Raw genomic sequence first — 57,671 nt, 5'->3', positions numbered from 1 at the left:
TATATGTAAGGGAGGTGAGAAACATGGATTGGGACTTAACAGAAAAGGTTCTTGAAAATCTAGCTTACATAGTAGGCATGGTGGTAGGAGTCACAATCACAAAGAAAAACATAAACGATATGAAAGACAGAAAGGAGAAGAAAAAGCAAGAAGAAATAGAAAAAAGCCTAGCCCGCAAGACTAGACGCAAATAACACAACGGGGGAAAAAATTCCCCCAACCTTAAAAAAATTATAACACAAATCCAATCCATGTAAAAATGAAATTAGATAGAAACACTATCGTATTAGTATTATTTTTAATATTAGTGGTTACAGTGACAGATTATAGAGCAACAGAGATGACCACCTACTTAGGCATTATGGCTACGGTGATTTTAAGTGTAGCATTGATTATTAATTTAATTGCTATATATATGAAAGGAAAGGGTGAATAATATGGATAATGTAAGTGAGGAAGATAAGCGTAAGATAGCACAAGAAGTTGTGTTAACAGCTCCTGAAACTGCAAATGTTTTAGGTGTTACAACTCAGCGATTACACACGCTTGTAAAACAAGGTCGTATAACACCTTTGAAAGTATCAAATCGAATTGCAGTTTATTTTCGTCCTGATGTAGAAAAGTTAGCGGAAGAGTTAGCGCCATTAAGAGAAAAATTTCGTCCTTTTGAATAAATAGAGCCGATTCCTATTAAAGGAGTCGGCTTTTTTTATTAGGATGTTTAGAATTTACTTTTAGATAATGCCTTAAGTATTGGATTTATGATTTTACTCAGTAAACGAAATGCGTTAAATATAGAGCGTACAAACTTCATGAAGATGAACCTCCTAAAATAAAGGACATATCTTATTCCTTTATTTCTTTTATTGCGTTTAGTGAATCGTTAAAGTATGTCAAACCATCCATTACAGATTGTTCATACCCTTTAACCTTTTCTTTATCCCTTTCGTCTAAACCTGAAAACATGCCGTCTACTGCCTTTTGATATACTATTAAGGAATCTATCAGTCCGATTTGTAAATCTGTGTACTCCTGAGGTGGGTGAAGGGATTTTATCTTGTCAGCCTGTATTTGTACTTTATCATACTGCGCTTTTAATTCGTCTTTATTTGTCAATAGTGTTTTATCTTTTTCAATTATTGGTTTCGTTGCGCGTAATTCAGATTCAAACTTATTAGCAAGTTTATACACTGTCTCTTGATACTCTTTTATAGTACTGAATCTCGTATTGTCTTCTATCTTGTCTTCCTTTTTAATTACATCTTTCTCTTTGCTTGCTTCTTTTTTACTAGCTTCTTCATCTTGTATTTTCTTCTCTAACTCGTCCTTCTCTTTACTTATTTTTTCTTTACTAGCTTTTTCATCTTGTATCTTCTTTTCTAACTCTTCCTTCTCTTTATGTAGTTTATCTACTTCTTCATTTAACGATTTTATAACATCCTTATCAGATCTTGTTTCAGTTTTCTTTTCTGACTCTGCTACTTGTAAGCTATCAGTTTTCTTTTCTTTTTCTATGTCATTATTTGAACAACCTATCCCTGATAACATGATTGGGAGTGCTATACATATTAGTTTCTTGTTCTTCATTTCTCCTACTCCTTTAATTCTTATTTAATAGATTCACTCTATACTCTATTGTTTACGTCTTTATCCTGCTTACTTGTTTTCTTAGCGTTTCCTTGCTTTCATAACTACTTCACTTTCTAATTCCATCATTTCAAATGTATCACCGTTAAAGGATTTTATCTTGAATTCCGCATATGGTGGTAAGTCTATACCTTCTTTCTCTGAACCATGCTCTATAAACTTCTTATACGTGAAAGTCATTATTTTCTTAATCCCATCGTACTTCCATTCACCCAACATATGAGTTTGTTTACGCTCTTCTTTGTCTTCACTCTCATACATTAAGAATGTACCATCTTTCTTTAAGTCAAAACCTAAATTAAATTCACCATTTCTATATGTACCCCAATCAGCGACTAACTCTTTACCGTTTGCGGAGATATTAACAGTTCCTTCATTAGCGTCTTTTATTTCTTTCTGTTTCTTATCCATTACTTTCTGTTGTACTCCAGGGAATTCTTTTTCAAAATCTTCGAATGATGTTTCCCACATTTCAGGTCCAGAGTCTATATCACGCATACCTTTTTCTACAACTTCTTTTAGTCTTGCAGTACTAATACCACCAACCATAAACTTTCTAACATCTTCTTCTACTCGGTTTAAGCCTTCTCTACTATCTTTTATACCCGATTTTATAACATACTCATGGAATTCTTCATGCTTCTTAGGTGGGTTTACAGCTTCTAACTCATTTAGTACCAGTCTTGTATCTGTGATCGCATCTATAGTAGGTTTTGTAAGTTCTCCACCATCATCAAACATTGTTTTAATTTCTTTATCTAGTCGATCTAATTCTTGTTGTAAGTCCAGACGTAACTCAAATAAACGAGTGACATATTCTTTTTCTGATAGTTTCTTTGTACTTACGTCTTTCTTACCTACCGTATCTGTAGGATACCCCTCAACATTATCTATATCCTTCTTAGATTTGCCTGTATCGGATTTCTCTTCTTTACTATAGGAGTCTAATTGGATTTCTTCTTTTGGCTTAGACTTCTTTTTCGCTTCTTCTTGTTCAGACTTGATTGTTGCTAATGCACCCCTTAGTTGTTGCTCAATTTGTTCATCGCTATAGTGCATTCTATTCATATCTTCTATTAATTTATCAGCTTTAAAATGTTTATCTACCAGTTTATACTCTGATTGCGTTAGTCCGTATGTTTCAGTAGTACAGCCTGCCATTAACATAACAGGTAAAGCTAACGTTATTAGTTTCTTTGCTTTCATTATGTATACTCCTTTTTGAAAGAATTGTAATTAATTAACATATGAAACCATAACATAAATTACGTAAATAAGATATATAAATATTTCATCTTTTATTGATAAGGTAGCGGTGAATGATTCACCGCAATATAAAGTGAAAAACTCAAAAATTAGTGTCTTCTATATTACAGCTAATTGAACATATGTAGAGGTACCATAAAATAAAAAAGCCCTTCTCGAATGAGAGGGCTTTGCTATTTTATAAATCAAATTGAACTTGTTGACCATCAGTAATCGTATCATACGACTTTTGCTGGTATGTTGAACTTGTAATGAATTTGACATTAGTAATATCTTTTGGATCTCCATTAAAGAACAAACCTAGGACACGTTCTTGTTTAACTTTCCCAAAGTAATCAAAGGAAGTGCTTTTTTCTGTAATGAAATTACGATTTGCTTCTAATTGTTCGCCATTACTTAGTACTACCTTATCAAAATTAGAGAAGCTAATATTCTCATCTGAGGTATTTTCCACAGTATAAATAACTTGAATATAATGTAGTTTTCCATCGTTAGTAGGTGTAGCTTGATAGACTTCTTTAGCCCCATTTAACGTTTGTTCTGAAAGGTCAGATAGTTCAAAAAGCTTGATGTTTTGAACAGTCATTTTAATTGGAGCTACATCAATAGTTTGATTAATTTCTTTAATTTTCATAAGCTCAATAACTCCGCCCTGAGCATTGTATTTTTGCTTTTCTCCAACTTTAGTTAGCAATGTTTTTTCGTTAGTTTTCGAATTGCTTTCTTTAATACCTTTTTGGTCTGAGGCAGTAGGCGCACTCTTTTCTTCTGTTTTTTCTTCTGAGCCACAAGCCACAAGTGCTAGGGAGAAAAATACAGAGACAAGTAATAATAGATACTTTTTCAAATTAGTTCCTCCTAAAATATATTGCGATATTAAGTATAACAGATATATGTCGATTTCGTAGGATAAAATTAGATTTACAGGAAAAATATTCTTGAATGTTGTCGACTTAAGTCAACTTATAGTGTGTTATAAGAGTATAAAGAATAGGAGGTGAGCAAAGGGGATTGGATAATAATCTTAGGTGTATAGCTACAACAGCAACGGTTTTCTCTCAAGTAACCGCAGGTGTTAAAAACATCGTAGATACATACTACAAGATAAAAGAGGAAAAACAAAAGAGTCGCCCCGACCAAGGAAACGACTCAGAATAAGCACACAGGGGAGGGAAGCCTCTCCTGCATTTAAGATTATATCACATTCCATATTATTATGAAAAAATTTATCTGGACGAATCTACCTGTAGTCATTGTTTTAGTGTTTATTGTATCTCAATTTTTGATTATAATAATTTAAACACTTGGGATTATATCTGTATCGTTGGTACCATACTAGCGATAATTCTAATGATAATCAACATGATTATTTTGTATATAAAGGAGAAGAAAAATGTATAACTTTGAATCTAAGGAAGAACTAATAAAATTCGTAAATGATGAAATAGTGAATACTTCAGAGGCATTGAAGATTTTAGAATGCTCAAGGCAGAATTTAAATAAGTTGGTGAAGTCGGGGACGTTAGTACCCATTAAAGAGATGGTTCGAGATAGGTTGTTTTTTAAAAAGGATATTTTAAATAGGAAAGAACAGATGAAAAAATAAAATAGGCCTAAGTTATTTAGGTTTGTTTTATTTTGTGGGGCACCCACGAACCCACCCACAATTCACCCACAAAATAAAAAGATTGTTACTTTTGAAAGAGCAGATAAAACAAATAAGAGGAGAAATCCAAGCAGAAACAAAACGTGAAAAAAGGAATGTCATTTAAAGGAAGTGACTGTTAGGTATATAGTGAGAGAGCAAACAAGTGATAAAGTGATTTATTTGTTATTACAACAAATTAGTTAAGGAAGACTTAAATACAAGTGGTTACTAAAGTAGTGTCTTTTTTAAATTGTTCTCCTTTAATGTACCTCATGTATCAGTCTTCTTATCTTATTTTTTCTACGAGTCATCCCAGCTTCAGAAACTGTGTAACGGAAACCAAAGAAACATGAAGCCAATTAATACAGTAAAAGAACAATTTAAAAATATGTTGAGATTTTGAACTACCCCCACTTTCACTTCGTTTAGAAGTGAGGGATTCCTAAGTAAAGAGTTCTATCGAACTCTAATTGATTAGGCTAACCCCGCAGTCCTTGCGGTTAGAAGCCTTATCGCTTCATTCTTTATATTGATACTTGCGTTAATATCCCTATCATGGTGTGTACGACAAGAAGGACAGTCCCATTCACGTAGGTTTAGATTTTTAACGTCTTTATTTTGATATCCACAACAAGAACATAATTGGCTGGAAGCAAATGTTTTCGATACGACAATGACTTGTTTGCCATACCATTTTGCTTTATATTCCAACATGGTTCGAAACTGTGACCAAGATACTTCACTAATTGCTTTTGCTAACTTATAATTCTTTAACATATTTGATACTTGCAAATCCTCTATACCGATAACATCGTGGTTTTTGATGATTTCAGTTGAGATTTTGTCCAAGTAATCTTTTCTAGCATTTGATATGTATTCATGAATTCTAGCTACTTTTACCCGTTGTTTATTCCAGCCAGAAGATCCTTTCATTCTTCTAGAAAGAATACGCTGTGCTTTCGCCAACTTATCTTCTAATAATCGGAAAAACTTCGGATTTTCATAGGGTGTTCCATCTGACAAAATGGCGAAATCTTTTAGTCCTACATCTATCCCAATGTAAGAATGTGTTTTCGGAAGTTCTTGTACTTCTGTTTCAACTAATAGTGACACAAAATATCTACCAGAAGGGTTCCGTCTAACCGTAGCATTTACAATACGTCCCTTTACTTCGCGACTTTTGGCAAATCGAACAAGACCTAGTTTTGGCAATTTTAATTTATTTCCTACGATGGCAATGTTTTCATTTGTTTGTTTTGTAGTGTAAGATTGTACGTTATTCTTCTTGGATTTGAAACGCGGGGCACTATTTTGTTTTTTGAAAAATCGTGTATACGCATCCGCAAGGTTGCGAACAGAAGACTGAATCGCAATACTATCCACTTCTTTGAGCCAAACAAACTCTTTCTTCATGGCAGGAAGTTTGGCAGAGCATGTACCATATGTTAAACCTTTTCCAGTCTCTTTGTATGCGTGATCCCATAGGAAAAGGAAATGATTGAATACAAAGCGAGAACAACCTATCGTTTTGTTAATTAGAATTGCTTGTGTCTGATTTGGATAGATACGAAACTTATATGCTTTATTAATTATCATTTGATTCACCTCCATTTCGATATATGACTATTATATACCAAACATATATTCGGTGGATAGTGAAGTAACACTTTATGTATATCGAACAATTAAGATGGCTTCCTGCCATCCCTTGTTCGAAGCCAATTTATCTCCCACCTACTCACTGGGCTGTGACCCTTCACGCTCCTTGAGGAAGAAGTCTTCTTGGCTAAAATGATAAAATGGTGCCAAGAAAGGATTGATCATTTTATGCTTCTACAGTTCATACAATAAATTGATGAATTTCTAAAAGTGGAACCATATTCGGAAATTTAGGCTGATGGTGAGTGAAGCAAAGATGCTTGGTGTTGTGAAAAATTAGGTAGTTTAAAAGGGGATTTTTTATGAAGAATGAACGAGTAGTAACTTGTAATAAAAAAGGAAGTATTGCAGTCGTTACAATTCAAAATCCACCAGTCAACAGTTTAAGTTTAGAAGTAGTTCAACAGTTAGTAGATGTATTAGAGGAAATAGAAATTGATAATGATATTTCAGTCGTAATTATAACTGGGAGTGGAGAAAAGGCCTTTGTAGCAGGAGGGAATATAAAAGAATTTCCAGATTGGATGGGCAAAGGTGAAAAATATGCCGAGATGAAATCATTAGAATTGCACCAACCTCTTAAGCAACTAGAGAATCTGTCTAAACCGACTATTGCTGCTGTTAATGGGTTAGCACTAGGTGGTGGATGTGAATTAGCACTTGCTTGTGACTTAAGGATAATAGAGGAACAGTCTTTAATTGGATTACCGGAAATTACGTTAGGTTTATTTCCTGGGGCTGGAGGAACCCAACGCTTACCTAGATTAATTGGAGAAGGGAAAGCAAAAGAGATGATGTTCACAGGGAAATCGATTACAGCTAAAGAAGCAAAAGAAATAGGCTTGGTTAACTACATTACCCCTCGAGGAGAGGCGTTAAATAAAGCAAAAGAGATTGCAAGGGATATAAGTAAATTTTCTCTTCCGGCTCTCGCCTATATGAAGTTGGCAATTCGCGAAGGGGCAGCAGTACCTTTACAAGAAGGGCTTGAAATTGAAGCGCGTTACTTTGGAAAAGTATTTCAAACAGAAGATGTGAAGGAGGGGGTAAAGGCATTTATTGAAAAAAGAATGCCGCATTTTACAAATAAATAGAATGGGACGAAAAAAGTAATCCAGGTTTATTCTATACTATGTCAACATAGATGCTGTTTTTAAAGCTATTTATTTGTTTTTCGCAACACCTTTCAGATCTAGTTCGTCTAATAAATAGATTTGTAGTAGCATGTCTATTTCAAAAGTGAAAATAAATAAAAAGGCGGAGGAATAGAATGGAAAATGGTACAAATGAAAAGGAAATAAATCAAACGCCTTTAGTAAGTGTATTAATTCCTACGTATAATCGTCCACACTACTTTGAAAAAGCTTTATGTAGTGTATTAGAACAAACGTATCCTAATATAGAAATTATAATAGGGGATGATAGTACAAACGACGAAACAGAGAAAGTGTTACAAAAGTACTTGTATGATCATTCAAATATTATTTATATAAAAAATAGGTCAACTCTTGGACAATTTGAGAACTCACGTATGTTATTTCATGAAGCGAAAGGTGAGTATATAAACTTCTTAATGGATGATGATTTATTTCATGTAAATAAAATTGAAAAAATGATGAAATACTTTTTAAATGACCTAGATAATGAAATTAAACTTGTAACATCCCATCGCCAAGTAATGGATGCAGAAGGAAACCTATTGCCAGATGTTTATTCAACGATGCGTTTATTTTATACAGATACAATTATAGATGGGTCACAATTAGGAAAAATGGTGATTATGAATCAAAAGAATTATATAGGAGAACCGACAACGGTTTTATTTCGTAAAAGTGATTTAACAGAACCGTATGGTGTATTTGATAAAAGGCGGTATCTTTGCAACGTAGATGTAGCTTCATGGTTATCCTTACTAAGTAAAGGGAAAGCAGTATATATAGCGGAGACACTCAGTTACTTTCGATTACATTCAAATCAGCAGTTAAATGAATCTAATAAAATGATGGATGGGTTAGAGGATTTTTCTCATAGTATTATTATAGCTGGAGAAAAATATGGTTTCTTATCCTCCGAGGAGGAGTTAGACAGAGCTATTACAAATTTTCTAGACTATGCAAGAAGAATTGTTCCATCATCCATATTATATTCATTGGACTACTATCAAAAAATCAAGCTAAAGAAAATAAATATTGAAAAGAAAAAACAGCGTATGAATATCAACTCGCACCTCCCAAAAGTCAGTATACTAATTCCTGCCTACAATAGACCTCATTACTTAGAATTAGCCCTCAAAAGTGCTTTGAATCAAACCTATGAAAATATTGAAATTATAATTTCTGACGATAGTACAAATGATGAAGTAAAAACAATGATCCAGCCATACTTAAAAGAACATGAATGTATAACATATGTTAAAAATGAAAATCCATTGGTGGCTGAAAATTTTAATCAATGTATAGAGCTTGCTACTGGTGAATATATAAATTTTTTATTAGATGATGATTTATTTCATCTTGAAAAGATTGAGAGAATGATGAAATACTTTTTTGAATTAGAAAACATTGCATTTGTGACGTCGTACCGTGAACTAATTGATGAGAATGGAGAGGTATTACCCCCCTCAACATTGAATATGAAAATTGCCATAGAAACTACAATTTTTGAAGGGGAAACACTAGGGAATTATATGTTGAAAAACTTGAAAAACGTAGTTGGAGAACCGACAACGGTTTTGTTTAATCGCAATTTTTTTGGAGGGAAATTTGGTTATTTTAAGGGGAAAGCGTATTCTTCTATTAATGACATTGCAACTTGGTTAGATATGATGAGGAAAGGAAAAGTAGTTTATATAGAGGAACCTCTTAGCTACTTTAGACAACATAGTGGACAAAATCAAAAACAAATGTACTTTATATTAATGACAATTGAAGAATGGATTGAATTAATTACAGATGCACATAATAGTGGGTTTTTAAATACTGAACAAGATTATAAAGAGAGTTTATCTTATTGTTTGGAGAATGCGGGATTTATACTTAAGGATGCAGTAAGAAGTGGAGAACTAGATCAAATTTATAATGAAAAGATAAAAAACGGGTTAATTAAACTAGTTACTCATATATTTGAGAAAAATATGTGTTATTGCCAATATTGCAATCAAGAATTTAAAAGTTTTTCTCCTTGGCCAGCACATTATGATTTTCTAAAATATGAATTTGAGATGTGGAATAAAGATACAGGTATCTGTCCAGTTTGCTATTCGATGGATCGTGACAGGTTGTATCGTGCGTACATTGAAACAGAGACGGATTTGTTAAGTAGGAATTATACTATGCTTCATATTGCACCTGAAGAGAAGGTAAGAGGGTGGCTTAACCAGTTTAAAAACATTACTTATACATGTGGGGATTTAGAACCAAAAGATTCTTTAATGGAGGAAATTGATATTACGAGAATTGCATACGAAAATAATACCTTTGATGTTATTTTATGTAGTCATGTATTAGAACACGTGCCTGACGATGAAAAAGCAATGCGAGAATTATATAGGGTACTAAAGCCAAATGGATGGGGAATTATTCAAGTGCCAATCGTAATGAATGTAGATTTTATTATAGAGGATAAATCTATTGTAACGCCATTATTGAGAAAAATAGCCTTTGGTCAAGAAGATCATGTTAGGATTTATAATCGATCGGGATTTATTCAACGATTAACAGATGCGGGCTTTAAGGTGGAATTGTATAACATAGCTCAGAAACAAGGAATAGAAATTGCTAGGAAATTCGGATTATCTGAAACGGATATGCTCTATATTGTCCGAAAATGATAGAAAGGAATAGGTGCATATGGAGAATATTCCTTTTTTACGTGCGTCAATTGTACCTGCAAACGAGTACTTAGATGAATTAGAGCGAATTGATATTTCCCACATATATACAAATTATGGACCTATAAATCAACGTTTTGAAGAAACAATTATGTCGGAATTTTTTCAGAACAGGGGAGCAGTTACAACAGTAGCAAACGCAACGCTAGGGTTAATGGCGGCAATTCAATGTAAGAAAAGAAAAAAAGGAAAGTATGCTCTTATGCCTAGTTTTACATTCCCTGCTACTCCATTGGCAGCTATTTGGTGTGGCTTGGAGCCTTATTTTATTGATATTTCATTAGATGATTGGTGTATGGATAAAACGGTACTTTTGGATAAGATTGATGAATTAAAAGAAGAGGTTGCAGTTGTTGTTCCATATGCAACATTCGGATCATGGATGGACTTGAAAGACTATGAAGAATTAGAGAAAAAGGGCGTTCCGGTTGTTGTAGATGCGGCACCAGGGTTTGGATTAATGCATGAGGGTGTACATTACGGTCAGAATTTTAGTGGTATGATTGTATATAGCTTTCATGCAACAAAGCCTTTCGGAATTGGTGAAGGTGGTATGATATATAGCCATAATGAGGAAGAGATAAATCAAATTAAAAGAATGGGGAATTTTGGATTTGATCATAATCGTGAATGTACGATGATGGGGTTTAACTGTAAAATGACTGAATATGCAGCAGCTATTGGGATTACAACGATAAATAAATGGAATCAAAAAATGCAAGAACGAACTCGTATCTCTGAATGGTATAAACAGTTATTACAAAGTACGGGATTAATCAAAAAAGGCTGGCAAGTTCAAAAGACAAAAGCAGTTATTCATCAATTTATGCCTATTCTCTGTTCAGAAAAAATTAACAATATGCAGATAATAGAAGAGTTGAAAAAGCAAAAGATAGAAGCTAGATCATATTTTTCACCATCTTGTCATCAACAAGATTTTTTTAAAAAATATAAGTCTACAGATTTAACAAATACAAATAAAATAGAAAAACGAATAATTAGTCTACCTTTATGGGAAGGAATGACAAAAGAAATCGTAGAGAAAATTATAATGTGTTTAATACAGAAGGTGGTGTCCACAGATGAATAGTTTTTATAGTCAAGAAGAGTTGAGCGAAATTGGCTTTCTATCTGTCGGGGAAAATGTATTAATAAGTAAAAAAACCAGCATATATAATCCAGGTGCTATATCTGTTGGAAATAATGTAAGAATCGATGACTTTTGCATTTTAAGTGGCAAAATTACAATTGGAAGTTACTCGCATATAGCGGCATATACAGCGTTATTTGGAGGAGAAATGGGGATTGAAATGCATGATTTTGCAAATATTTCATCAAAAACAATTGTATATGCAGCAATTGATGATTTTAGCGGAAATACATTAATGGGACCGACTGTTCCACATCAATATAAAAATGTGAAAGCTGGAAAAGTTATTTTAAAAAAGCATGCCATTGTTGGTGCGCATTCTATTATCTTTCCCAATGTAGTAATAGGAGAAGGAGCGGCAGTTGGCGCGATGAGTATGGTAAAAGAAAGTTTAGATGATTGGTATGTGTATGTTGGGGTGCCCGTAAGAAAAATAAAAGCTCGTAAAAGAAAGATAGTGGAATTAGAAAATGAATTTTTAAAAAACATTAATTCCTGAGTCGTTAAAAGATTTCGCTGCAAATTATCTCAAAAAAATAAACAAAGACATGTGTGTGTAAGGGTATATTATAAGATTACTAGTAGGTTGCAAAAAGTTAAAGAATTGTGCGGATAAAATTGTGATTTAAACCATAAATTTGCCGTTTCGGTAAGGTTATGGTTCTTTTTGTTTGTGGAAGAAAACTTATTATTGAGAGCACTACATGTCCATCGTCACTAAGATAGCCTTAAAGTGGACATAATTTCTTAAAAATGATACTACATAATAGTTAAAAAATACCTTTGTATCGCTCCTGCTTTATATAAAAATAGCAACATGCAATTGTTTATAATCTCCATTGCAAAGGAATAAGATAAGCTATAGAATTTAAAAGTATTTAAATGCCGGATATTGTTTAAATCATTTTAACTAATACTTAAGAGGAGAATACAATGAATAAAATAAAAAAGTTACTTAAACGTAAAACGACTTGGATAATTTTTATTCTTTTCGTACTTGTTTATGTAAATAACAGTTCTTTTTTTGCGAAGAGGGACGAGGGAAATCCTCTTCTTCTTGCTCATCGAGGACTTTCGCAAACATTTAGCATGGAGGGAATTGAGGGGGATACGTGTACAGCAGAACGTATAAATAAACCTGAACATTCTTATTTAGAAAATACAATTCCATCTATGGAAGCGGCATTTAAAGCTGGAGCTGACCTAGTAGAGTTTGATGTTCAACCAACTAAAGATAATAATTTTGTCATTTTTCATGATTGGACTCTTGATTGCCGTACTAATGGTAAAGGTGTTACAAGAGATTTTACAACTAAAGAATTACAAGCACTTGATATTGGTTACGGGTATACAGCTGACGGGGGAAAAACATTCCCGTTTCGTGGAAAAGGGATTAATCTTATGCCAACACTTGATGAAGTACTTAACCATTTTCCAGATCGTTCTTTTCTTATTCATATTAAAAGTGATGATGAAAATGAAGGAATCCAATTGGCTACTTACCTCAAGAAACTACCAGCGAAACGTCTTGCTCAACTAACAGTATATGGTGGTGATAAGCCGATTGCTTCGATAAGAGAGCACATCCCTAGTTTACGAACGATGTCAAAAGCAACCATGAAAAAGGATATTCTTACTTATATGGCGTTAGGGTGGACTGGTTACATACCTTCAAGCATGAAGCATGGAGAGTTACATATACCAGATAAAGTAGCTCCTTTGCTTTGGGGATGGCCTAATCGTTTTCTTAATCGAATGGATAAAGCAGATACTCGAATTATCGTTGTAGGAGGAAATGGGCTTGGATTTTCAAGTGGATTTGACTCATCTGAAGATATAAAACGCCTTCCAGATGATTATACAGGTGGAATTTGGACAAATCGCATTGATAAAATAGCACCTCTATATAGAAAATAAGGGATGACATTAAAAGCGGAGTTTTTTCATGTATTTGGCCATTTATATTTTAAAACAAGACCTATTGAAAATATTGAAGTTTGATCTACTGAAAAACCCCTCTGATTTCATATATATTATGGAAATCAGAGGGGTTTTTTTATGAATTTGACTTATTTAATGTACATTCATGCAAAAGTCCGACATGGATTAAAAAATAAACTGCTAGATGTACAAAATGAGCTTTATCTACATAAGTAACTAAATGTCGATAAAGTTTGGAGGTACTTTCAAAACATTCAGTTGATAGGCAGTGGAGGTTACATACCTTTGTTTAAAAAGTCAACGGCTCTATAATTAAAGCGCCTCTTGTTCAACAAACAGGTGCTTTAGTTGAATAAGATTAAACAACTATGTTATTGATTTTTGAGTTTAGATGTATTTAAATGAATAGAAATTAAAAAACTTTAAAGAGCCTTGCTACAATAAAATGTAGCAAGGCTCTTATATTTTTTATATTAAAATTAAATAACTTTATTATCAATTTGCATTTTAATCTATTATTACTTTTTTCCTCTTTTGTTTATTTATAGGGAATAGAGAAATAAATGAGATGGGAAAGCAAACTTTACAATGCTCCTTCGTATTTATAACTAAAAAGAGTCGAATACCTGCAAATAAAAGTAGTTTTTACCGATTATACTTTGAAAAAATCAAATATTATGGAGAAGATAGTTATGCGAAGTGGTGTAAGGCGTTCTTTTCCAGTAGATATTACGCATTAAATGCTCATGTGTATTGATAATCACTAGTTAACACTTCCATGTCTAAAGGCAGACTAAACTCCAGTATCATGAAATCTATGGTGTACGTTGAATGTATGAAATAGGAGGCTTCCATTTCATAAAGTTTGGCGGCGTAACGCAAATATTTCGGCTAATTTAATGAATAAATTATCGGACAAAAATAAGCGCTCTAACTTTGGGTAGAACGCCATTTTACCGTAATATATGGCCCGGAAAGGGCTCGAACTCAAGACCTCCACACTGTAAAGGTGGGGGGGGATTTTATTACTTTTCTTCCTGCATTATAAATTTCCAAAAACGTTTTAATTCTTCACGTTTTTGGGATGGAGCAAGTTTTATATCATTTAACCATTGATCTAGTTCTGAATCATTTCTTTTCCCTTCAGCATCAAAATCTCTCCCTAGAAGAAAATCAGTAGATACTTTAAAGTAATCTGCTATACGTATCAAGGTATTGTAATCAGGTTGACGTTCATTACGTTCATACATACCAATTGTACTTTCACTTAGTTGAAGGGATTGAGCTAGTTCTTTTTGCGTAATTCCTTTTTGTTTTCTTAAATCACGAATTATATTTCCAAACGTTTTCATTCTATCACCTGATAATATATTAACACAATATGTGTTAATATATTAAAACTTTTAAAAATTGATAATTGAAATCTATTGACAACACACTTTGTGCGGTTTATATTTTAATTAACAACACGAAATGTGGTTTTAGGGGTGAGAATGTATGAATTATGAAAGAGTAGCTGAAAATCTAATTAATTTAAGAAATGGGAGATCTAGAGAAGAGGTGGCAAAAGCAGTCGGAATCAGTATTAGTACATTGCAGATGTATGAAAATGGACAGAGAATCCCACGAGATAATATAAAAATAAAATTAGCGAATTTTTATGGTGTTACAGTTCAAACAATTTTTTTTGATTCAGAACAACACGAAGTGTGTTGAATAATGTTGGATTTTTAAGATGATGTAGTGATTTTTTAGAAATGTAAGTTTAGAAAGTGTTTTAGTCGATTTTACATAAAAAGGTAATGTTTTTATCGTTATATATAAATTAAAGGGGTGTATTTGCATGAACATGAAAACATTTGAAGTGCGTGAAAAACGATTAGCAGAACTATTAGGTGCAAAGGTACTATGGGAATTTATAAGTGCTGTCACAGAGGAAATTGAAAAGCAAGAACTAGAATCTACACCAGGATTATTAGAAGATCTATTCATACATGTAAAAGAAACTATTCAAATTCAAAATATGAATCAACGCATAACAAAAGCCCCTGTAAAAACAGAGGCTGATGGTATAAATAAAGATACAATATTTATGGAAGCATATGTAGAATTAATTAATCATAAGTTTGTTATTTCTGAGCTAGCTGTAGAGCTTTCATCTGTTCTAAAAGAATTAAATTGTTTTGTTCAATCATCTTTGCCACAGCTTCAAAGTGAGCTTGATTCTCAAGAACCTCAATCTGCTTCTCTTTAGGGAGTGATTGAAGTATTTCTTTTATTTCTTTACACTCGTATATGTTATTCTCCGAGTCTTCAATTAATTTATTGCGACGATTGGTGTATTCAAGTGCACCTAGAGTCGCTAATGCGCGAGAATCTAATCCTAGAATTTCCATGTATTCCTCTCCTTTCCTCTACAATAATTCGATAGGGGGAAGGAGATTCCTTTAATGATTTGCTAGAGTTTTTATATAGTTATATAACATGTTATTTATTAGTGGGAATGTTATTTAGCTGGAATACAATAGAATTAGACTTAAAAGAGCTTCAAAAAAGGATGAGAAGAAAGGGGAATCCAGTAAGGCTGACTCCTTTCCCTTAAATAATCTACTTATGGAACGGTTGTTTACTTGTAAAATGAATTTTAAATTGGATTCCTTGAGGGAGATTTGATCGACGGAGGGAATGGATAGATAAACAAAATTAAAGAGAATTGTAATGGAAAGAACTATAGGAAATATTTAAGGAGTTATTAGATAATATGTTTTTTAGTATTTAAGAAGAGTCCCATGTATAAATTATTACATATAAAAATAAACGATTAGTCATTAAATAGAGAGAAGGACACTAGTTATTTGTATAAATGGAATACCGGAGAGTAGGAAATTAATATAAGTAGAGAGTGCAATCCTCAGTATTTCTTGAATGTTAATAAGCATTAAACTTTATATTGCAACACTTACAGGTGATGCTCCAACTGTTACTATTGTATTTACGGTATAGTCAACGGAGTTAAGAATAGTAACTGTGTTTTGTTCTGGCTGTGCAATATAGATGAATTTTCCATCAGGGGTAAACGCAGCGCTTTTTGGGCCATTTATGGAAATAGTGCCTGTGGATTGATGTTGTGCTGTATCAATAATATTGATTTCATCTGTAGTTTCTTCTCCTAGCAATGCTACAGGTTGATTAGGTGAAAGAGCAAGGAACGAGTAGTAATATGCTCCAGTAAGAATATCCCCAATCTCTTGGAAAGTGGACAAGTCAATAACTGTAAGGGTAGTCCCAGACGCCACCAACTCTTCTGTAACATAAGCGAATCCGTCAAGCAAGCTGATTTCTATGAGATTTGGATAATCGTTTGAAGTAGGACGTTCTGCTACAATTTCTCCTGTGTTTAGATCAACCTTTACAATACTCCAAGTCGTATAATTTACGATGTAGGCGTATTGTCCATTCGGATCAATTGCTATACTTGAAAATCCATATCCTCCAAGCGAGATAGTATTAGAGATGGTTTGAGTTAAGAGGTTAATAACAGTAATGCCCATTGAACCAGTTAAAAAATTTAGTATATACGCAAACTGGTTATCCGGAGAAAATCCAATATCAATTGGGTCGTTTATCGAGAAAGTAGAGATAATGGTAAGTGTTTCATTATTAATTGTAGAAACACTATTATCATTTGAGTGCAAAACTAAAGTGTATGTTTTGTTTGGACTAACAGCAACTTTAATTGGCTGATATGGAAGATTGATTACATGCTGGACAGTCTTTGTTGCTGTATTAATTACTGAAAGAGTATTATCATCTCTATTTGCTGTAAAAGCATAAATAGGAGGATTTGGTGGTACTGGTAAAACAGAGAGGGTGCCATTTAAGATAAATGTATTTTTATCTTGTGGCGTAACTGTTAAACTCTTAAGTTTAAAGCTACTAAAATCAAAGCAGCAATTCGAATCAATTGTATAATAAACAATCTGATTGATAGAGAATTTATGCCATTTAGAAAAAGCTGCATCTCCTTGTCCATATTGATTTTGAACAGGGGAAATACTAACAAGCATTGTAAGTACTCCATATATGCGAACACTGTGTACTGGATAGGAACCATCTGGTAGATCAGTTTGAAGAAGGCAAGGGTTCGGTGCTTGCAGCGTACATGGTTCAAATGCACATTTTAATCGGTTTGTATTCCAAGTGACAGCACCGGTATAATTCGTATCATTAATTATATATCCTTCAGGAGCTGTAATTAAAACCTCAAAATCTACATATTGATTGCACGTACCTTGGCAAGGTAACATGTACTTCACTTCCTTTATCAAAAATTATGTGTTATTTCATGTGGTATATAAAGTTGATTACATACCGTATTAAGAAAAATAATTTTAGAACTTATGCCTTTTTATGAAATAATCATGTTTGAAAGGCATTTACTTGTTGATATGACATGCCAATAGGTGGCAATGCTCTATATTATGCTTCCTATTTTCTAATGCTTGTACATATCGTGGTTATTTTAATCGGGATAATATTTGATCCAATAATAGTAAAACACGTTGAGGTAAATATAAAATTGATCTCGATAGGTTAATGCTGATAAAGCGCTATTGAATTCAAAGAAGTCAAAGCATGAAAGGTGACACAGCGCTATGGCAGAAACGGAAATTGCATATGTACCACTAATAAGGATTGTGACGCTTAAGAGTGAGGGGGAGTAAGTCTAGAAAGCGATTAGAGTTTCCTGGTTTATTTTTCACATTAGAAGATTTTCTAGTTAGCAAGTCATATTGTGATTGAAGTTACTTATGGAATAGATTTTTACGGAAAATAATAAAAATTCATGGACAAACAAGATATCGCCTTTATCTTTTAGTGTATACAAAAAGAAAATCATAATTACCGGAACAGTTCGTTCTTTTTGTTTATATAATAATATAACTGAACTTTATTTATTGATAAGGAGTGGGATAATAGCTGCCTAAAATTATAGTTATTATGACTAGTTATTACAAGCCATTGTTTGTAGAGAAATCGATACGGAGCGTATTAAATTAGAATTGTCAATGTTCCGCAGTTTTAATTAACGAAGCATCTCAGCCAATTAAAGCTGTAAAAAGACCTGCACAAAAGATTACAAACAATGATCCATATATAATGGATCATTGTTCGACATGTATTGGGCTTCTATTTTGCCAATCGTTCAAAAAATAGGTTTCTTACTGGGATAAGAAACCGAATTTTATTGCATGAGGTATGCTATTTTTTTGAGATTGAATCATTTTTGGGTTTTTATCCGATAGATAAGATTTTAGATAAAAAATATATTAATTTAAATTCAATATATTTTTAGTTATTCGCGGAAGAAAAAAATGAATTTATACAATTATTAAACCATAAAGAACATGTAAGGAATTAAGAGAAGACTTAAGAAGAAAAAGAGGGTGAGACCTTGAGTGAAGTCTATTTGAAAAATTATTGGTTATTAAATTTAGAGTATATAAAGGTGTTTTCTGAATTAGTACATCATAACATTTCTTTACCTTTATTAAGTAATTTTTATCAATATTTAGAAGAAGATGTTAAAAGTAAGATGAAAAGTAAGGATTTTTATAAATATTTGTCTGTTGCACCAATAGAAGAAAAACAATTGCAGTCAGAATTTGAAAAATGGTTGCCTCTGCTTGAGCAAACAACAAAGAAAAGAGGATCAGATGGAGTCGTATTGCTTAATACTGATTATCTTCGTTTTTCAGCAGGTAATTTTTCGCATTTTAACCCTAAGTATACAAAAATATTAACAAGAGCAAAAAAAAGCGAGCTTTATGGTCTCCCTACGATTTGCACACTGGATTATACAAATAAAGTTCCTGATAGTTCTCATATTTTCATTGAAAAAGCTCAAAAAATTTTTTCAACATGTAAAGAACATCCGTTATTTTCTAATAAATTTTTTCAAACAAAACTACTCAATGATCTTCCTATCATGATTGAAAAAATTAATATGGCATATTTTATTTTTGAAGAACATGATATCTCGAGTGTGATTGTTGGTACAACAGAAGATATAACGAACCGAGTACTTACTCTTATCTCTAAAAGTAAGGGGATTCCAAGTTATTGTCTTCAGCATGGGGCCATAATGGGAGAAGAAGCGTTTTTTCCAATTTTCGCTACGAAACAGATTGTATATGGAGAGTATGAACGAGAGTGGTATTTTCGAAGAGGTGGAGCGGATTCTCAAATCGAGATATTGGGACACCCAAGATATGATGATATCTTTGAAAAGAAGCATTTAGAAAAAAAAGTACTTTGTAAGAAACTAAATATAGATCCCTCTAAGAAAATAATCTTTATAGCAACGCAACCATTTAAAACCCAAGTTTATGTTGAACTAACAAAACAATTGATGAAAGACAAAAATATTACAGTTATTATAAAGCCTCACCCTTGGGAAAAAGGTCGTAATTTAGTGAGCGAATATATTCATTTAAGTAAGGTATACCCTAATGTCAAGTATATTACAACTGAAGTAAGTATTTATGATGTCATTTCTAATTCAGATCTTGTAGTTATTTCTAATTCAACAGTAGGATTAGAGGCTATGTTATTGGATACACCGGTAGTTGTTTATAAATCTAAGTCAGAGGAGAGAGATTATAAATATTACGATGAATTAAGCTGGCTTGTGACTCATTCTATTGAAAACATGATACAGACAATCGAAAAAGTTTTATATGATTCTTCATATTCTGTAACTGCTAAGCAATTAAGGGATTACTTCATACAGAAAAATTACCCTCAAACAACAGTTACTCAAAAATTACAGGATTTATCTCGAAGCATGTAAGAGTGAAAAATCTTTATAAAACACCATGGATTATACAGCTAGACATCTAAAAATCGTATCGAACAAGGCCATAGACACGTAAAACGTCGTTGTGCTAGATCCTCAAGATTTTAAAACTCTCTTCAAGCCTCAAGTACAATAAAAGGAATTGAAGCCATTCATTCCTTATATAAAAAAACGGAGTCTTCAACCAAACTCCGTTTTTTCGATATACAATGAATTATAGAAATTATTGCTGCCTGTATAAAATTTATTTTCTTCAACCACAGATCTTTTACATTTTAGTTAATTTTGCAACAGAACTAATATTTCCAATCTAGTACTTCGTCTGGATTGAAATTTCACTACAATATGAAATTTCTTGTGGGCCAAGATGTGTGGGAGAAGTTTATTATTATGAAATCAGTGCGTTTCCTAATTTTTTCTGATGGGAATGGCAATACAGTTCGCTCTTCTTTTGGTCTTGAAGTTAAAAGTGCATTAATATTTGTTAAGTAAGTAGTTTTTTGGCTTTGATACAATTAGATAATTATATCAAAATGGTTAAATGATTAAGTATTCTTATGAAAAAACAGCAATTTTTTATCGTTATTTTTCTTTTTAGATGGGTTTAACACCTGATCGAATGGTTCCAGTTGAATTTTATAAAAAACTTGCTTTACCAATAGAAGAGATCACAATATAAAAAAACTCGATCTCAGCATTTAGTACTTTGGGATAATAGTAAAATATCTACTTATCTAGAATATCCCATGAGAAATTCCACCATCAATTGGAATAAAAGTACCTGTAATAGCACTTGCAGCATCACTAGCTAAAAAAGCTACAACATTACCAAATTCTATTGGGTCATTATATCTCTTCATTGGTAAATTTTTTGTGATTTCTAATTCGATATCTTCAACATTTCGCTTTTGTGTTTTAGACATTTCATTTAATAATTCTAATGCGCGAGCAGTTTTGAAAGAACCAGGTCCAACAGTATTAACTGTAACTCCATAACTAGCGTATTGATGAGAAAGAGTTTTAGAAAGAGAAGCTAGTCCAGCCCTATATATGTTTGATAAGGTAAGCATTTTTGAAGGCTCTTTTGCAGTAAGAGAAGAATTTATAATAATTCTTCCCCACTTACGAGAAGACATATCAGGAATTAATTGTTTAGTTAAATAAATGACGGGCAATAACAGATCATTGTGTGCTTTACAGAAATCTTCAATAGTTAAATCCTCTATCGTTCCAGCTTTAGGACCAGCCACATTTGTAAATAAAATATCAATATTTCCCAGTTGCTTTTTTCCTTGCATAATAAGTTTATTTAAATCCTCGATGCTAGTTACGTCGGATGGGATTGCTAGAACTTCTCCTTTACTACCAATATTACAAATTTCTTTTTTAGCTTTTTCTAATTTTTCACTTCTACTTGTAATAATTACATTATGTCCATCAAAGTATAATCTTTTAGCAACTGCTAAGCCAAGTCCATCAGAACTAGCTAACACTAATGCGGTACGTCTTTCAATTTTATTCATTAAATCTCCTCCAACATATCTTCATATAATTGATCATCTTTACTTACATCATATTTTAAAGTTCTACCTATAAAATTCTTAGCTTCTGAAGGTTGGGTACCTGTTCCAGGGCGCTTATATGTTAAATCACTCCATTGGATTTTTGTACCTTTAGTCATATCACTACAAGCTACCAAGGACCTACGAGTTAATATAAAATTTGCATCATCCGTATGCCGGCGCTTTATCGGCACACCCATTGCTTTTTTAATATTACGTATATCAGTTACAAATTGATTTAGTTCATGAGGATTAATAGAAACTTCATAGTCAGGTCTTTTTATTGTAGCGTCTAAACTGAAGTGCTTTTCTATAACGTGAGCACCTAACGTTACTGCTGCTAAGGAGATAGCTGTTCCTGCAGTGTGATCACAGAAACCTACTGGATAATTAAATTTTTTTAGTGTCTCCATTACTCTAAGATCAACTTCATTAGGTGGAGTCGGATATTTAGTATTCGTTTGATATACAACGACATTTTTTCCACCAGATTTTTCAATAACTTCTAAAGCAGCTTCTATTTCAGGTAACAATGCACTTCCAGTAGAAAGAAATATAGGTAAACCAGTTTTTGCACATTCAGCCAAAAAGGGATGGCATGTAATATCCCCGCTAACTATTTTAAGAAAATCAGCACCTGACTTGACAATAAACTCAAGAGATTTAAAATCTACAACACAAGCCGTCGTAGATAATCCCAATCTATGTGCAGTATCAAACAATTCGATAATCTGTTTGTCTGATAATCTCCATTTATCCCAATCTAATTTGGTCTTAGAAGATTTTCTACAATCAATGTCATTATAGGCTATATGCTGAAAAGTAACGGCATCAGCCATACTTGAGTTGGCAACCTCGACCATTTTTTTCGCTTCAATAAATGAACCTGCATGATTAATCCCAGCCTCGGCAATTACAAAAACTGATGAATCATCACCAATTAGCTTGCTATTAATATTAAATTTCTGCATCAGCAATCTGTCCCTTCTTAAGGTAACTACAACATTGCAGCAGTTGTATAGAATGTAATTTTTAAGTGAATTTGTAAGGGATTGTTAGCATGATTTTTATTGAGAAATGTTTAAACAGAAGTGAAGTACAAATAATTACATTCTATAACAGCTGCAGTGTTTATTTAGGAGAAGACATACCTACCTTTTTTAAACATCATCTGGAATCTTTTTATGATATTTTAAATCTTTCGCTTTTATATTTTTCAGCAACTTTAATAACGTATGAACTAATAAACGAATTTAGAACGTGAAATAAGTATTTTTCAAAATAATTATTGAATAAATGGGGGGAATATTTGTTTTAATTTCCAGCAGAGAAATATCAATTAGTAGTTTTCCATTAGTGTATTATGTGCGTTCAATGTAAATATGTATCGTCATTCTGTTTAAAATATCTAACTAGTCTAAGTGGTTATTATGGAGGTGCTTTATGAAATTAGCATTAGGTACTGTTCAGCTGGGTCTTCATTATGGAATAGGAAATATAATGGGTAAGCCTGATAGGGAAGAGGCTTTAAATATTATTCAATATGCTATAAATAATGGTATTGATGTGTTAGACACAGCGGCTTCTTATGGAAATAGTGAGGCTATTATAGGTGAATATATCTCAAGTAAAACAACAGAAAAAAATTTTCAGGTTGTAACTAAAATTCCTACGATTGATTCTGAAAATATTGGTATTGAGCATTTAGATAGCTTAATTGATAAATATATTAAACAATCTATGACGAATTTGAAAACAATTAGTATAGACTGTTGCTTGTTACATGATTCTAAAAATATGGTTTCACATAATGGATATATCATTCGAAAATTAAATACATTGAAATTAAAGGGAGCAATCAAAAAGATAGGTGTGTCCGTTTATACACCTGATGAAGTTAAGAATTTTTTGGAATTTGATTGTTTTGATATGATTCAAGTCCCTTTAAATATATTTGATCAACGTCTAATTTATTCAGGCCTACTACAAAAACTGAAAACAAAAGGAATAGAAATACATGCTAGAAGTCCATATCTTCAAGGGTTGCTATTAATGGATGCGGAAAAAATCCCTGATTATTTACAAATCGCTAAAAAACCAATAAAAGAATTTGAGTTTTTAGCTCGGGAGTGCAATTTAAGTAGAGCGCAATTGGCTTTATTATTTGTTCGAGAATTGAAAGAAATTGATAAGATTATTATTGGGTGTGAAACAGTAGACCAATTAAAAGAAAATATTCAAATCTGTAATTCACCCTTATTAGAAGAGAAAGTTCTTAATACTGCAAAGAAATTATTTAAGGATATACCTGAGATAATTATTAATCCGAACTTATGGAGGGTGAGTAATGAATCAACATGAATTATTTAGTTTAAAAGGCCAGAATGCAATTGTTACTGGTGGATCTGGTTATCTTGGTTCTGCAATTTCTGAAGGGCTGGCTAAGTATGGTGCAAACGTTATGATAGTTAGTAGAAGCAAAGAAAAATGTATGAATTTAGCTGATCAGTTAAATCAAAAATATAATGTGAAATGTCAGGGATATGCTCTAGATGTTTCAGATAGTAATTCAATAAACCATACATTTGAGGAGATTTATAATTCAGTTAATAAGATAGATATTCTTATTAATAATGCTTACTTTGGAGCAGGAAAGACTATTGAAGAAATGACAGATTGGGAGTGGGAAACAGGGATTGATGGTTCCATAAATAATGTGTTTCGGGTTACTAAAAAGGCATTACAATATATGCTACCGAAGAATAAAGGAAATATTATTAATATCTCTTCAATGTATGGTGTTGTTTCCCCAGACCCTTCTATTTACGGCGATTCAGGCTTCAATAATCCTTCGAATTATGGAGCAGGAAAAGCTGCTATCATACAGTTTACTCGGTATCTTGCGTGTCACTATGGTTTAAAAGGAATTAGAGCTAATTCTATCTCTCCAGGTCCATTTCCTAATACAGAAGTTCAGAAAAATAAAGAATTTATTCGAAATTTAAATAAAAAAACAGCGCTAGGTCGTATTGGAAATCCCCAGGAATTACAAGGGTTGATTGTTTTTCTTGCATCTAATGCTTCAAGTTATGTAACGGGGCAAAATATTTGCATTGATGGTGGTTGGACATCGTGGTAAAACATCACTAGAAAGTCAAGGATGTAACAAGAAACCTTTCCACTGAAAAAATCTTCTCATTTTATATAAGATGAAGAGATTTTTTAGTTATAGTGAGAATTTGACAATCTAGGAGTGAAAAGAGCCTTCATTAATAATATCATATTAGATTATATTGATAAATTTATCGTTACAAATACTTTGTTATTCTGTGAGATTTCCTAATTTTAAGGAAGTATTTGATATAGATAGAAGTCATTTCTCTTTATTGAGACTGACTTTTATTTTTGAGTTAGTGCAACTCATTGAAAACCTTTGTTAATATGATTTAGGTATTTTAAGAAGGTTATTTCCAAAATAGTACCAAAATTTTAATGGAAAATGAAAAAATACAATTTGTATCATGTTTATTTTTTGAAGCAATATCTCTTATTGGTACTATCCTCTTATATCATTCTTCTTGGTATTCTTTAGCTAAGTGAGAGGGGTATGATGAAATAGGAGGACCAATCTTAAAGAAGGATAAACTAGTTTTTGAAATCGGTATACAGTTCTTTAATAAATATAGTTTTTGCAATATGTCTTTATCTATTGGATGAAGCATGTAATCTGTCATTATGAAATAATTGTGATGATAGATAAATACTTTTCCTTCGGGTAGAATCGTGTAATGAGATAAATTCGGATAAATAGGTGGTCCATCTGAAAATTTATCTAAACTACTTTGTGAAACTTTAATAATTTCTTGATTTGAAAATTTTAATTTGCGAAATGCTAAGGTGTTAATGAATGGACGTTTTTGATTATTTTCTATATAAAATAATTCTTCTTTTTCGTTTTGCACAACCCGTAGATTTGGGATTGATTCAGTAAGGGTTATGGGAGGACCTTCAGTATATTTGTAGATAAAGGGATCAGGGATTGAGACAATTTCATTTTGATTATATTTGAAGTAGGAAAGCATTTCTTTCGATATAAGCCTACGTTTATAATTATCAATTAAAAATACTTCACCTTGTGAATTGCTAAACAAAATACCATTTAAATCTTTGGAAGGGAGGTTAGCATATAAATTTTGGAAGGAAAATGGTGTTTTAAAAGTAATATCGAGCACTTTGTTAATGGGATAAAAAGGATGGAATGTATTTAGGCGTTTCCAAAACATCGCATCTCCAACAAACCAATATAAAGGATTTGTATCCCAATATTCACAGTATTTTTCATAAACCTTTAATAATATTCTTCTAGTATGCATAACTGAACAGTGATCCACAACATTTGCAGCTGTATATAAAATTTTTGAAGCTTCTCTTACATATTCATGAATAGGTTGTAGATTATAATCAACATATTTTACGTGTTGAGAAGAGTACACTATATCTATTTCAGGTTGTTTTTCTAAGAAAGATAACATTTCAGCTAATCTGTTTGGAACGTACATAGTATCGTCCGTTAAATAGCAAATATACTCCCCACGTGTTAATGGAAGTGCCTTATTGATGAGAGTTGCATATCTTGTGGTTTTATATCTCTCATTATCTTGTATAAAACTATTTTCATAATAAATTCGAGGGTCATCTAAATAATTTTTTATAATATTTATAGTTTCTGGACAAGAGTTATCATCCATAATAAAAAGTTCCCATTCTTTATAAGTTTGCATTAGGACACTTTCAATAACTTGATTAATTAATGATGGCTTATTATAGCTAGTAAGGATAATTGAAATTAGGGGTTGCAAAATCGTCACCTCTTCTGAGAATATTGAATGTTTTTTCTAGCGAAGTCTAATAGATAATAATAAACCTTTATTGATACATTCTTTTTTGTACTTGGATAGTTTATTACCTTTTCATAGATATGGTATGGACTATAGTGGAGTAAAAAGAGATATATAGATAAATATAAACGCTGCTATAGACTTTAATATATATATAAATTTTTTTAAAAATTATCGGAACGGATTGTCCTTTCTGTTTATATAATAACGTAACTGTTTTTATATTTGGTTATAAGGAGGAGAGGAATATTTGCCTAAAATTTCAGTTATAATGACAAGTTACAATAAGCCTACGTTTGTTGAAAAATCGATATTAAGTGTATTAAACCAAACTTTTCAAGATTTTGAGCTTTTTATCATGGATGATAATTCTAATGAAATGACCCAGAAGGTAATTCAACCATTTATAAATAAGGAAAATATACATTTTTATAAAAGTAATGTGGCCCATATTTCTGAACGGACAAAAAAAGTCAGATATGCGGCTCTAATTAATGAGGCTCTTAAGCATGCGAAGGGGGAGTATATTACTTATATTACTGATGATAATCAATATGAAAAAGAACGACTCAAAAAGATGTCTAGTTATCTTGATGAGAATAAAGATGTTCAAATTATTTATTCTGCATCAAAAACGATTCATCTAGATGAATCAGATTTGCCTATTAAAACTGTTGAAAGAGCTGCCAAAAAAATTACTAATAATGCTCCATGTACAATTGATCATTGTTCTATTATGCATAGAGCCTCTGTTTTACCGATTCTTGAAAAAAGGTGGAATTCATACTGGGATGAAGATCCTCAATTTTATCGTATAGGAGATGCACGCTTTTTTTGGAGATTAAATCATTATTGGGATTTTCATCCTTTAGATGAAATTTTAGATATCAATTATATTACTTCACATTCAATACATTCGCAGTTATTTGCAGAAGAAAAAAATGAATTTGTACAATTATTACCGCCACAAAGAACATGTAAAGAATTAAGAGAAGACTTAAGAAGAAAAAGAGGGTGAAATGTTGAGTGATATCTATTTGGGAATTACTGGGCGCAAAATCTAGAATATATAAATGTTTTTTCTGAGCTAAACCATTATAATATCCGTTTGCCATTACTGAGTAATTTTTATCAATATTTAGACGATGATGTAAAAAATAATATGAAAGTAAATAATTTTTATAAACAACTGTCCATTGAGCCAATAGAAGAAACGAAGTTGTAGTTAGAGTTTGAAAAAAATGTCTTCATTTCAACCAAAGATAACTCCTTTAACAACCTCATATTTTCAGTTTTCAATGAGCAACCTGTACAAAAAATATAAAACAGCATCGTATGTTTTGCTATTCAAAAAGCTAATTTATCTCCCACCTATTTGTTGGTGCAATAGCACTACATACAAATTGAGAAAAGAGTTTTCTTGACTAAAAATTATTTCAATAAGAGGAGGTATGCATTTATATGTTTTTTAAAGATAAAAACATTTTAATTATTGGTGGAACAGGAACAATTGGAAAGAGCATTCTTTCTAATATTCTAGAAGAAAAGCCCAAAGTTGTAAGGATTTTTAGTAGAAGTGAATATAATCAATTTATATTACAAGAAGAACTCAGGGGGAGAAATCAAAATATTCGCTATTTAATTGGGGATATTCGAAATTACGATCGATTATATAGTGCAATGGAAAATATTGATTATGTGTTCCATGTGGCAGCGATGAAGCATGTTTCGTTTTGTGAATATAATCCGTTTGAAGCAGTTTTGACCAATATTTTTGGAACACAAAATGTAATAAAAGCGGCAATTGCTCAGAAAGTAAAAAAGGTAGTTTTTACAAGTTCTGATAAAGCGATTTCACCAACAAATAATTACGGTGCAACAAAATTGACTGCTGAAAGATTGATTACGTCAGCGGAATATTCAAAAGGTTCAAGTGAAACGATATTTGCAAGTGTTCGCTTCGGAAATGTTATGGGGTCAAGAGGCTCTGTCATCCCTTTATTTGAAAACCAAATTAAAGAAAATCAAAAAATAACGGTAACAGATCTTAGTATGAGTAGATTTATGATGACATTAAAGCAAGCAACTATGTTAACAATCGAAGCAATAAAAATAGCAAAGGGTGGTGAAACTTTTATATTAAAAATGCCAGTTATTTCATTAAACGATTTAAGTGAAGTGATGATAGAAGAAGTTACAAAGTTATATGGATTGCCCAAGGAGAATATTAAAATTGAAGAAATTGGGTTAAAACCTGGTGAAAAAATGTATGAAGAACTTATGACACATGATGAATCTTTACAGGCTTTTGAATTACCAGATATGTTTATCATTCCTAGCCCATTAAAAAAGGGTGCTCAATATGAAAATGCAAAAAGGGCGAAGGCAGGGTTTTACCGTTCTGATAATCAAAATGCTATTTCAAAAGAAGAGCTTAGAAATTTAATATTAAACCAGCAGCTATTAACAGGAGGGGAGAAACTATGAAAATATTAGTAACTGGTGGTGCAGGTTTTATTGGTAGGTGGGTTGTAAAGAGATTATTGCAGGATAAGCATGAAGTATGGATATTAGACAACTTAGCAAATTCAACTACTGCAAATATTACCGAGTTTGCACACGATCTAAATTTAAAACAATGCATTCAGGGAGATATTAAAGATAAAAAATTAGTTGCTCAATTATTTGAAAATAATTCATTTGACCTTTGTTATCATTTAGCAGCGAGTATTAATGTTCAAGATAGTATAGACGATGCTAGAACAACTTTTGAAAATGATACAGTAGGTACTTTTAATTTGTTAGAACAATGTCATAAGCATAATGTCAAAATGGTCTTTATGAGTACGTGTATGGTATACGATAAAGCTACTAATATACAAGGAATATCAGAATTAGACCCGATTAAACCAGCTTCTCCATATGCTGGGTCAAAAATTGCTGCTGAAAACATGGTTTTATCTTACTATTATGCTTACAAGCTGCCAGTTGTGGTTATTCGTCCATTTAATACGTATGGCCCATTCCAGAAAACTGGTGGTGAAGGTGGGGTTGTTGCTATTTTTATAAATAATAAATTAGATAATGTACCACTAAATATTTATGGAGATGGGAAACAAACGAGAGATCTTTTATATGTTGAAGATTGTGCGGATTTTGTTGTGGCAGCAGGATACTCTTCAAAAGCAAATGGTCATATTATTAACGCAGGAACAGGACAAGATATATCCATTAATAAATTAGCAGAATTGATTTCAGGAAATAAAGTAAGTATTCAACATGTAACTCATATCCATCCCCAAAGTGAAATTCAAAAATTATTATGTAACTATGAAAAAGCAAAAACAATATTGAGTTGGGAACCAAAAGTTTCTTTAGAAGATGGAGTTATTAAAACAGAAGAGTGGATTAAATCTTTAAAAAGTAACCCTAAGGAGAAAGAATAATGGTAAGGGAAATCCTCGGTATACATGGAGGAAAGCCTGTTAGAGAAACTTATTTACCATATGGTCAACAACAAATTGATGAACATGACATTCAGGCGGTTGTAGATGTATTAAAAGGGGATTTTTTAACAACAGGGCCAACGATTCAACAGTTTGAAGAGGCTATAGCGAAATATGTGGGAGCAAAATACACTGTTTCTTTTTCAAATGGTACAGCTGCTCTGCATGCTGCTTGCTATGCAGCTGGCATAACTGAGGGAGATGAGGTAATTACAACTCCAATGACATTTGTAGCAAGTGCAAATTGTATTTTATATCAGGGAGGAAAGCCAGTATTCGCAGATATTGACAATGAAACATATAACATTAGTCCTAAATCTATTGAGGAAAAGATTACAAACAAAACAAAAGCTATCATTCCCGTACATTTTACTGGGCAGCCTGTAGAGTTAGAGGCAATAAAGAAAATCGCAAAAGAAAATAATTTGATTATCATCGAAGATGCAGCCCACGCATTAGGAGCCACATATAAAAATAAAAAGATTGGTTCTATTGGTGATATGACAATGTTTAGTTTCCATCCGGTGAAACATATTACTACCGGAGAGGGCGGAGTAATTACTACAAATAATCCACTGTTTTATGAAAAACTTGTTCAATTCCGTACGCATGGAATTGAAAGGAATCCTCAAAAACTTCTTGAAAATCATGGGCCTTGGTATTATGAAATGCAATTCTTAGGTTACAACTACAGATTAACGGATATACAAGCTGCTCTTGGCTTATCACAGTTAAATAAATTAGACTCTTTTATTAAGATTAGAAAGAAATATGTAGATATTTATAATAAAGAATTTAGTTGTCTATCTGAAATCATCATACCAAAGCAATTGCCCCAAACCGAATCAAGTTGGCATCTTTACATTATTCGTTTAAATACTAAATTATTAAAGGGCAATCGAAAAGAAATTTACGAGGCATTACAAAGAGAAAATATCGGTGTAAATGTGCACTATATACCCGTACATTTACAACCGTTTTATCAAAAATTAGGTTATGAAAAAGGTATTTGTCCACAAGCAGAAAATGTATATGAGGAAATTATTACACTGCCTCTATTTCCGAAAATGACAGAAGCTGATGTATGGGATGTAATAAAAGCGGTGAGAAAAGTTCTTTCGTTTTATAGAGTTGCTAAACATTAAATGAAAGGGGTGTTATTAAGATTGCAAAATCAAAAATTGTTAAGAGCTGTTACAAAAATCGATATTAAAAAAGGAGAGATTATTACAGCTAATAAAATAGCTATGGAACTAGATGTTGTTGAAAATGCACTGAACCAGCTTGAAGCAGAGGAATTGTTACCTCAGATAGCTTTATATAATTTGTCTGCAGGTACCCCATTATCAAAAGAGGTTATGGAACCTCCAAAAGTAGTAATAATTGTACTTTGCCGGTTAAAATCTACTAGGTTACCTTTAAAGGCGTTATTACCGATAAATGGAATTCCTTCCATTGAAAGATGTCTTATAAATACATTAGCTATTCCAGGAAAACATCAGGTTATACTTGCTACTTCAGATATAGCACAAGATGATCCTTTGGAAAAATTTGATTTAGACGGGAAGATTAAAATTTTCAGAGGTGATCCAGAAAATACTGCTGATCGCATATTCCAAGCTGCCAAACAAGAAAATGCAAATATTGTAATGCGGATTACAGGAGATTGCCCAGTTGTGTCACCAGAAATCAATACTTTTTTACTAGATGAACATTTGAAAAGCGGTGCAGATTATACACAGGCAGAGTTAAGTACGTTACCTGTTGGAACAGCAGGCGATATTTTTACATTAGAGGCAATCGAACGATTGCTACAAACCCAAAAAGCTTTAACCTATGCAGAATACCTTCCGTTGTATTTTATAAATAATCCCCATTTATTCCAAGTCAATATAGTAAAACTCCCTCCTCCATTTCGTTACCCTACTTGGAGGCTAACATTAGATGAACAACCAGATTTAGATATGTTCAATGAACTTTATAAAAGTCTGAATGTAAAATCTAAACCTTTATTTTTTCATCAAATAAAAGATTACATCCTAGGAAATCCTGAACTTATTCAAATCAATAGTCATGTGAAACTGAAATATATAAATCAACAATCATTAGTAGATGAGCTAAATAGAGAAACGAAATTATAAATTAATAAATTGTAGCGCTTTTAGTGAGGAGGGAGTAACTTGCTTGAGAAAAAAATTGCCTTTCGCGCCGACGCATCTATTGAAATAGGTACCGGTCATATTATGCGTTGTTTAACACTGGCCCAGGTGTTACGGGATAAAGGCGCTCAAATTTATTTCATTTGTCGTAAACTGCAAGGTGATTTGCATCAATATATTTTAAATAAAGGATTTCATGTGTTTTTATTAGATGCAGATGGTGAAAATACGAATTTCTTAAGTACAGTACACGGGAGTTATTTAAATTGGCTAAAATATCATTGGTTTGTTGATGCACAACAGACCAATGATATTTTGTCGCAACTTCCCAACTTTGATTGGTTAATCGTGGATCATTATGGATTAGATAAAAAGTGGGAGTCTGCTTTAAGAAAAACTGTAAGAAAGATTATGGTGATCGATGACCTTGCAAATCGAATGCATGACTGTGATTTATTACTAGATCAAAATTTATATGATAACCTTAATACTCGCTATAAAGATTTATTACCAGAGCAATCATTATTGAAATTAGGACCTAAATATGCCATATTACGACCAGAGTTTCATGCTGCTAAAAAATTTTTAAGAAAAAGAACAGGCGAGATTGAACGCATCTTTGTATTTTTTGGGGGGCATGATGCAACGAATGAAACATTAAAAACATTAAGAGCTATACAAAATATAAGTAGCGATACTTTAAAAGTAGATGTAGTAGTAGGAATTCAAAATCCCCATAAAGAAGAGATTGAATCTTATTGCAGGAATATTTCTAATGCCTCATTCTATTGTCAAATAGAGAATATGGAAGAGTTTATCGTACGAGCAGATTTAGGGATAGGAGCTGGTGGCACAACCACATGGGAACGCTGCTTTCTTGGATTACCTTCTATAACAATTACAACTGCTCCAAATCAAATTGAAGTAACCAAGGCTGTGTCGAAAGCTGGAGCTACATGGAATATTGGTACAGCTGAAAGTGTTTCGGATGAAACGATTACGAAATGTCTAAGCAAGCTTTTATCAAATTCTAATATAGTGAAAGAAATGTCTAATAAAGCTCTTTCTATACAGTGTGCCAGTAATTCAGATGAAATAGCAAAAATTATTTTAGGAGGATAGCATGTTAGATATAGGGGATTTTCAATTGAAAAGTCTAGAAAAGAAAGATTTAGAACTTATTTTACAGTGGAGGAATACAAAAGAAATACGTACGGTTATGTATGAAGATCATGAAATTACAATAGACGAACATTTAAAATGGTATAAAAAACTAGAAATGGATGATACAAAGATTGCAAGATTATTAATATATAAAGAAAAACCAATTGGATTTGTTAATTTTACAAAAATAGACGAAATGAATCGGACTTGTTATTGGGGATTTTATATAGGTGACAAACAAAGCGTAAGACGTGCTGGAACTGTATTAGGTTTATTAGCATTAGATTTTATTTTTGAAACAAAAGGCATACAAAAAGTGTGTGCAGAAATATTAGAATTAAATCGGATTAGTTTAAACTTTCATCAGAAACTTGGGTTTGTAGAAAATGGAAGATATGTGAACCATATTTGCAAGGGTAATGAATATATCGATGTCATTAAAATGACACTGTTTTATGAGCAATGGATGGAAAGGAAAAAAGCTATAAAAAAAGAACTTGAAGGTGAAAAACATGAGTAATGTATATATCGGCGGTAGAGAGATTGGCAATAACTCGCCACCATTTATTATTGCAGAAATGTCAGGGAATCATAATCAATCATTAGGTAGAGCATTGCAAATTGTAGAAGCAGCTGCAGAGGCTGGAGCACAGGGATTTAAAATTCAAACATATACACCTGATACAATGACTTTAAATATAGAAAATGGTGATTTTTTAATTCAGGATACGAACAGCTTATGGAAAGGTAAATCACTTTATCATTTATATAAAGAAGCATATACACCATGGGAGTGGCATAAACCAATTTTTGATCGCTGTACAGAATTAGGAATGATACCATTTAGTACGCCATTTGATGAAACTGCTGTAGATTTTCTAGAGTCATTAAATGTTTCTTGTTATAAAATCGCATCTTTTGAAAATACTGATATTCCCCTCATACGTAAAGTAGCTGCAACAGGAAAACCAATAATTATTTCGACAGGTATGGCTTCGATTGCTGAATTAGATGAAACAGTAAGGGCTGCGAGAGAAGAGGGATGTAAAGAATTAATTCTATTAAAATGTACAAGTACGTATCCTGCATCACCAAAATCTACAAACATAACTACCATACCTCATATGAAGGAGTTATTTAAATGTGAAATAGGTTTATCTGATCATACACTTGGAGTAGGGGTATCTGTAGCAAGTGTTGCTTTGGGGGCCACAGTAATTGAGAAACATTTAACACTCTCGAGGTCTGACGGAGGTGTAGACGCTGAATTTTCAATGGAACCTGCTGAATTTAAATTATTAGTAAGTGAAACTGAAAAAGCATGGGAATCTTTAGGGAGTGTATATTATGGACCAACTAATTTAGAAAAAGACTCTTTAAAGTTTAGAAGGTCATTATATGTTGTAGAAGACATAAAAGCGGGAGAAGTATTCACGAATGAAAATATTAAAGCTATTAGACCAGGTAATGGCTTATTGCCAAAACACTTATCCAAAATTCTCGGAAAGAAAGCGAGTAAGGATATCAAAAAAGGAACACCTATTTCATGGGATTTAATTTGATAGAGTATACTGAAATACTAATAGGAATTCATTTCAAGTATATAGTAGCAAACATGTTTAGCTTGTGCTAACCGACATGTATCTCCAATCTATTTGTTGGTGTTAGTACACCTTCAGGAAAATTAAGGAGGGAGTCTTCTGGCAGAAAAAAGATAAATTAAAATGCCTTTTCATAAAATTGAAAAGGCATTTTAATTTATTTAGAATGATTATAAAAGAAATTTTTAATTTAATAAATCAATAAAGTTGTGATTGTAATATAGTCGTTATAAAATTGATTCTCTCATGAAAAGTATGTTGTGTAATAACTTTTGTGTGAATTTTTTCGATCATTAATCCTTTTGAAATCGTGTCATTCAAATGAAGGGATATCTTATTTAAACAGTCATCAAAGCTGTTATAGGATATAATTTCATCTTTATTGAAGAAAGATGAAAGATCGGTTTTTTCCTCAATAATTTGAAAGCCTTGGCAAGCTGCGATATCAAATGTACGATTATTAATGGTATTACTTTTTACTCTATTTTTATTTTTATTCTGTGGAAACAGATAACTACGATGAGGATTTAATATAAGACTAGCGTTATTATAATAGAACGCAACTTCTTGAGGTGGAATCCATTCTTCTATAATCTTAATTCTTCGGTGATTTTTCCATTTTTTAATTAACTTATTTCTCCAGTTTTTACCAATAATAGTATAGTGATAAGGAGTTTTTTCCAAAAGAAACTGTATCAATTTTACTCGGGTTGGATAAGGGTATCCAATGAATAATACTTCACTTTTATATTTTGAATTTTTTAGACCAGGTTTAAATACATCTATATTAGTTGCTAAGGGTAAATGATATACATTGGTATATCCTAAAGCTGTGTAATATTTAAGTGCTTCGCTATCAATAGTAAATATAAAATCAAAGTTATTTAATAGAGGAAGAGAAGTATCTATATAAAATGGGTCCTCAGTTAACCAGACAGCTAATTTAATATTCCTTTTTTTAAAATATTGAATTGCTTTTTGCGGTAGATAATTACCTAATAAGGTGAAAACAATATTAGGATGAAACGTTGCTGTAATGAAATCCAATTGCTCTATTAATTCACTCGGCTGTACTGCTAACCATTCGAAATTTTGATTGATAAGTGTTTCCTGTATGCTTTGATCTAGATATTGATAGATTTTTGAGTAACCAGAAGTAATGTATAAGAGTTTCATATTTCAATCCCTGCTTTTAGGTATAAAATATATTATGAGCTAAACGTAACACTTTCTATTTCTTTACAACTGATCTTAGTAATACTTATAGTAGGAGGAGTAATTGAATTTTCCTCTTCTAATGTGACGATACAAGTATTAGGGTTAAAATTTGTAAAAACAACAGGTCCAATAATATTTCCAGATTTTCCAGTCACTGTAACGACTTCGCCTGGTTGTAAATTTTTAAAAATACTACATACTCCACCTGAACAACGAAATAAATTGCATAAGAACAAATTTGTCCCTCCTTTAAACAATATACTGTATCATATGAAAGTATGTAGAAGGATGTGTAGATAAGTAACCTTTAGAAGGGGGAAAATTTAAATTAAAGAATAGTATTGAAATGAAAAAAGACATTCTAATGAATGTCTTAATTATAGATCGAACTAAAACCATATGAATCATCTTAAGGGGTGGTTAATGTAACGCTTTCTATATCTTCACAACTTATGAATATAGTATTAGTTGAAGAGGGGGTTAGCACATCTTCTTCTACCAATACCACCGCACAAAGATTTGGAAAGAACAGCGAAAAAGTAGCAGGTCCAATAATTTGACCTGATCTAGTAGTAACTGTAACAACTGTACCTGTTGGCCACGAAGAGAATAAAAAACAAGCTAAACCTGTACAATTTGCCATATTAAATCCTCCTAACTCTAATTTCAAATAATGTAGTAAATTCCAAACATTTTATATTGTATGGGGTAGCAGTATAAAGTGCTTGGACAATTTAAAGTCACTTTCTGGTTTTATCCTTTCATGATCAACAGGATCATTGTGAAATACTACTATACACACGTTTAAAAGATAAAAATGGTAAGGAGGTTTATGAAGGAGATATTGTATGATTTAGTGATCAGTTATTCAAAGTTCCAAATAATATGGATCGGAATTATGAGGTGGGAGATAACGAGTATATCAAGCTATGCTATATGGTATTTGATTAGGATGAAATAGAAGGTTTAAGTTTTCGGTAGAATTTATGGGAATCCAGAGTATCTAGAAAACTAAATAAAATTCTTATTTGCGCGACACGTTTCCTTATAAGTGTGCAAACACGAAATAGGAGGGTTATTAATTTGATGACAACAACTGTTTGACTGAAGGTAGGAATGGAAAACGCCAGGTTGAGCTTAAACTACTTATCTAATACTCCTACATGCAAGGCATGATAGTAGTCACAAATTGTATGAAGATAGGTGAAGTTAGCTGAACAAAACCTAAGTGAGAAATCATATGGTAATGGATAGGTCGGGATGCTACAAAATATCTATGGTGAGAATGTACGATAAAGGACTGACGAACTTGCGAATGTACGGCTCTAAAGGATTAATACATTAGAAATGTGTATGTCGTTAATGCCGATGTTATCTACCGAAAAGTAAGAGTAAATGATATGAAATTCGGAGCATCTAACTATAAGGATGTGAAGATAACAGGCTTACAGCAAGCACCTAAGGATTTATGTATAGCTAAGTCAATCGGAACGTGGTAAGCAAGAAAATGTCACCAAAGCCTACTAGCAGACAGGTGCATATACGGTTTTAACGAACCGAAATTAATTTGTTCTTGTGAAGGTGGGGACACAGTATCAACGAAGCATGTAACAAATGTGGAGGGATAGTCCCTAGTCTTATTTGTTGAAAACTAAATCAACTATATGTAACTCACAGGATCGAGTAATATGATGGGACCTTTCGTAAGAAAAGGGAATGAATACATCGGTGAGTAAAACATTGTTTGTAATCTAGTTGCTTTAGTATAAAAGGATAAGATGGGACGCTGTATGCAATGAAAGTCGCACGTACAGTGGTAAGCCGGGGAAAAGATGGAGATAACTTCAAAGTTTTACATATCGCAACGATATCTAAATTGTATATGTAGAAAGGAGCACCTAATTAAAGTGCTCCTTAGGAGATTGATTATAAATGTCTGTTCATTAATTATTATTATGTTTATTTTATCGAATGGTGAAAAACTTGGACAAAAACTTCATTTTGCACAACAAAGCAGCTAGTTAATAAAACTAACTGCTCGTTGTACAAAAGAAACGCTACGCTTACAGAAATAATTTGTAACTTTAAGTTACAGAAATAGTATCAACAGGGTTAAAAATATTATTCGGAAATGAAAGATAGCTAAACAAAAACTTTATTTTAAAGCTGCACTTCGGTGATGACTTTTGTGTTATTTATATAAGAGGATAATTATGGTTTTTGTAGAATAAATAAGTCGGGAGAGGGGAAGAGTAATTCTATATATGGATATAAAAATATTTGAAATGCGTGAAAAACGATTAGCCGAACTACTAGGTGCAAAAGTACTATGGGAATTTATAAGTGCTGTAACAGAGGAAATTGAAAAGCAGGAATTAGAGTCTACACCAGGTTTATTAGAGGATCTATTCATACATGTGAAAGAAACCATTCAAATTCAAAATATGAATCAACACATAACAAAAGCCCCTGTAAAAACAGAGGCTAATGGTATAAATGAAGATACATTGTTTATGGAAGCGTATGTAGAATTAATTAATCATAAGTTTGTTATTTCTGAATTAGCTGTAGAGCTTTCATCTGTTCTAAAAGAATTAAATTGTTTTGTTCAATCATCTTTGCCACAGCTTCAAAATGAGCTTGATTCTCAAGAACCTCAATCTGCTTCTCTTTAGGAAGTGATTGAAGTATTTCTTTTATTTCTTTACACTCGTATATGTTATTCTCCGAGTCTTCGATTAATTTATTGCGACGATTGGTGTATTCAAGTGCACCTAAGGTCGCTAATGCGCGAGGATCTAATCCTAGAATTTCCATGTATTCCTCTCCTTTCCTCTACAATAATTCGATAGGGGGAAGGAGATTCCTTTAATGAATTAGTAGAATCTTTATATAGCTATACAAATTGTTAATGATTAGTAGACATGTTACCTAGCAGGAATGTAATAGAATTATACTTTAAAGAGCTTCTAAAAAGGATGAAAAGAAAGGGGAATCCAGTAATTCTCACTCTTTTTTCTTAAATGCTAAATATGAAACGGTTGTTTCCTTTTATCATTAATTTTACATTGGATTTTTTGGGGAATATTAGGTAGATAAAGGATATGGGGGATGAATGAATAGATAAATAAAATGAAAGAGAATTGTAAGAATTACAGGGATTGTTAAGGGGGTTATTAGGTAATAAATTTTAAAGTACTTAAGAGTGGGAAGATGTGTATCAATCGTTACTTAAAAAGTAAAAGATTAGTTATTAAATAGGGAGAAGTGTCTAAGTTACTTGTATAGATGAAATAATGGAGCATATGAAATTAAAGCATGATGAAACATGTTGAAATAAATAGAAGGGGATCTTTAGGTAGGCTAAGCAAAGAAATAAGGCATGCTGAGAAAGTGGCTATTGAATGCCAAGAAGTTAAAGTCTGAAAGGTATCATTTATATAAGAATATCTATTACTAATTTACTCTATATAAAAAAGCAGCTGCACAAAAGTACAGCTAGTTTTCTTCACAAATTTATATAGCTTTAATGACAAATTGAGATTGAGGTATATATAGTAATTGAGCTGTTAAGGAAGTTGTTGTATTAGCAAATGGGTATGCTTCCTTATAAAGAAAATTACTATACACTATTTCATTCATTTCATAGGTCGTACACAGTTTTTTTAGGATTTTTTGAGAAATTTTATTGGTACAAGCAGCAATAAAATCAAAATCTCTTTTACTTATTTCTTGAATGGCATGTGAAAGCAGGGTAGTGACTATACCACTTCCCATCCAATCTGGATGACAAGCGCCCATATCTAGATAGACCAATTTTTCTTTATCTAAATGAGAAAACTCAATAGATTCTGTCTCTAATGTATCTAAAAGGTGAAAAATAGGTTCCATTTGCGGGCATAGTTCAATCGCTTTCTCTGTATCTATTAGTGGCTGGGTTAATTTTTTGGTTAAAAGAACTCCAACAATTTGAAAATTTTCTATTGCTACAAATGACATAGCTTGAGATACAGCTTGTTTCATCATTTCTTCGCACATTTTGTGAAAAGGAGCAAAAGGAATTTGTAAACTGCTTACAAGAGGTTCATTATTCACAAAAGAATGTGCAAGTAAATGTGCTGCATCTTTCACATGGTGTGTATCAAGTAGCTCTATATTCATATGTTTTTCCTCTTTCCTGATATAGTGAATAGTAATTAAAAGGATTAAAAATTTTATTTCATCTAGTTAAGTTTAACTATTAAAGCGCTAACAAATATGGTTATGAAACATATGAATGAATCTGTTTAGTAGCAATCGAAATATGTTCATAAAGAAATTCTACGATCTCATCTATACATTCAACAGTTGTATATGGAGAGATAGAAAAGAATTTTAATGTAGAAATCGGATTTCTATCATAACTGTTTATTACATCTACTACACAAGAACGAGTTGTATCACCAAAAAATACTTGATCTCGATTTTTTCCTAGGTAATTAAATAGTTCTATATTTAATCGGTTTGTATCCTCAATTTCTTCTTTTGTTGCAAGACCTATTCGTTCTTTTTCCCAATTTTCTTGGCCATCTCCATTCGTATAGAAACGAAAAGTTGTAATTGGTCCATATGTAAAATCATTTGTGATTGCGACTTGAGGGAGGGCCTTGCGCAATTTTTCTCTAAATAATAGATTTACACGGATATAATTTGCTAGTAGTTTTTGATATCCTTCAATTCCAAAGGCTAATAGATTGATATACATCGGAATAGCACTACCAGCTCGTGAACATTCTAAAGTATATCCTGTATGATAACTCCCATATGATCTATTACCAAGATAAGGTGTATCATCTTGTTCAATGTCCATCAGTTGTAAATCAGTATGATTTTTTACGATTAAAATACTTGAAGCGTAAGGTGTTTGTCCTAATTTATGAAAATCAAAACATACACTATCTGCAAGGGACATATATTGCATTTTATCTTGTACGTATTGTAAGGCATTTTTCACATTAGGTTCAAATGAGAGTGAATTTTCTTCAAAACTATAATTATTAAAGAAACTATAGAATCCGCCCATTGCAGAATCCGCATGGATATAAATAGGTTTTAATTTATATTTTTTTTGTATTGCTTCAGCGCTCTCTTTAATTTTTTTTATATCATCAATGGTAAAAGTATCTGTTGACCCCATAGTAGCTAGAATATAAAGGGGGATACCACCATTATTAATAACTTGTATCATCTTTGCCTCTAAATCATCTATATCCATAGAATTTGAATAAGGATCAGTTTTCACTTTAATTAAGTGATTTGATCCAATGCCAGTTGCTTCAGCTGACTTTAATAAACTATAATGTGCATTCTCAGAAGCAAAGCAATATACATTTTGTGGAGCACCATATTCTTTTGCTGATGGGAATTGTTTAGAAATTGCTAAGCGCAAGCTCGAAAATACACAACCTTGTCCACCCCATGTTGTATAACCGCCGCTATTATGCGGATTATAACCAATCAGTTTTGAAAGCATGGATACAACTTTTACTTCTGCTTCTGCTGCCCCTGGGCCATAGACATCCCAAACACCATTACCATTTAAAAGAGCCATGGTTAGTTGACCCAATAATGACGGAATACTTGGTAGTGGTACGGCGTTCGATAAGTAGTATTTATTTGGATAAGGATGGCCATTCATAAATTGGTTTAGCTCTTCTATAACCTCAGACATAGTGATTCCAGCTAGTGGAATATGACTTTGGTGAATTAAGCCATTGTAGTATCCTTCTGATTTTTCCTCACATTTACCTAAAGTAGCTCGCTCTTCATTTTTTAATTGGTCAAGATTTTTAATTATTTTCTGCATAGATTCTAATAAAAGTTGTTGTTTTTCTTCATTTCCGTCAACGCTCGGAAATAGTTTTAAAATATCTTGCATGCAGTCACTTCTCCTTGTGAAAAACTGGATTTTTATTTTACTTGGTTAAACATAAGGGTATAATAATTTGTAATTGCCCTTTTGAATACTTAGAAATGAGGAGCTATTTAGAAAAAAATGTAATTCCATAGAAGATTATATGAATTATGGAATTTAAAGTAAAGAAAAATTTTTTGATTTATTTTAAAAAAAGTAATTGTGAGATAATGAAGTTTCTAAAAATATTTCTGAATTAATTGTTTATTCGGTTTGCATGTTGCCTTAGCATGTATTCAACTAGTGTAGTAGATATTTTAATATAATGTAGAACGTACTATAAGGTAGTTGAATAAAAGGGTTCAACTACCTTATAAACTGTAGATATTGTTGGGAAAAGATAAAAAATAGGGTGGAAGTGCTAAAGATATGTTCTAGTGGAGAAGAAGTAGTAGTATGGATTTGGTAGAAAAATCAGCATAATTTTTTATGGAAGAATAATTATTTGATCAAAGTTGTTTAATGAATTCAATTTCATTATCTAATAATAATGGACGAGTTAAGTGTGAAGAGTTTTCTTCAACCTGAGTAGAATTTTTTGCCCCAGGAATAGCAACTGAAACGGCTGGATGACTTAAAACATAACGTAAGGCGACTTGCGCTAAACTTCTATTTGATCGTACAAGTGAACGTAATTTTTCTACTTTGTTTAAGCTATCTTTAAACCACTTTTCTTTTGGCCAATCTTTTCTTAAATCATCGTCTGGAAATTGAGTTTCATGATTAAATTTCCCAGTTAAAATTCCCATCTTAAGTGGACCTCTTATCACAGCACCTAAATTATGTTTTTCAATATAAGGAAGGATGTCTTTTTCAGGTTCTTTATTCAAAATACTATAATCGAATTGTACGACATCTAAATCATTATCTTGATTAAAATGTTTTATATAATCTAAATCATTAGTAGAAACACCAACGGCTCTCACTTTGCCAGATTTTTTTAAGGTTTGGAAAGCTTGTAGAAAGGCTTCTGTCTCTTCATGTTTATCCCACCAAATATGACAAAAGTACACATCTATATAATCCGTTTTAAGCCGTAGTAAACTAGCCTCAAACGCATCAATGATCTTTTGAGGATCTCCATAAACGGCTGGTTGATTTGGGTCATAATGATGACCAATTAATCCACCTTTTGTAGAAAGAATTATATCCTGCCGGCGATTATTTATGGCTTTTGCAACTAACGTTTCACTATGACCTAATCCATAAACATCAGCAGTGTCAATAAAATTGACCCCTAGGTCAATTGCTTTCTCAATTGCATCAAGTGATTCATTATCTTTTACTGCACCCCATTCATCTCCACCAATTGCCCAAGAACCGAATCCTATCTCTGAAACTATTAATCCTGTGTTACCTAATAATCTATATTCCATTATGTACGGACTCCTCCTTTACAGTTTATGTTATAAGAAGTATATATAGTGACCAGTTGGAATATTCTTGAATTTATTTTCGGAGAATAAATTAGGCAATTTACTTTAATAAATATATGCAAGAATACTGTATAAAAAGAAATTAGAATTATTAGTGAAATGGTTTTTTATGCTTAAATTGAATAAAAGTATGAACTGTTACAGTATAAATATGAGTTTTATTCATAATTTTAATAACTATGCAATAAGTGAAATAAATGTTGAATTTAGTCGGAAAATATAGATTTACAAATTGCAGAATATGTACATATAGTTGTAATTGTAAATATTATCCGTTTTTAAATATTTATAAAAGGAGAAATTCATATGAAAGAAATAGAAGAGAAATATGAAATTGTAGAAGAATTGGATGCAACAGTAGGTCAAGAAGCATTATGGATAGCTCATCAAATGGAAATAGAAAAAGGAATGAACAATGAACCGATTATAATAAAGTTAAAAGGAAATCTTCAAATAGAGGCTTTTAAGAAAGCGCTTACTGTAATAGTTCAATCGCATCCGGCGCTACGTACAATATTTAAGAAGAGAGATGAAAAAATAAAGCAATTAATTCAAAAGAATGTAGAATTTGATATACCAATTAAGGATTTAACTGCTTTTAAAAACACCGAACAAAAAACTATTTTTAAAAATTTCTTAGAATCTATAGTGGATGAGAAATTTAGTTTAGAAGAGGGGCCTTTGTTTAAATTCCACATTATTAAATTCAGTGAAGATAGATTTGTTTCACATTTAATGTTTCATCACATTATTTACGATGGATGGAGTTTAGGAGTTTTCATCCGACAATTATCCAATACGTATGGTGAATTTCTTCAAGGGAAGACGAATGTAGAATTTGAATCTCCTTATAAGAACCTCGTAGAGTATGAGGAGGGTTTTATTAATAGTGCAATATATAAAGAAGGATCATCGTATTGGAAAGATTATTTACAAGGTGAATTGACTCCTACAGAGTTTCCTATTGATTTTAATAAAATGAATGAAAAGAGATATACAGATCAAAATATAAGCAAGAATATTAATTCGGATCTATTTTATCAAATACAATGTTTTGCTAAAAAAAATAATATAAGTATTTATCGAGTAATGTTAAGTACTTATTGTACATTACTTCATCAAATGACAAATGCTGAAGAGATAATTGTTGGTATTCCAATTAATACTAGACCACATACAGAAGAACGAGATACTTTTGGCTACTTTGTTAATACAGTACCTATACGTATAACAATAGAAAAGGGAGAAACATTTAAGGGGATACTTAATAAAGTTAATAAATCTATTCATCTAGCTATTACGTATAAACATAATCCTTATTCACATATAGTAAAAGATTTAAATCTAAATACAAATACAAATCATAATATGGTATATTCCACAGCATTTAATACGATGAAGATACCGGAATTAAAAATTCCTGATATTGAGTCAACAGTTTTAACAGATTGTAAAAGAGTAAATCCTTTTAACATGACTTGGAGAATAATGAGATATGAAGGGGAAACAGAGAATAAAATTGAGGTTGACTATAACTCAGCATTATATAAACCAGGGAGTATTAGTGATTTAGTCGAAAGATATATATATTTGTTACAAAAACTAATGAAGAATGTGAACGAACCTATCCATTCATTGGATTTACTTTTAGAGAAAGATCATCGTCTATACAAAGAAATGAACTCAAATGCTCTTACATATCCTCATTCAAAAACACTAGATCAATTAATCGATCTACAAGCATTAAAATCGCCAAATCGAATAGCGATTTCAATGGGGGATAAATCCATTACCTATTATGAATTGCAGCAAAGGTCAAATCAAATAGCGAATTATTTGTGTGAAAATGATATAAAAAAGGGACAGCGTGTAAGTATTACTATGGAAAGAGAGATTGATACCATTGTATGGATTCTAGGTATCCTAAAATCAGGTGGAGTTTATGTACCAATTGATCCAAAGTTTCCTAAAAAAAGAATAGAATACATCTTAAAAGATAGCGAAAGTCAAATGATTATTACGAAGAAAGAATACAGGGAATTGGTTGAAAGTTTTGCGATTCATACAATTTATCTAGAAGATTTTCATTATGCTAATTCTATAGAAAATATTGCACCTACACATACCATAGAAGATGCAGCTTATATTATCTACACGTCAGGTTCAACGGGTTTACCAAAAGGAGTTGTTGTACCACATAAAGGCGTAATTAATTTATCATATTCAGTAATCAATACATTTCATTTAGGCAAAGAAGACGTATTTTTACAATTTGCAACGATCATTTTTGACGCCTCCATTATGGAAATATTTCCGATTTTGCTATGTAGAGGGAGAATGCATTTAATTTCTGAAATCGAAAAACGTTCAGCAGAGGCATTTATAAATGTAATTGAGAAGAATAGTATTACAAATGTGGTTTTACCAACTGCGTTTTTTAAATTAATAGCTGATATGCCAAAAGAAATGTTACTTAAATTAAATTCTGTAAAACGCGTATTTGTAGGAGGGGAAACTTTACCTGCTGAATCAGTTCGTAAATGGCAAAGTAAATTAGGGTTAAAGATTCCAGTTCTTAATGCATATGGTCCTACTGAAACTACTGTATGTGCAACGATGTATGAAGTAAATGGTGAGATACAAAAAGAAATCTCTAATATCCCAATAGGTAAACCAATTGCTAATAGTGAAGTTTTCGTGGTTAGTCCGTTCAATACATTATGTCCGTCAGGTGTAGTAGGTGAGTTATTTATTGGCGGTGATGGAGTTGCCAACGGATATTTAAATCAACAGGAAAAAACAAAAGAGGCGTTTATTTCTTTCGATAAATCCTATAATCATGATAAAAAGATGTATTGTACTGGAGATTTAGTACGTCTTTTACCGAATGGAAATTTAGAATTTATCGGAAGGAAAGATAATCAAGTAAAAATACGTGGGTATCGAATTGAGCTGGATGAAATTGAAGGAACATTATTTAAACATCCAGAAGTGAGAGATGCTGTAGTATTCACTTATCAAAACGACAAAATCGTTAGTTTTTATTTATCAAAAGACAATACAGAACTAAAACAAGAGGCATTAAAAACATACTTAAGTGAAAGTTTACCAGATTTTATGATGCCAAATTATGTATTTCACCTTGAAAGTTTTCCTGTATCACCAAGCGGGAAACTAGATAGAAAAAAATTAGAATTACAAATCCCATCTTTACTTGCAAACATGCAGAAGCAATATGTCCCACCAATAAGTGAAACAGAAAAAAGATTGGCAAAAACATGGGCAGAGATTTTAAATTTAGGGAAATATAGAATCGGCAGAGATGATGACTTTTTTAAACTTGGGGGACATTCATTGATTGCTGTGCAAGTGTTAAATCAAATTCAAAAAGAGTTTCATCTAAAAATTGAAATTAGAGATATTTTTGAGCATACAACGATTGCTAGTCTGTCTGCTTACATCGATAAATTAATGGCAGTAAATCATGATAGGGAAGAACAGGGGACGCAAGTATTAAAAGTTGCAGATAAGGAAAGTTATCAATTATCAAGTGCTCAAAAAAGAATCTGGTTTTTAAATAAGTATAACGCCATTAATAGAGTATATGATACACCACTACACATATATATTGAGCCGAGTTTAAAAAAGGATATTTTACAAGATACCATAAGATTTTTAGTTGAACGACACGAAATGCTACGAACAGTGTTTATTGAAAGAAATGGGGAGCCTAGACAAGTCATCTTAAACTCAATAGCGATTGATTTGATTCACGATGAGATTGAACACATGTCTAAAAAAGAACAACAAGAATATATACGTACAACAATAAATCAAACGGATCATACACCATTTGATTTAGAAAATGGCCCTCTTTTTAGGATTAGAATTTTTAATCTGAATAAGAAAAATTCTTATTTATATATCAATTTACATCACATTATTACAGATGAGTGGAGTGTAAGGCATTTATTAGATGAATTAATGAAGGTATATAGTGCCTTTGCAAAACGTAGAAATCCTGAGTTGCCAACTATCTCTAATCGATATGTAGATTATGCTGAGTGGGAACAGGAGCAGTTAAATTTAGGTCGGTGGGATACGGAAAAATCTTATTGGATGGCCGAACTTGCAGTACCTCTTCCTATACTAAATCTTCCTTTAGATTTTAGTAGGAATCGTCAAAGTACAAATAAGGGTACAGTATTTGAAATGAAGTTAGATAATGAAATGAAAGAGTCTTTGAAACAAGTATGTGAACAAGAGAATGTTTCTATGTATATGCTATTTTTAGCAGCGTATATTCAATTGTTACATTATCTAACGGATCAAAAAGATATTATTGTAGGTACACCGATTGTTGGAAGGAATCATCAAGAATTTGAAAAAATACAAGGTTTTTTTGTAAATACCTTAGCGATCAGAACACAATTGAATGATGTGAAAAATTTAACACAGCTATTAAAAGTAGTGAGAGAGAAATGTTTGAATTCATTCCAAAACCAATCGTACCCATTTGATAAAGTAATTGAGCAAATAAATCCTGATAGAAGCTTTGGGAATAACCCGATCTTTTCTACTATGTTTAGTTATCAGAAAGATATTCTGCAGCAACATGATGCATACAAGCTTCAGTTGTTACCTAATAAACAAGATATTAGTAAGTTTGACATTTCTTTAGCTGTTGAAGAGGGATTGGATTATGTAGGCATTTCATTTGAGTATGATATTAATCTTTTCAAGGAAGAGTCAATTAAAAGGTTTACTCAAAATTTATTTACTATACTGGACGCATTTATTCATCAACGAACAGTAGCATATGAAAATCTTTCATTCCTATCACAGGAAGAAGAATCTTTATATAAAAAGGTAAATCATACAGAAAGACCCTATCCTTATTTTCAAAATATACAAGAGCAATTCTATATGCAAGTAGATAGACAATCCAATCGGATTGCTATAGCGACTGAAACGGAATCTTTAACATATGGACAATTAAATATGAGCTCTAATCAAGTAGCTCAACATTTACTCGAAAAAGGTATAAAAAGAGGTGATAAGGTAGCCATATTTTTAGATAGAAGTATGAATAGTATCATTTCTATGCTTGGAATATTAAAAGCCGGTGCTGCCTATATACCAATCGATGTAAAATACCCTGAGGATAGAATAAATTATATAGTTCGTGATAGTGAGGCATGTAGAATTATAACGAATATTAAATACAAAAGTCATTTGAATGTAAGTGATTATAAGGTTTCAATAATAGAGGATATATATCGTACGACTATAAATGATGATGTGAAAATTTTAAATAAATCAGATGACTTGGCATATGTAATTTATACTTCAGGATCAACAGGAAAACCAAAAGGTACATTATTAACGCATAAAGGAGTATTAAATTTAGTTGAATGGAGAAATGAAGTATTTCAGATTTCTCCAAATGATAAAGTAACACAGTTTTATTCCCATAGTTTTGATTCTTCTGTATCGGAAATTTTTTCTACCTTGTTAAATGGGGCAGAACTATATGTATTAAGTGATGAACAGCGCTATTCAACTGTCGCATATGCTCAAGCCATTCAAGAAACACAAGCAACTATTTCTGACTTACCAACAGTATTTTTCAATGAATTATCAACGTCATTAACGAAACTGGATAGCGAAAAGATATGTTCTTTAAGATTTATAATAATGGGAGGAGAAGCTGCATCAACAAATGCCATTAGAAGTTGGCAAAATACTTTTAAAAACCAAGTACAGCTGGTAAATGAGTATGGTCCTACTGAAGCAACTGTCTCAGCAATGTATTATTTCATACCAGTCTTAGAAGATGAAAATAATCTTTTAGGAAGCATACCGATAGGTATTCCAATTTCTAATACAAAGGTTCATATATTGAATTCATATATGCAACATTGTCCGGTAGGGGGCATTGGTGAATTATATATTGAAAGTTTAGGATTGGCCCAAGGGTATTGGAAGCAGGAAGAGAAAACAAAACAGGCATTTATTTCAAACCCATTTTCAGAAGACAATAGCAAAAGATTATACCGAACTGGTGATTTAGCAAGATGGTTACCAAATGGAAATATAGAATTTATGGGAAGAAAAGATAAGCAGGTTAAAATTAGAGGGCATAGAATTGAGTTAGGGGAAATAGAAGATGCAATGTTACAACTTGATGGGATAAGTCAGGCTGTGGTAACACAAACGAAAGATGGAATGTTACTGCAAGCTTATTATAAAACAGTGGACGGTATAGGGATAGAGAAAAATAAGTTAGCTTTACATTTATCAAATGTATTGCCAGAATATATGATCCCTAAATATTACTCTCATGTGCTAGAAATACCAATAACGGCGAATGGGAAAATTGATTTTGAAAAACTACCAGAAATAGAGTTTGATCATGAGCAAAAGGATGAGTGTATACTTAAGCCTCAAACTAAAGTACAAAAAAACATTGCAAAGGTATGGTCTGAAGTTCTAAACGTAAAATCTATAGGTTTAAAAGATGATTTCTTTAATTTGGGTGGACATTCTTTAAAAGTTATGCCGGCATTAGTCAAATTAAAACCGTTATATCCTAACTTGAAAATTCAAGATTTCTTTAAGTATAGAACCATAGAAAAATTAGCCTCTCATATTGAAGAGATGGAAGATATGTCGTTCAAGAAAGAGAAAAATATGAATGTAGCATGTAGGGAAAATGAAACGAAAACGACTCCTGTTTATGAAACAACTAAATTAGAAGAATGTGAGTTAGATATGGTGAATTATCCAAAAGCAGTTTTCCTTACAGGGGCAACAGGATATTTAGGAGCACATATTTTAGAACGATTATTACAGTTACCATCTACGACTATTTACTGTTTAGTAAGAAAAAATGAAGATCAAGTAATTGGTGCAAAGTTAAAAGAAAGAATGGAGTTTTATTTCGGTAAAGAAATTCTCCAAAAGTTGAAGGTGAGAGTAGAGTTAATTGAAGGAGATTTATCTCAGATGAATCTAGGTCTAGATTTAAAGCAGCTGGACCATTTAAAGAATAAGGTAGAGTCAATCATACATTGTGGTGGAGAAGTTAGACACTATGGAGAACGTGAGCATTTTCAAAAGGTAAATGTTCAGTCTACAAAATACTTATTGGAATTAGCTAAGAACACAAATGCACGTTTTCATTATATATCGACTTTAAGTGTAGTAGGTCAGGCTGAAAGCGATCCAAAAGAATTTGAATTTTTTGAGTCTAATTTTGATAGAGGACAAAATTTAGATAATCTGTACCTAGAAAGTAAGTTTCAAGGCGAGAAAATGGTCAGAGAAGCAATGGAAAAAGAAGTTCGTGCCACAATATACCGTGTAGGGAATTTAGTGGGTAACTCTAAAACAGGTAAATTTCAATACAATATTAATGAAAACGCATTTTATAGATTATTAAAAGGGATATGCCTATCTAGCATAGCTCCTGACGTCAATACGTATGTAGATTTAACGCCTGTAGACTATGGAAGTTTAGCTATTACTGAATTATCTTATAAGGCCAATACAGTAAATAAAACCATGCATATTTGTAATACAATTCAGCTAAAATGGGAACAATTTATTAATAGTTTACAAGCTTTTGGATACGATATCCTGTTAATGAAACAAGAAAAATATATAGAGAAGTTTTTTAATACGAATTTAACTACTGATGAACAGAAAGCTTTAGAGCTCATAATGCCTTTATTAGAATCTGTAGAAGAGCTATCAGTAGCTATACCATCTTGTTTATACACGCAAGGATATTTGAAGAACATACATTGTTTAGAGCCAAATCAAGAGTATATTAATTTGTTATTAAATTATGCTATGAGTATAGAGTATTTACCATTAATTAAAGAACCAATACTGTTGTAGTATAATTTATCGATTTTGAACAAAAAAGAACCTGTTTTCCATTGAGAACAGGTTCTTTTTCTGGAAAGAGATCTACTTAGTGGTACGGAATAGATTTCTTTTCAATAGGGTTGGGAACGCACTATTGAAAATATGAATATACAATTATGCGTTTTTAAAGTAATAAATTTGATATTTAATTGAAAAGTTTTTGATAGATAGTTTTAAATTATTTTTAGAAATTTATTTATTAATATTAAAAATCGAAGGTGAAAGCTTGAAGTTAAATGACATTTAAAACATTGCTTAATTTATGCATTCTAGAAGGGGGAGTTAAGTTGATGGAAAATGAAAACATATCAATGAAAGAAAAGATTATGAATACAATATTGGAGTTAATTAAAGATGAACGTTTGTAAAAGGTATTCATTGAAAAAACGTTTATAAAATAAACTTAATCACCTTTATAAACTGGATATTTCAATGTTTCGTATATAAACCCTTTTTGTTTGTAAAGATATACCTTTATAAACAGATAGGTTGTAATAAAATTTTGGTGTATTAGAGTAGTACCACACATCCATCAACTTAAGATCTCATAATACCCTCAGAACGATAAAAATGAGCTGAATTCTTATAAATAACTGCAAAATAATAAAATTTTTGTTTTGGGGACACTTCAAATTACTAGATTGATGATAACGTGGCGGGACTCCTAAAATAGGATTATAATTAGCATTGCTTTTAACAATGTGACAATGATTATTGTCACACTTCCATTTCGGTTACGATCTATTTTGTTATTTAAGGCGTTAAAAGAAAACTTCAGAATAAATAGGTAATTTATGTTAAAATATAAAGAAAAATGATAAATATTATTAATTATGAAAAGGGAAATATTATAAAATTAGAATTTAATTCGGAAGGATTGAGTTTATTTATATATTCTTAGGAGTGATGGAATGGATAATCCTTATAAAATAGCTGTAATTGGTGGCACTGGTAAGGTAGGTCGTTATATAGCTTCAGAATCGTTAAAAAATGGCTACCAAATTCGTATGCTTGTTCGGAATCCTAAAAAATTAAAGTATAACGATGATAAAATTGAGATTGTAACAGGTACTGCGGAGAATGTAGATGCAATAAGACAACTACTCGAAGGTTGTCATATTGTTATAAATTGCTTTGGTCAACCTATGAGAGATACACCTATATATAGCAAAGTTACCAGAGATATACTTGAAGTAATGAAAGAAAAGGATATTAAGAGATATATTGGCGTTACAGGAGGTTCTCTCAACATTATAGGAGATAAAAAAGGTCTTTTAAATAAGATTGGAGCAAAAATGTTTGAAGTGCTCTTTTCCAAAATGATGAAAGATAAAAGAGAAGAGCTGAATATTCTTTTGAAAAATAAAGACCTTGATTGGACACTAATAAGACTGCCTTTTGTAAAGGAGGGTGTTGAAGTAAGAGCAGTCAAAAAAAGTCTTATCGATATGCCTGGGGCAATGATTTCAAATAAAGAAATAGCAAATTTTATAATTAGCCAGATTGATAATAAAGAGTATATTCATAAAACACCTTTTATTGCGATTTAATATAAGGGTAGCGTCACATCGCCATCAAGCTAGAAAATTGTATCCATAAAACGAAAAAAACGCTATTCTTTTTGTAGAAATATACATGGTCTGACCCCATTTGGTGAGACAAAGAAAAAACACCTAGATAACATGTTTCCTATAAGCTATAGGTGACATATTATCTAATTTTCTCTGAATCCGTTCATTATTATAGTAGTGGATGTATTCATCCACAGTTTGTATTATACTAGCATTATTCGATTGTTTTATATTTTGCGCATAGAATCCTTCGGATTTCAAATGAGAATGAAAAGATTCTATGAGGGCATTATCATGGCAGTTTCCTGTACGAGACATGCTTGTGATAATGCCTTTTTCTGTGGCATATGTTTGAAATTGTTTTGATGTATACACCTTTCCTTGATCCGAATGTAAAATCGTATCAATCACATTTCGCTTTCTTAAAGCCTCTTTTAGAGTATCTAATACAAGAGAAACATCCTGTGTCTCAGCTATTTTATAACTTACAATTTCATTGTTAAACCCATCTATAATAGATGAAAAATAAAGAGTCTTATTGCCGAACATCAAATACGTGATATCAGTGAACCATTTTTCATTAGGCTTGGTAGCTTTAAATCTCCGTTGTATTCGATTTTTAGCTACCACTGGTTCATGACCGAGCACAAATATCTTTTTCTTTTTTCTAACCCGAGATAATACGTTGTATTTTCTCATGATACGCAATACTTTTTTATGATTCATTACGATGTTAAATTGATCACGTAGACAAGCTGTAACCCGACGATATCCATACCGATATTTATGATGTTGACATATTTCTATTACGGTTTTTTCTTCATGATTAATTACTGTTTTCTCCTGCTTTTTCCAACGATAATAAGTAGCACGTGAAATATTAAATATGGAACACAGTTCTGCAATTGTAAAAATTGATTGCCATTCCTTTATCATTTTCATTATTTCTTCTTTTCCTCCCACCTCCTTAAGATTTCTTGGCACTTTTCCAGCAATATAATTTTTGCCTTTAAATAACGTATTTCTAATTCTTTTTGTTCAAGTTCTGTTAACCTTTTTAAGCCTTTTCCATGTGCAGATTGTCTTCCAATAGACTGTTCAAACCGATAGGTTTCGCCTTCACGATACCATTTCATCCAAGTTTTAATTTGAGCCACATGTTTAATTCCTAAGGCATCCATAATTTCTTTGTTTTTGAATCCTTGGTGTTTCATTTCAACTACTTTCCACTTTATTTCGGCGGGATAATGCGTCTTTTTCCCCATAAGAAAACACCTCCATTAAAATCATAACTGATACTTACGATTTAGAGAGGTGTTTTTTTTCGTCTCATTCTAAGGGTTCACTCCAATACAGAAAGGGGGCGTTTTTGTTATGAATTTATCGATTTTAGATGAACTAGAATTGTTCTCTAAAGAACTACAACGATATATGTCACCGTATGCTTTGGAACAGTTAGCTAGAGAGATAGGATTTGTTCAACGAAAAAGTAAATATCGTGCACAAGACTTAGTGGCTTTATGTGTTTGGTTAAGCAAAAATATAGCTCATACTTCATTGACACAATTATGTAGTCGATTAGAAGCTAACACAGGCATTTCCATGAATCCGGAAGGACTCAATCAACGCTTTAATTCTCGGGCTGTACAGTTTTTACAACAAATATTAGCGTATTTACTTAACCAACAATTTCATTCCTCCAACTCAAACAAGATTCCAACTTTGTATACAAACTATTTTCGTAGTATTCGTGTATTGGATTCTACACATTTTCAGGTTCCAGATAAATTTGCTTCTACATATCAAGGTTCAGGAGGTAGTGGTCATAGCGCTGGTGTGAAAATTCAATTAGAGTACGATTTGCTTAGTGGTCAATTTTTACATGTTCATGTAGGTTCGGGAAAGCAAAATGATAAAATTTATGGTTCTACTTGCTTAACGTCTCTTCAACCGCACGATGTATGTATACGTGATCTAGGATATTTCGATTTAAGAGATCTACATACGATAGACGAGTGTGGTGCTTATTTTATTTCACGATTAAAGCTCAATACTCGTATATATCAGAAGAATAGAGAACCTGAATACTTTCAAAATGGAACAATAAAAAAGCAATCTGAATACATCCAACTAGATATGGAGCAATTCATTGACCAATTACAGTCAGGTGAAACATATGAAATTCCTGAGATTTATATTGGAATGTATCAAAAACTTCCTGCAAGACTAATTCTGTACAAATTAACTGAAACGCAAATGAAACGTAGACAAAAGGATTTAGCATCTAAAGAACATAAGAAGCAAATTACCTATAAAGAACGCAGTAAGCGACTTAGTGCAATTAACTTTTACATTACAAATATTCCTTTGGAATATCTACCAAAGGAACAAGTATACGATTTTTACTCCTTACGATGGCAAGTTGAACTTATCTTTAAAACATGGAAATCATTCTTTCGTATTCATCATTGTAATTCTGTAAAATTAGAACGACTAGAATGTCACTTATACGGACAATTAATTAGCATCTTTCTTTGTTCCTCCACTATGTTTCAAATGCGCCAATTACTCCTCAGCAAGAAGAAACGAGAATTAAGCGAATATAAAGCGATTTATATGATAAAAGATTATTTTCCACTTATTTATCACTCTCTACAAAAAGACACCCAAGAATTAACAAAGATATTGTCTCGGCTGTTTAATCTCTTACAGAAAAACGGACGAAAATCCCATAGGTATGAGAAGAAAACAGTCTTTGATATCTTAGGCGTCGTATATAACTTTTCTATGTCTCACAATCATGTATCGTAATCAAAAAAATTGAAACCCGATAGGGTTTATTTGGTATGCAAATCTTTAAAGAACTTACACTAGATCTTTAGAAAAAAGAAAAAATCTCACATGAAATTAAACTTATATAAGCTTAGCTTGATGGGCATGGGGTACTTCAAAACCTTAGCTTGATGGCGATGTGGTCACCATATCAAAAAAAGAAAATTGTGCGTATAGTGTAGCCTTGGAATAAAGTTGGATTAAATTAACTTAATAAACCCTGATAAAAGATGCAAATAGAAAAAGTTTGATAATTTTTGCGATCCTTACTCAATTAATGCGCCCTTTGGCTGAAGAAGGGCACATCAGTTTATCACTGATTTTTCTTTTCTAATTTTAATTGATTAACAATGTAAGATACTAATGTAATTAACGGATTAATAATAGTCTTAGATGTTTTATACTCAACTTGCTGAGATGCATCAACCATAGATAATTGAGCAACGGAGATAACTTTCTTTGTATCTTTAATGATTTGATTTAAGAACTTTGCAATTTCTTGGTCGTATTCTTCTTTTAGTCCTTGCATTATCAATTCAAAAGTACTATTTATAACAATAACCTCTAAATCTAAAGATTTTTGATGATTATTAGCATGATGTTTAAGGCGTTCTACCGTACCTTCAACAGTTGCAGGATTTGTAAAAAGAATGGTCTGAGGCTGCTGTATATTGCAGAGGTAATCAAAGAATGGTTCATCAATTTTAATAATTGGCACTGAAATTGAGAGTTGGTCTTCCTGTAAAATTGCAATATAGTTTGTGCAAGTAATAAGGATAGCATCAACATTACATTGGGCAATCCATTTTATTTGCTCTTTAACTTTAAATTGAGCATCTGATTCTTGAAAATTTTCATTTAATGTAACTCGATACATTAAAGCTGGGTCAACAAAATGTATTAATTCAATGTTAAATAGGGAAAATGCGTTTTCTATATATTCTATATTTGAATAATGGGCGTGTAAGCACCCTAATCTTTTTCTCAATTCCATTCCACCTCTATTATATTTCTGCTTATTCTATCAGTATGCGCATCCAAATGTCTATCAAAATTGAGATTGAGACCTTTCCTCTTATTCCACAATATAGTCCTTTAGTGCAGGAACTTTATTGCTATTCAACGATTCCTTAATCCGCCTTTCAGTACAGATCTTCTATTCACTATAAAAACATCACAATTTTTTTATAAACGTCGCGACTTTATTCAAAACATCGCATCTTTTTTAAAAACATCGTGACTTTATTTACAAGCGACATATAGACATATTTTTCAACCGCTTCCTGTACGTTAAGGGACTCGTTATTCTTTTTACAGTTTTTTATTATGAAATTCTAAATAACTAATTATAATAGGTGAAAAAACGATCAATAGTTGGGTTACGGAAAGGATTCGAAATTACATTCTTTCTCAATACATATTATGGATAAATAAAGTAAAATATGGGTTGGGGTTATGTCTCATGTTGTGTTAATCCTAACAATAACTAAGGGTACATAATATGCTTTCATACCTTTGAATAATTTTGTTATAGGAGGGATGGAGATTTAAATGGCTCAAATTGTTGGTATTGATAGATACCTTTGTACTGGGGCTTTATCTATATGCGTGAGGGCCTTTCCCTAAGTCTTGTCAGGAAGTAAGGAACAGTAGGCAAACACTTATACAATATGAATAGAGGAGAGGAATGCCTTATGAAAATACGTAGTCAAATTACATGTGCAAGTCTGGCCCTTTTAATAGCTGGAAGTTCCCTGTTATATACAACACCAACCTC

General features: G+C 32.0%; 43 protein-coding genes and 2 pseudogenes. 28 read left to right on the top strand and 17 right to left on the bottom strand.

What is annotated here, in order from left to right:
• Positions 1 to 23: 23 nt before the first annotated feature.
• Both AB6801_RS26555 and AB6801_RS26550 read left to right on the top strand, forming a co-directional pair.
• Positions 24 to 194 (top strand): hypothetical protein, encoded by a 171-nt coding sequence (locus AB6801_RS26555; protein WP_000383709.1) that lies wholly within the window; start codon positions 24 to 26, stop codon positions 192 to 194.
• Positions 195 to 437: 243 nt separating this feature from the next.
• Entirely contained in the window at positions 438 to 674 is a 237-nt protein-coding gene (locus tag AB6801_RS26550; protein ID WP_000370979.1) for a helix-turn-helix domain-containing protein, read from the top strand.
• Between the two features lie 172 nt (positions 675 to 846).
• On the opposite strand, the gene AB6801_RS26545 is transcribed toward AB6801_RS26550, so the two are convergent.
• The 3 genes from AB6801_RS26545 to AB6801_RS26535 all read right to left on the bottom strand — a co-directional run bounded on the left by AB6801_RS26545 (position 847) and on the right by AB6801_RS26535 (position 3,760).
• Entirely contained in the window at positions 847 to 1,587 is a 741-nt protein-coding gene (locus tag AB6801_RS26545) for a DUF7018 domain-containing (lipo)protein (RefSeq protein ID WP_370941220.1), read from the bottom strand.
• A gap of 81 nt (positions 1,588 to 1,668) precedes the next feature.
• Positions 1,669 to 2,853: a DUF3994 domain-containing protein gene (locus AB6801_RS26540; RefSeq protein ID WP_000644819.1), complete on the bottom strand. Its 1,185-nt coding sequence runs from the start codon at positions 2,851 to 2,853 to the stop codon at positions 1,669 to 1,671.
• Between the two features lie 238 nt (positions 2,854 to 3,091).
• Complete coding sequence (locus AB6801_RS26535) at positions 3,092 to 3,760, bottom strand: hypothetical protein (protein ID WP_370941219.1); 669 nt, start codon at positions 3,758 to 3,760, stop codon at positions 3,092 to 3,094.
• 546 nt (positions 3,761 to 4,306) lie between these two features.
• Here AB6801_RS26535 and AB6801_RS26530 point away from each other — a divergent pair.
• Positions 4,307 to 4,519, top strand: a complete 213-nt coding sequence (locus tag AB6801_RS26530; RefSeq protein WP_060852626.1) for a transcriptional regulator — start codon at positions 4,307 to 4,309, stop codon at positions 4,517 to 4,519.
• Positions 4,520 to 5,035: 516 nt separating this feature from the next.
• Here the strand turns inward: AB6801_RS26530 and tnpB are convergent.
• A complete protein-coding gene (gene tnpB, locus AB6801_RS26525; protein WP_370941218.1) occupies positions 5,036 to 6,157 on the bottom strand; it encodes an IS200/IS605 family element RNA-guided endonuclease TnpB in 1,122 nt (373 codons plus the stop codon).
• A gap of 365 nt (positions 6,158 to 6,522) precedes the next feature.
• On the opposite strand from tnpB, the gene AB6801_RS26520 reads away from it, so the two are divergent.
• The 5 genes from AB6801_RS26520 (at position 6,523) to AB6801_RS26500 (ending at position 13,176) form a co-directional block, all read left to right on the top strand.
• Positions 6,523 to 7,314, top strand: a complete 792-nt coding sequence (locus AB6801_RS26520; RefSeq protein ID WP_370941217.1) for an enoyl-CoA hydratase — start codon at positions 6,523 to 6,525, stop codon at positions 7,312 to 7,314.
• Between the two features lie 176 nt (positions 7,315 to 7,490).
• On the top strand, positions 7,491 to 10,049 hold the full coding sequence (locus AB6801_RS26515; protein ID WP_370941216.1) for a glycosyltransferase: 2,559 nt from the start codon (positions 7,491 to 7,493) through the stop codon (positions 10,047 to 10,049).
• 19 nt (positions 10,050 to 10,068) lie between these two features.
• The gene (locus AB6801_RS26510) at positions 10,069 to 11,199 is read left to right on the top strand and encodes an aminotransferase class I/II-fold pyridoxal phosphate-dependent enzyme (RefSeq protein WP_370941215.1); all 1,131 of its coding nucleotides are present in this window, start codon (positions 10,069 to 10,071) and stop codon (positions 11,197 to 11,199) included.
• A complete protein-coding gene (locus tag AB6801_RS26505) occupies positions 11,192 to 11,758 on the top strand; it encodes an acyltransferase (protein WP_098785821.1) in 567 nt (188 codons plus the stop codon). The genes AB6801_RS26510 and AB6801_RS26505 overlap by 8 nt, the downstream gene beginning before the upstream one ends.
• 434 nt (positions 11,759 to 12,192) lie before the next feature.
• Positions 12,193 to 13,176: a glycerophosphodiester phosphodiesterase family protein gene (locus AB6801_RS26500; RefSeq protein ID WP_370941214.1), complete on the top strand. Its 984-nt coding sequence runs from the start codon at positions 12,193 to 12,195 to the stop codon at positions 13,174 to 13,176.
• Between the two features lie 1,049 nt (positions 13,177 to 14,225).
• On the opposite strand, the gene AB6801_RS26495 is transcribed toward AB6801_RS26500, so the two are convergent.
• Complete coding sequence (locus AB6801_RS26495) at positions 14,226 to 14,552, bottom strand: helix-turn-helix domain-containing protein (RefSeq protein WP_000846661.1); 327 nt, start codon at positions 14,550 to 14,552, stop codon at positions 14,226 to 14,228.
• Positions 14,553 to 14,697: 145 nt separating this feature from the next.
• On the opposite strand from AB6801_RS26495, the gene AB6801_RS26490 reads away from it, so the two are divergent.
• Positions 14,698 to 14,916, top strand: a complete 219-nt coding sequence (locus AB6801_RS26490; protein WP_001105580.1) for a helix-turn-helix transcriptional regulator — start codon at positions 14,698 to 14,700, stop codon at positions 14,914 to 14,916.
• A 127-nt stretch (positions 14,917 to 15,043) separates the two neighbouring features.
• Positions 15,044 to 15,454, top strand: a complete 411-nt coding sequence (locus AB6801_RS26485) for a hypothetical protein (protein ID WP_033693017.1) — start codon at positions 15,044 to 15,046, stop codon at positions 15,452 to 15,454.
• 691 nt (positions 15,455 to 16,145) lie between these two features.
• On the opposite strand, the gene AB6801_RS26480 is transcribed toward AB6801_RS26485, so the two are convergent.
• Positions 16,146 to 17,507 (bottom strand): YncE family protein, encoded by a 1,362-nt coding sequence (locus AB6801_RS26480; protein ID WP_088338135.1) that lies wholly within the window; start codon positions 17,505 to 17,507, stop codon positions 16,146 to 16,148.
• A gap of 778 nt (positions 17,508 to 18,285) precedes the next feature.
• Between AB6801_RS26480 and AB6801_RS26475 the strand changes: the two are divergent.
• Positions 18,286 to 18,651, top strand: a pseudogene (locus tag AB6801_RS26475) (glycosyltransferase family 2 protein); the annotation flags it as partial.
• A 4-nt stretch (positions 18,652 to 18,655) separates the two neighbouring features.
• Positions 18,656 to 20,053: a CDP-glycerol glycerophosphotransferase family protein gene (locus AB6801_RS26470; RefSeq protein ID WP_098294910.1), complete on the top strand. Its 1,398-nt coding sequence runs from the start codon at positions 18,656 to 18,658 to the stop codon at positions 20,051 to 20,053.
• Positions 20,054 to 20,793: 740 nt separating this feature from the next.
• Here AB6801_RS26470 and AB6801_RS26465 read toward each other — a convergent pair.
• The gene (locus tag AB6801_RS26465) at positions 20,794 to 21,582 is read right to left on the bottom strand and encodes an SDR family oxidoreductase (RefSeq protein ID WP_098294911.1); all 789 of its coding nucleotides are present in this window, start codon (positions 21,580 to 21,582) and stop codon (positions 20,794 to 20,796) included.
• The gene (locus tag AB6801_RS26460) at positions 21,582 to 22,592 is read right to left on the bottom strand and encodes an N-acetylneuraminate synthase family protein (RefSeq protein ID WP_370941213.1); all 1,011 of its coding nucleotides are present in this window, start codon (positions 22,590 to 22,592) and stop codon (positions 21,582 to 21,584) included. The genes AB6801_RS26465 and AB6801_RS26460 overlap by 1 nt, the downstream gene beginning before the upstream one ends.
• A gap of 472 nt (positions 22,593 to 23,064) precedes the next feature.
• On the opposite strand from AB6801_RS26460, the gene AB6801_RS26455 reads away from it, so the two are divergent.
• Positions 23,065 to 23,982, top strand: a complete 918-nt coding sequence (locus AB6801_RS26455) for an aldo/keto reductase (protein WP_098785845.1) — start codon at positions 23,065 to 23,067, stop codon at positions 23,980 to 23,982.
• Positions 23,969 to 24,760 carry an SDR family oxidoreductase gene (locus AB6801_RS26450; protein ID WP_098294912.1) on the top strand — a complete coding sequence of 264 codons (792 nt, stop codon included), beginning with the start codon at positions 23,969 to 23,971 and terminating at the stop codon, positions 24,758 to 24,760. Before AB6801_RS26455 ends, AB6801_RS26450 begins: the two co-directional genes overlap by 14 nt.
• 430 nt (positions 24,761 to 25,190) lie before the next feature.
• Here AB6801_RS26450 and AB6801_RS26445 read toward each other — a convergent pair whose 3' ends face one another.
• Entirely contained in the window at positions 25,191 to 26,480 is a 1,290-nt protein-coding gene (locus tag AB6801_RS26445) for a glycosyltransferase family 2 protein (RefSeq protein ID WP_098294857.1), read from the bottom strand.
• A gap of 289 nt (positions 26,481 to 26,769) precedes the next feature.
• Here AB6801_RS26445 and AB6801_RS26440 point away from each other — a divergent pair, with 289 nt between their 5' ends.
• From AB6801_RS26440 to pseI, 9 genes and pseudogenes are all read left to right on the top strand, one after another.
• Positions 26,770 to 27,537 (top strand): glycosyltransferase family 2 protein, encoded by a 768-nt coding sequence (locus AB6801_RS26440; protein WP_001124412.1) that lies wholly within the window; start codon positions 26,770 to 26,772, stop codon positions 27,535 to 27,537.
• Between the two features lie 4 nt (positions 27,538 to 27,541).
• Positions 27,542 to 27,898: pseudogene (locus AB6801_RS26435) on the top strand (CDP-glycerol glycerophosphotransferase family protein); the annotation flags it as partial.
• Between the two features lie 82 nt (positions 27,899 to 27,980).
• Positions 27,981 to 29,006 carry an SDR family NAD(P)-dependent oxidoreductase gene (locus AB6801_RS26430; RefSeq protein ID WP_098785860.1) on the top strand — a complete coding sequence of 342 codons (1,026 nt, stop codon included), beginning with the start codon at positions 27,981 to 27,983 and terminating at the stop codon, positions 29,004 to 29,006.
• Complete coding sequence (locus AB6801_RS26425; protein WP_000699379.1) at positions 29,003 to 29,965, top strand: dTDP-glucose 4,6-dehydratase; 963 nt, start codon at positions 29,003 to 29,005, stop codon at positions 29,963 to 29,965. Before AB6801_RS26430 ends, AB6801_RS26425 begins: the two co-directional genes overlap by 4 nt.
• Complete coding sequence (pseC, locus tag AB6801_RS26420; RefSeq protein WP_370941212.1) at positions 29,965 to 31,170, top strand: UDP-4-amino-4,6-dideoxy-N-acetyl-beta-L-altrosamine transaminase; 1,206 nt, start codon at positions 29,965 to 29,967, stop codon at positions 31,168 to 31,170. Before AB6801_RS26425 ends, pseC begins: the two co-directional genes overlap by 1 nt.
• Positions 31,171 to 32,166: a cytidylyltransferase domain-containing protein gene (locus tag AB6801_RS26415; RefSeq protein WP_098785856.1), complete on the top strand. Its 996-nt coding sequence runs from the start codon at positions 31,171 to 31,173 to the stop codon at positions 32,164 to 32,166.
• A 39-nt stretch (positions 32,167 to 32,205) separates the two neighbouring features.
• Positions 32,206 to 33,306, top strand: coding sequence for a UDP-2,4-diacetamido-2,4,6-trideoxy-beta-L-altropyranose hydrolase (gene pseG / locus AB6801_RS26410; RefSeq protein WP_098785854.1), 1,101 nt, complete (start codon positions 32,206 to 32,208; stop codon positions 33,304 to 33,306).
• A 1-nt stretch (position 33,307) separates the two neighbouring features.
• Positions 33,308 to 33,868 carry a UDP-4-amino-4,6-dideoxy-N-acetyl-beta-L-altrosamine N-acetyltransferase gene (gene pseH / locus AB6801_RS26405; protein WP_098298229.1) on the top strand — a complete coding sequence of 187 codons (561 nt, stop codon included), beginning with the start codon at positions 33,308 to 33,310 and terminating at the stop codon, positions 33,866 to 33,868.
• Positions 33,861 to 34,910 (top strand): pseudaminic acid synthase, encoded by a 1,050-nt coding sequence (pseI, locus tag AB6801_RS26400; RefSeq protein ID WP_097845943.1) that lies wholly within the window; start codon positions 33,861 to 33,863, stop codon positions 34,908 to 34,910. Before pseH ends, pseI begins: the two co-directional genes overlap by 8 nt.
• Before the next feature lie 237 nt (positions 34,911 to 35,147).
• Here the strand turns inward: pseI and AB6801_RS26395 are convergent, their stop codons facing one another.
• The 3 genes from AB6801_RS26395 to AB6801_RS26385 all read right to left on the bottom strand — a co-directional run bounded on the left by AB6801_RS26395 (position 35,148) and on the right by AB6801_RS26385 (position 36,810).
• Positions 35,148 to 36,125: a CgeB family protein gene (locus tag AB6801_RS26395; RefSeq protein ID WP_097845944.1), complete on the bottom strand. Its 978-nt coding sequence runs from the start codon at positions 36,123 to 36,125 to the stop codon at positions 35,148 to 35,150.
• Between the two features lie 32 nt (positions 36,126 to 36,157).
• Positions 36,158 to 36,403, bottom strand: a complete 246-nt coding sequence (locus tag AB6801_RS26390; protein ID WP_097845945.1) for a CGEA protein — start codon at positions 36,401 to 36,403, stop codon at positions 36,158 to 36,160.
• Between the two features lie 173 nt (positions 36,404 to 36,576).
• On the bottom strand, positions 36,577 to 36,810 hold the full coding sequence (locus tag AB6801_RS26385) for a hypothetical protein (protein WP_001262468.1): 234 nt from the start codon (positions 36,808 to 36,810) through the stop codon (positions 36,577 to 36,579).
• Positions 36,811 to 36,914: 104 nt separating this feature from the next.
• Here AB6801_RS26385 and AB6801_RS26380 point away from each other — a divergent pair, with 104 nt between their 5' ends.
• Together AB6801_RS26380 and AB6801_RS26375 are read left to right on the top strand one after the other, a co-directional pair.
• The gene (locus tag AB6801_RS26380) at positions 36,915 to 37,019 is read left to right on the top strand and encodes a YopX family protein (RefSeq protein ID WP_097845958.1); all 105 of its coding nucleotides are present in this window, start codon (positions 36,915 to 36,917) and stop codon (positions 37,017 to 37,019) included.
• A 1,412-nt stretch (positions 37,020 to 38,431) separates the two neighbouring features.
• Positions 38,432 to 38,842 (top strand): hypothetical protein, encoded by a 411-nt coding sequence (locus AB6801_RS26375; protein WP_098298231.1) that lies wholly within the window; start codon positions 38,432 to 38,434, stop codon positions 38,840 to 38,842.
• An 841-nt stretch (positions 38,843 to 39,683) separates the two neighbouring features.
• Here AB6801_RS26375 and AB6801_RS26370 read toward each other — a convergent pair.
• The 3 genes from AB6801_RS26370 to AB6801_RS26360 form a co-directional block, all read right to left on the bottom strand.
• Entirely contained in the window at positions 39,684 to 40,328 is a 645-nt protein-coding gene (locus tag AB6801_RS26370) for a GNAT family N-acetyltransferase (protein ID WP_061667292.1), read from the bottom strand.
• A gap of 100 nt (positions 40,329 to 40,428) precedes the next feature.
• On the bottom strand, positions 40,429 to 42,084 hold the full coding sequence (locus AB6801_RS26365; protein WP_370941211.1) for a pyridoxal phosphate-dependent decarboxylase family protein: 1,656 nt from the start codon (positions 42,082 to 42,084) through the stop codon (positions 40,429 to 40,431).
• A 485-nt stretch (positions 42,085 to 42,569) separates the two neighbouring features.
• Entirely contained in the window at positions 42,570 to 43,496 is a 927-nt protein-coding gene (locus AB6801_RS26360; protein WP_044585353.1) for an aldo/keto reductase, read from the bottom strand.
• A gap of 366 nt (positions 43,497 to 43,862) precedes the next feature.
• Here AB6801_RS26360 and AB6801_RS26355 point away from each other — a divergent pair, with 366 nt between their 5' ends.
• Together AB6801_RS26355 and AB6801_RS26350 are read left to right on the top strand one after the other, a co-directional pair.
• Positions 43,863 to 51,461: a non-ribosomal peptide synthetase gene (locus AB6801_RS26355; protein ID WP_098785851.1), complete on the top strand. Its 7,599-nt coding sequence runs from the start codon at positions 43,863 to 43,865 to the stop codon at positions 51,459 to 51,461.
• A 941-nt stretch (positions 51,462 to 52,402) separates the two neighbouring features.
• Entirely contained in the window at positions 52,403 to 53,041 is a 639-nt protein-coding gene (locus AB6801_RS26350) for an NAD(P)-dependent oxidoreductase (RefSeq protein WP_098785850.1), read from the top strand.
• A 123-nt stretch (positions 53,042 to 53,164) separates the two neighbouring features.
• Here AB6801_RS26350 and AB6801_RS26345 read toward each other — a convergent pair.
• Positions 53,165 to 54,327 (bottom strand): IS3 family transposase gene (locus AB6801_RS26345; RefSeq protein WP_098785849.1). Its coding sequence is split into 2 segments (ribosomal slippage): positions 53,165 to 54,060 and positions 54,060 to 54,327, totalling 1,164 coding nucleotides; the frame shifts between segments, so codons are not numbered across the junction.
• 109 nt (positions 54,328 to 54,436) lie between these two features.
• Between AB6801_RS26345 and AB6801_RS26340 the strand changes: the two genes are divergently transcribed.
• Complete coding sequence (locus tag AB6801_RS26340; RefSeq protein WP_370941210.1) at positions 54,437 to 55,873, top strand: IS4 family transposase; 1,437 nt, start codon at positions 54,437 to 54,439, stop codon at positions 55,871 to 55,873.
• Positions 55,874 to 56,207: 334 nt separating this feature from the next.
• Here AB6801_RS26340 and AB6801_RS26335 read toward each other — a convergent pair whose 3' ends face one another.
• The gene (locus tag AB6801_RS26335; RefSeq protein ID WP_370941209.1) at positions 56,208 to 56,888 is read right to left on the bottom strand and encodes a hypothetical protein; all 681 of its coding nucleotides are present in this window, start codon (positions 56,886 to 56,888) and stop codon (positions 56,208 to 56,210) included.
• Positions 56,889 to 57,671: the final 783 nt, after the last annotated feature.

The sequence above is a fragment of the Bacillus sp. RCC_6_1 genome (assembly GCF_041360755.1).
Lineage (GTDB): Bacteria > Bacillota > Bacilli > Bacillales > Bacillaceae_G > Bacillus_A > Bacillus_A cereus.
The sequence above is the reverse complement of the archived record's forward strand: the minus strand, read 5'-3'. Positions and strand labels throughout refer to the sequence as shown.

Coding starts and splice junctions, on each gene's coding strand:
- AB6801_RS26555 (WP_000383709.1), top strand. CDS start 24: ATGGATTGGGACTTAACAGAAAAGGTTCTTGAAAATCTAGCTTACATA.
- AB6801_RS26550 (WP_000370979.1), top strand. CDS start 438: ATGGATAATGTAAGTGAGGAAGATAAGCGTAAGATAGCACAAGAAGTT.
- AB6801_RS26545 (WP_370941220.1), bottom strand. CDS start 1,587: ATGAAGAACAAGAAACTAATATGTATAGCACTCCCAATCATGTTATCA.
- AB6801_RS26540 (WP_000644819.1), bottom strand. CDS start 2,853: ATGAAAGCAAAGAAACTAATAACGTTAGCTTTACCTGTTATGTTAATG.
- AB6801_RS26530 (WP_060852626.1), top strand. CDS start 4,307: ATGTATAACTTTGAATCTAAGGAAGAACTAATAAAATTCGTAAATGAT.
- tnpB (WP_370941218.1), bottom strand. CDS start 6,157: ATGATAATTAATAAAGCATATAAGTTTCGTATCTATCCAAATCAGACA.
- AB6801_RS26520 (WP_370941217.1), top strand. CDS start 6,523: ATGAAGAATGAACGAGTAGTAACTTGTAATAAAAAAGGAAGTATTGCA.
- AB6801_RS26515 (WP_370941216.1), top strand. CDS start 7,491: ATGGAAAATGGTACAAATGAAAAGGAAATAAATCAAACGCCTTTAGTA.
- AB6801_RS26510 (WP_370941215.1), top strand. CDS start 10,069: ATGGAGAATATTCCTTTTTTACGTGCGTCAATTGTACCTGCAAACGAG.
- AB6801_RS26505 (WP_098785821.1), top strand. CDS start 11,192: ATGAATAGTTTTTATAGTCAAGAAGAGTTGAGCGAAATTGGCTTTCTA.
- AB6801_RS26500 (WP_370941214.1), top strand. CDS start 12,193: ATGAATAAAATAAAAAAGTTACTTAAACGTAAAACGACTTGGATAATT.
- AB6801_RS26495 (WP_000846661.1), bottom strand. CDS start 14,552: ATGAAAACGTTTGGAAATATAATTCGTGATTTAAGAAAACAAAAAGGA.
- AB6801_RS26490 (WP_001105580.1), top strand. CDS start 14,698: ATGAATTATGAAAGAGTAGCTGAAAATCTAATTAATTTAAGAAATGGG.
- AB6801_RS26485 (WP_033693017.1), top strand. CDS start 15,044: ATGAACATGAAAACATTTGAAGTGCGTGAAAAACGATTAGCAGAACTA.
- AB6801_RS26480 (WP_088338135.1), bottom strand. CDS start 17,507: ATGTTACCTTGCCAAGGTACGTGCAATCAATATGTAGATTTTGAGGTT.
- AB6801_RS26465 (WP_098294911.1), bottom strand. CDS start 21,582: ATGAATAAAATTGAAAGACGTACCGCATTAGTGTTAGCTAGTTCTGAT.
- AB6801_RS26460 (WP_370941213.1), bottom strand. CDS start 22,592: ATGCAGAAATTTAATATTAATAGCAAGCTAATTGGTGATGATTCATCA.
- AB6801_RS26455 (WP_098785845.1), top strand. CDS start 23,065: ATGAAATTAGCATTAGGTACTGTTCAGCTGGGTCTTCATTATGGAATA.
- AB6801_RS26450 (WP_098294912.1), top strand. CDS start 23,969: ATGAATCAACATGAATTATTTAGTTTAAAAGGCCAGAATGCAATTGTT.
- AB6801_RS26430 (WP_098785860.1), top strand. CDS start 27,981: ATGTTTTTTAAAGATAAAAACATTTTAATTATTGGTGGAACAGGAACA.
- AB6801_RS26425 (WP_000699379.1), top strand. CDS start 29,003: ATGAAAATATTAGTAACTGGTGGTGCAGGTTTTATTGGTAGGTGGGTT.
- pseC (WP_370941212.1), top strand. CDS start 29,965: ATGGTAAGGGAAATCCTCGGTATACATGGAGGAAAGCCTGTTAGAGAA.
- AB6801_RS26415 (WP_098785856.1), top strand. CDS start 31,171: ATGAAAGGGGTGTTATTAAGATTGCAAAATCAAAAATTGTTAAGAGCT.
- pseH (WP_098298229.1), top strand. CDS start 33,308: ATGTTAGATATAGGGGATTTTCAATTGAAAAGTCTAGAAAAGAAAGAT.
- pseI (WP_097845943.1), top strand. CDS start 33,861: ATGAGTAATGTATATATCGGCGGTAGAGAGATTGGCAATAACTCGCCA.
- AB6801_RS26395 (WP_097845944.1), bottom strand. CDS start 36,125: ATGAAACTCTTATACATTACTTCTGGTTACTCAAAAATCTATCAATAT.
- AB6801_RS26385 (WP_001262468.1), bottom strand. CDS start 36,810: ATGGCAAATTGTACAGGTTTAGCTTGTTTTTTATTCTCTTCGTGGCCA.
- AB6801_RS26375 (WP_098298231.1), top strand. CDS start 38,432: ATGGATATAAAAATATTTGAAATGCGTGAAAAACGATTAGCCGAACTA.
- AB6801_RS26370 (WP_061667292.1), bottom strand. CDS start 40,328: ATGAATATAGAGCTACTTGATACACACCATGTGAAAGATGCAGCACAT.
- AB6801_RS26365 (WP_370941211.1), bottom strand. CDS start 42,084: ATGCAAGATATTTTAAAACTATTTCCGAGCGTTGACGGAAATGAAGAA.
- AB6801_RS26360 (WP_044585353.1), bottom strand. CDS start 43,496: ATGGAATATAGATTATTAGGTAACACAGGATTAATAGTTTCAGAGATA.
- AB6801_RS26355 (WP_098785851.1), top strand. CDS start 43,863: ATGAAAGAAATAGAAGAGAAATATGAAATTGTAGAAGAATTGGATGCA.
- AB6801_RS26350 (WP_098785850.1), top strand. CDS start 52,403: ATGGATAATCCTTATAAAATAGCTGTAATTGGTGGCACTGGTAAGGTA.
- AB6801_RS26340 (WP_370941210.1), top strand. CDS start 54,437: ATGAATTTATCGATTTTAGATGAACTAGAATTGTTCTCTAAAGAACTA.
- AB6801_RS26335 (WP_370941209.1), bottom strand. CDS start 56,888: ATGGAATTGAGAAAAAGATTAGGGTGCTTACACGCCCATTATTCAAAT.